Origin of the sequence: uncultured Azohydromonas sp. (assembly GCF_937926365.1) — a bacterium.
In the GTDB taxonomy this organism is placed as follows: Bacteria; Pseudomonadota; Gammaproteobacteria; order Burkholderiales; family Burkholderiaceae_C; genus Azohydromonas.
This window is the reverse complement of sequence record NZ_CALAOH010000180.1, coordinates 1-46315: the sequence shown is the minus strand read 5'-3', so window position 1 is coordinate 46315 and position 46315 is coordinate 1. Positions and strand designations below refer to the sequence as shown.

The 46315-nt window shown below is 67.8% G+C and carries 44 protein-coding genes and 3 tRNA genes; 23 read left to right on the top strand and 24 right to left on the bottom strand.

The genetic code is table 11. The annotated features are described in order from the left end of the window. Nucleotides 1-165 precede the first annotated feature (165 nt). Genes Q0741_RS19735 through Q0741_RS19705 form a run of 7 tightly spaced genes read left to right on the top strand, consistent with a single transcriptional unit; the run spans nt 166 to nt 4207 of the window. Nucleotides 166-1815: a replication endonuclease gene (locus tag Q0741_RS19735; RefSeq protein WP_298234899.1), complete on the top strand. Its 1650-nt coding sequence runs from the start codon at nt 166-168 to the stop codon at nt 1813-1815. After that, nucleotides 1809-2309, top strand: coding sequence for a hypothetical protein (locus Q0741_RS19730; RefSeq protein ID WP_298234898.1), 501 nt, complete (start codon nt 1809-1811; stop codon nt 2307-2309). The genes Q0741_RS19735 and Q0741_RS19730 overlap by 7 nt, the downstream gene beginning before the upstream one ends. Before the next feature lie 34 nt (nt 2310-2343). Then, a complete protein-coding gene (locus tag Q0741_RS19725; protein WP_298234897.1) occupies nt 2344-2544 on the top strand; it encodes a hypothetical protein in 201 nt (66 codons plus the stop codon). Then, nucleotides 2541-2690, top strand: coding sequence for a hypothetical protein (locus Q0741_RS19720; RefSeq protein ID WP_298234896.1), 150 nt, complete (start codon nt 2541-2543; stop codon nt 2688-2690). Before Q0741_RS19725 ends, Q0741_RS19720 begins: the two co-directional genes overlap by 4 nt. Next, entirely contained in the window at nt 2683-2973 is a 291-nt protein-coding gene (locus tag Q0741_RS19715; RefSeq protein WP_298234895.1) for a hypothetical protein, read from the top strand. Before Q0741_RS19720 ends, Q0741_RS19715 begins: the two co-directional genes overlap by 8 nt. Then, nucleotides 2970-3227 (top strand): DUF4224 domain-containing protein, encoded by a 258-nt coding sequence (locus Q0741_RS19710; protein WP_298234894.1) that lies wholly within the window; start codon nt 2970-2972, stop codon nt 3225-3227. The genes Q0741_RS19715 and Q0741_RS19710 overlap by 4 nt, the downstream gene beginning before the upstream one ends. Nucleotides 3228-3229: 2 nt before the next feature. After that, nucleotides 3230-4207: a tyrosine-type recombinase/integrase gene (locus Q0741_RS19705; RefSeq protein WP_298234893.1), complete on the top strand. Its 978-nt coding sequence runs from the start codon at nt 3230-3232 to the stop codon at nt 4205-4207. Nucleotides 4208-4457: 250 nt separating this feature from the next. Here the strand turns inward: Q0741_RS19705 and Q0741_RS19700 are convergent. The 7 genes from Q0741_RS19700 to Q0741_RS19670 form a co-directional block, all read right to left on the bottom strand. Next, nucleotides 4458-4531 (bottom strand) — tRNA-Cys (locus tag Q0741_RS19700). Nucleotides 4532-4570: 39 nt separating this feature from the next. After that, nucleotides 4571-4646: transfer RNA gene (locus Q0741_RS19695), tRNA-Gly, on the bottom strand. Between the two features lie 77 nt (nt 4647-4723). After that, nucleotides 4724-7153 carry an endopeptidase La gene (lon, locus tag Q0741_RS19690; protein WP_298234892.1) on the bottom strand — a complete coding sequence of 810 codons (2430 nt, stop codon included), beginning with the start codon at nt 7151-7153 and terminating at the stop codon, nt 4724-4726. 100 nt (nt 7154-7253) lie between these two features. Next, on the bottom strand, nt 7254-8516 hold the full coding sequence (gene clpX / locus Q0741_RS19685) for an ATP-dependent Clp protease ATP-binding subunit ClpX (protein WP_298234891.1): 1263 nt from the start codon (nt 8514-8516) through the stop codon (nt 7254-7256). 159 nt (nt 8517-8675) lie between these two features. Further along, nucleotides 8676-9284, bottom strand: coding sequence for an ATP-dependent Clp endopeptidase proteolytic subunit ClpP (gene clpP / locus Q0741_RS19680; RefSeq protein WP_298234890.1), 609 nt, complete (start codon nt 9282-9284; stop codon nt 8676-8678). 104 nt (nt 9285-9388) lie between these two features. After that, complete coding sequence (tig, locus tag Q0741_RS19675) at nt 9389-10696, bottom strand: trigger factor (RefSeq protein ID WP_298234889.1); 1308 nt, start codon at nt 10694-10696, stop codon at nt 9389-9391. Between the two features lie 26 nt (nt 10697-10722). After that, nucleotides 10723-10809 (bottom strand) — tRNA-Leu (locus tag Q0741_RS19670). A gap of 124 nt (nt 10810-10933) precedes the next feature. Between Q0741_RS19670 and hpnC the strand changes: the two genes are divergently transcribed. The 4 genes from hpnC to Q0741_RS19650 all read left to right on the top strand — a co-directional run bounded on the left by hpnC (nt 10934) and on the right by Q0741_RS19650 (nt 14853). Beyond that, nucleotides 10934-11785: a squalene synthase HpnC gene (hpnC, locus tag Q0741_RS19665; RefSeq protein ID WP_298234888.1), complete on the top strand. Its 852-nt coding sequence runs from the start codon at nt 10934-10936 to the stop codon at nt 11783-11785. After that, nucleotides 11782-12630 (top strand): presqualene diphosphate synthase HpnD, encoded by an 849-nt coding sequence (hpnD, locus tag Q0741_RS19660; protein ID WP_298234887.1) that lies wholly within the window; start codon nt 11782-11784, stop codon nt 12628-12630. The genes hpnC and hpnD overlap by 4 nt, the downstream gene beginning before the upstream one ends. After that, entirely contained in the window at nt 12630-13946 is a 1317-nt protein-coding gene (gene hpnE, locus Q0741_RS19655; protein WP_298234886.1) for a hydroxysqualene dehydroxylase HpnE, read from the top strand. Before hpnD ends, hpnE begins: the two co-directional genes overlap by 1 nt. Nucleotides 13947-14076: 130 nt before the next feature. After that, the gene (locus Q0741_RS19650) at nt 14077-14853 is read left to right on the top strand and encodes an IclR family transcriptional regulator (protein ID WP_298234902.1); all 777 of its coding nucleotides are present in this window, start codon (nt 14077-14079) and stop codon (nt 14851-14853) included. A 103-nt stretch (nt 14854-14956) separates the two neighbouring features. On the opposite strand, the gene pbpG is transcribed toward Q0741_RS19650, so the two are convergent. The 8 genes from pbpG to Q0741_RS19610 form a co-directional block, all read right to left on the bottom strand. After that, nucleotides 14957-15958: a D-alanyl-D-alanine endopeptidase gene (gene pbpG, locus Q0741_RS19645; RefSeq protein ID WP_298234885.1), complete on the bottom strand. Its 1002-nt coding sequence runs from the start codon at nt 15956-15958 to the stop codon at nt 14957-14959. 160 nt (nt 15959-16118) lie between these two features. After that, nucleotides 16119-17660: a 2-isopropylmalate synthase gene (locus Q0741_RS19640; RefSeq protein ID WP_298234884.1), complete on the bottom strand. Its 1542-nt coding sequence runs from the start codon at nt 17658-17660 to the stop codon at nt 16119-16121. A 13-nt stretch (nt 17661-17673) separates the two neighbouring features. Then, nucleotides 17674-19359 (bottom strand): 2-isopropylmalate synthase, encoded by a 1686-nt coding sequence (leuA, locus tag Q0741_RS19635; protein WP_298234901.1) that lies wholly within the window; start codon nt 19357-19359, stop codon nt 17674-17676. Nucleotides 19360-19626: 267 nt separating this feature from the next. Continuing rightward, on the bottom strand, nt 19627-20466 hold the full coding sequence (gene pssA, locus Q0741_RS19630; protein ID WP_298234883.1) for a CDP-diacylglycerol--serine O-phosphatidyltransferase: 840 nt from the start codon (nt 20464-20466) through the stop codon (nt 19627-19629). 451 nt (nt 20467-20917) lie between these two features. After that, entirely contained in the window at nt 20918-21454 is a 537-nt protein-coding gene (locus Q0741_RS19625; RefSeq protein WP_367184150.1) for a diacylglycerol kinase, read from the bottom strand. 227 nt (nt 21455-21681) lie between these two features. After that, on the bottom strand, nt 21682-22698 hold the full coding sequence (gene ilvC / locus Q0741_RS19620) for a ketol-acid reductoisomerase (protein ID WP_298234882.1): 1017 nt from the start codon (nt 22696-22698) through the stop codon (nt 21682-21684). 152 nt (nt 22699-22850) lie between these two features. After that, nucleotides 22851-23342: an acetolactate synthase small subunit gene (gene ilvN, locus Q0741_RS19615; RefSeq protein ID WP_298234881.1), complete on the bottom strand. Its 492-nt coding sequence runs from the start codon at nt 23340-23342 to the stop codon at nt 22851-22853. Nucleotides 23343-23513: 171 nt separating this feature from the next. Further along, a complete protein-coding gene (locus tag Q0741_RS19610; protein WP_298234880.1) occupies nt 23514-25286 on the bottom strand; it encodes an acetolactate synthase 3 catalytic subunit in 1773 nt (590 codons plus the stop codon). Between the two features lie 249 nt (nt 25287-25535). Between Q0741_RS19610 and Q0741_RS19605 the strand changes: the two genes are divergently transcribed. From Q0741_RS19605 to Q0741_RS19590, 4 genes are read left to right on the top strand one after another with little or no spacing between them, the layout of a single operon-like run. Beyond that, complete coding sequence (locus tag Q0741_RS19605; RefSeq protein WP_298234879.1) at nt 25536-26099, top strand: RNA polymerase sigma factor; 564 nt, start codon at nt 25536-25538, stop codon at nt 26097-26099. After that, nucleotides 26096-26560: a DUF3619 family protein gene (locus Q0741_RS19600; protein ID WP_298234878.1), complete on the top strand. Its 465-nt coding sequence runs from the start codon at nt 26096-26098 to the stop codon at nt 26558-26560. The genes Q0741_RS19605 and Q0741_RS19600 overlap by 4 nt, the downstream gene beginning before the upstream one ends. A gap of 10 nt (nt 26561-26570) precedes the next feature. Beyond that, a complete protein-coding gene (locus tag Q0741_RS19595; protein WP_298234877.1) occupies nt 26571-27341 on the top strand; it encodes a DUF3106 domain-containing protein in 771 nt (256 codons plus the stop codon). After that, nucleotides 27338-27859, top strand: coding sequence for an RDD family protein (locus tag Q0741_RS19590; RefSeq protein WP_298234876.1), 522 nt, complete (start codon nt 27338-27340; stop codon nt 27857-27859). The genes Q0741_RS19595 and Q0741_RS19590 overlap by 4 nt, the downstream gene beginning before the upstream one ends. Before the next feature lie 2 nt (nt 27860-27861). On the opposite strand, the gene Q0741_RS19585 is transcribed toward Q0741_RS19590, so the two are convergent. From Q0741_RS19585 to Q0741_RS19560, 6 genes are all read right to left on the bottom strand, one after another. Then, nucleotides 27862-28941: a molybdopterin biosynthesis protein MoeY gene (locus Q0741_RS19585; protein ID WP_298234875.1), complete on the bottom strand. Its 1080-nt coding sequence runs from the start codon at nt 28939-28941 to the stop codon at nt 27862-27864. Beyond that, nucleotides 28931-29815 (bottom strand): ThiF family adenylyltransferase, encoded by an 885-nt coding sequence (locus Q0741_RS19580; protein WP_298234874.1) that lies wholly within the window; start codon nt 29813-29815, stop codon nt 28931-28933. The genes Q0741_RS19585 and Q0741_RS19580 overlap by 11 nt, the downstream gene beginning before the upstream one ends. Before the next feature lie 170 nt (nt 29816-29985). Next, nucleotides 29986-32322, bottom strand: coding sequence for a DNA topoisomerase IV subunit A (gene parC / locus Q0741_RS19575; RefSeq protein WP_298234873.1), 2337 nt, complete (start codon nt 32320-32322; stop codon nt 29986-29988). Between the two features lie 71 nt (nt 32323-32393). Then, nucleotides 32394-32825, bottom strand: a complete 432-nt coding sequence (locus tag Q0741_RS19570; protein WP_298234872.1) for a PIN domain-containing protein — start codon at nt 32823-32825, stop codon at nt 32394-32396. Then, a complete protein-coding gene (locus Q0741_RS19565; RefSeq protein ID WP_298234871.1) occupies nt 32825-33061 on the bottom strand; it encodes an AbrB/MazE/SpoVT family DNA-binding domain-containing protein in 237 nt (78 codons plus the stop codon). Before Q0741_RS19565 ends, Q0741_RS19570 begins: the two co-directional genes overlap by 1 nt. A gap of 64 nt (nt 33062-33125) precedes the next feature. Further along, nucleotides 33126-35108 (bottom strand): DNA topoisomerase IV subunit B, encoded by a 1983-nt coding sequence (locus tag Q0741_RS19560; protein ID WP_298234870.1) that lies wholly within the window; start codon nt 35106-35108, stop codon nt 33126-33128. Between the two features lie 64 nt (nt 35109-35172). On the opposite strand from Q0741_RS19560, the gene Q0741_RS19555 reads away from it, so the two are divergent. From Q0741_RS19555 to Q0741_RS19530, 6 genes are all read left to right on the top strand, one after another. After that, the gene (locus Q0741_RS19555) at nt 35173-36405 is read left to right on the top strand and encodes an MFS transporter (RefSeq protein ID WP_298234869.1); all 1233 of its coding nucleotides are present in this window, start codon (nt 35173-35175) and stop codon (nt 36403-36405) included. Between the two features lie 15 nt (nt 36406-36420). Next, on the top strand, nt 36421-36558 hold the full coding sequence (locus Q0741_RS19550; RefSeq protein WP_298234868.1) for a hypothetical protein: 138 nt from the start codon (nt 36421-36423) through the stop codon (nt 36556-36558). A gap of 5 nt (nt 36559-36563) precedes the next feature. Next, nucleotides 36564-37142 (top strand): bifunctional 2-polyprenyl-6-hydroxyphenol methylase/3-demethylubiquinol 3-O-methyltransferase UbiG, encoded by a 579-nt coding sequence (locus Q0741_RS19545; protein WP_298234867.1) that lies wholly within the window; start codon nt 36564-36566, stop codon nt 37140-37142. Nucleotides 37143-37214: 72 nt separating this feature from the next. Further along, nucleotides 37215-38096, top strand: coding sequence for a 4-hydroxy-tetrahydrodipicolinate synthase (gene dapA / locus Q0741_RS19540; protein ID WP_298234866.1), 882 nt, complete (start codon nt 37215-37217; stop codon nt 38094-38096). 66 nt (nt 38097-38162) lie between these two features. Continuing rightward, nucleotides 38163-39287 (top strand): outer membrane protein assembly factor BamC, encoded by a 1125-nt coding sequence (gene bamC, locus Q0741_RS19535; protein ID WP_298234865.1) that lies wholly within the window; start codon nt 38163-38165, stop codon nt 39285-39287. Nucleotides 39288-39318: 31 nt separating this feature from the next. Continuing rightward, entirely contained in the window at nt 39319-40095 is a 777-nt protein-coding gene (locus Q0741_RS19530) for an MBL fold metallo-hydrolase (RefSeq protein ID WP_367184147.1), read from the top strand. 126 nt (nt 40096-40221) lie between these two features. On the opposite strand, the gene Q0741_RS19525 is transcribed toward Q0741_RS19530, so the two are convergent. Together Q0741_RS19525 and Q0741_RS19520 are read right to left on the bottom strand one after the other, a co-directional pair. Further along, a complete protein-coding gene (locus Q0741_RS19525) occupies nt 40222-40440 on the bottom strand; it encodes a hypothetical protein (RefSeq protein WP_298234863.1) in 219 nt (72 codons plus the stop codon). Between the two features lie 241 nt (nt 40441-40681). After that, complete coding sequence (locus Q0741_RS19520) at nt 40682-41809, bottom strand: cupin domain-containing protein (RefSeq protein WP_298234862.1); 1128 nt, start codon at nt 41807-41809, stop codon at nt 40682-40684. Between the two features lie 38 nt (nt 41810-41847). Here Q0741_RS19520 and Q0741_RS19515 point away from each other — a divergent pair, with 38 nt between their 5' ends. Together Q0741_RS19515 and Q0741_RS19510 are read left to right on the top strand one after the other, a co-directional pair. Continuing rightward, entirely contained in the window at nt 41848-42381 is a 534-nt protein-coding gene (locus tag Q0741_RS19515; RefSeq protein WP_298234861.1) for a peptidylprolyl isomerase, read from the top strand. 16 nt (nt 42382-42397) lie between these two features. Beyond that, nucleotides 42398-43024, top strand: coding sequence for a LysE family translocator (locus Q0741_RS19510; RefSeq protein WP_298234860.1), 627 nt, complete (start codon nt 42398-42400; stop codon nt 43022-43024). 75 nt (nt 43025-43099) lie between these two features. Here Q0741_RS19510 and Q0741_RS19505 read toward each other — a convergent pair whose 3' ends face one another. Next, the gene (locus Q0741_RS19505; RefSeq protein WP_298234859.1) at nt 43100-46201 is read right to left on the bottom strand and encodes an efflux RND transporter permease subunit; all 3102 of its coding nucleotides are present in this window, start codon (nt 46199-46201) and stop codon (nt 43100-43102) included. Nucleotides 46202-46315 lie beyond the last annotated feature (114 nt).

The following is a 46315-nucleotide window of genomic DNA, read 5'->3' as shown; positions in this document are numbered from 1 at the left end:
CGCGATCCTTAACTCTCGATGACCTCGCATCAACACGGGATCGCCGCGCGCTTACCCCATGACGGTGAACCGCTCATTGCACCCGTAGGCGGCCCTACGCCTACGCCTACGCCTACGCCTACGCCTAAGCAGGAGAGCACCGGGACACCCGCGGAAGCACCGCGCATGTTCCCCCGCCACCTGCCCCGAGTCGCGGCCCTCTTCGACATCCCGGACGACGAGCTGACCGAGCAGGCCAGCCGCGCCGCCAGCTCCGTGCAGCGCCTGGCGGACCTGTGGGCGCGCAACGGCACCGCGGATGCCGCCGTGCTGCGCTCGCTGCGCAGCATCGCCAAGCGCCACGCCGTGAAGATGCCCGACAAGGCCGGGCTGCAGCAGCGCGTGAACCGCATGGCGGATGCCGGCTGGTGGCGCCGCGCGCTGCGCAAGCGCTTCCAGGCCGTGGAGCTGCACCAGATCCAGGCCGGCGCCGTCCACCGCCAGGCCTCGCCCTACGTGTCGGCCAAGGCGCTGCGCCGGCACGAGCGCAACGCGGCCCGGCTGGAACAGCAGATGGCAGGGCTGGAGGCCGTCAACCAGGCCACCGGCGAAGCCATCCACATGCCGGAGCTGATCGATGCCAGCCTTTCCAACCCGGCCCACCGCCGCCGGGCGCTCATGGCCCGCATCAAGGGCATTGAGGCCAGCGCCAACGCCAAGGGGCACGCCGCCCTGTTCCTCACCCTCACCTGCCCGAGCTGCATGCACCCGCGCCACTTCAGCGGCGCGCGCAACGACCGGTACGACGGCACCCGGCCCAACCTGGCGCAGCGCTACCTCCGCTGGGTCTGGAGCAAGGCCATGCGCCGCGCCGAGCACCTGGGCCTGACGGCCTACGGCCTGCGCGTGGTGGAGCCCCATCACGATGCCTGCCCCCACTGGCACATGCTGGTCTTCACGCCGGCCGACCAGGCGGAAGCCTTCGCCAACAACCTGCGCGCCTACGCGCTGGCCGTGGCCCCGGACGAGCCCGGCGCGGCCGAACACCGCTTCACGGTGGAGCGCATCGACCCGGCCAAGGGCAGCGCCGTGGGCTACGTGGCGAAGTACGTCAGCAAGGCCATCGACGGCGAGGGCGTGGACGGCGACAGCGAGAGCACCGGCGACGGCCGCAGCACGGCGCGTCGGCAGATCGCCTGGGCGCGCACCTGGAGCATCCGGCAATTCCAGTTCTTCGGCGTGCCGCCCATCACGCCCACGCGCGAGCTGTACCGCGTGGCTGGCGAGACCCTGCCCGGCCACGCGCTGCGCGAGCTGCACAGCGCCTGCAAGGCCAACGACTACGCCGCCTGGCTGGCGACCGTGGAGGTGCACGGCCTGAGCTTTCGCGTGGACTACAGCGAGCAACCCAGCACCCGCTACCGCGACGAGACCACCAAGGCCATCCAGGGGCTGCGCATCCAGGGCGGCGACCTGGGCGGCGTGCTGCAGCTCACCACGCGCTGCGACACCTGGCGCATCCAGCCGCGCGCCAAGGCCGGCGCCGACAGCTCGCAATGCGAGGGCGCAAGCCCGGCGCCTGACGCCCCTTGGACTCGATTCAATAACTCCGCAAGCCTTGATTTCAAAGGACTTTTTCCGGACGCACTGCCGGCGGACGTGGAGGGCTTTGAGGGGGTGGTAGACGCGGGCGCGGTGTGCGGGAAGCGTCCCGCACCGGGCACCGCTACCCGGTGCAGGACAAGGCCAGGAAACAGCCAGGCGCGCAGCTTATCGGCCCCTGGCGCTGACGCAAGAAGCTCGAACGCAACCGCGCAAGGAGGCAGGCCATGCTGAATCGACTCCCGGAGATGATGCCGACCCTGACGGAGATGGTGGGCGACATCGGCAACCCGAAGCCGGCCGCGCTGGCGAAGGCGCTGGGCGTGAGCCCGCGGACCGTGCACCGCTGGCTGCAGGCGGAAGAGGCGGCCCCGCGCTGCGCCCTGCTGGCCATCTTCTGGCTCACCCGCTGGGGCATGTCCCTGGCCTATTGCGAGGCACACAACCTGGCGCAGATGCACGCCGGCATGGCGGCCTGCACCAAGCAGCAGCTCGAACAAGCCCGGGCAGCGCACGCAGCCATCGTCACCGAGCTGGAGGCCCGGTTGGAGCTGCTGGGCCGCATCGGCGACTTCGGCGCGGCCAACGATCCCGCGCCCCCGCCGCGCCGCGGCGTGCCCGCGCTGCCCGTGATCGCCGTCCCCGGCGAAGCGTCGCAACCGTCCAGCGCATCCAGTTCCACCAGCACGAACCATCGGAAAACCGCCCGGTTCAACCGGGCCAGCTGAGCGGTTCGCCTGAAGCTATCCCCGTAACGTAACGATGAAGAACAAGACCCCTCGCCTGGGCCGCTGGCGGACCGAAAGCGGCTTCCGGTACATCCCGGTTTTCACGGCGGAGCACAACGCGCAGCGCTTCGTGAAGCACGTGCAGCGCCTGGGCCGCAAGTTCCGGCGGCTGCCAAACCAAAGGCGCGTGGCGCTCAAGGCACGGCGCATCCATGGATGGAGGTCGTGGACGTGAGCGGCCTCTTCCTCACCACGGACGAGCTCAGCAAGCACGTCGAGCAGCTGCAGCGCGCAATGCGCCTGCGTCCCTGCGCCCTGCGCTTCGCCCTCAAGGTGCGGCGCCTCCACGGCCGTTCCGTGAAGGAGTGCGGCCATGGATGACAAGACCGTTTCTGTGCGCGTGGACCTGGCGCGCGGGGAGGCGTCCGAGCTGGAAGCGTTCATTGCAGGCGTACTGGAGCGCGTTCCGGCTGCGTCGCGGCTGCAATCCGGTCTGGTGCGCGTGCACCAGGCGCTGGCGCGCGAGCTGTGCGCCACAGGCGGCAACGCGCGTGAAGTGAAGCCGGCGCAGCGGCTGTGCCAGAGCTGCCCGGACCGCACGTGCGCCGGTCCCGACAACGCGCGTTTCGTCATGGTGACGAAAAAGGAAGGCGGTGCGGCATGAGCGGCCTCTTCCTCACCACGGACGAGCTCACCGAGCTGACCGGCTTCAAGCAGACCGCCGGACACGTCCGGTGGCTGGAGCGCAACCGCTGGCGCTTCGCCCTCACGCGCAGTCAACAGCCGCGCGTGGCGCGCGCCTACTTCCTCCACCGCATGGGCCTGCCGGCCAGCCACGGCGCCAGCGCCGGCACCAGTGCGGCCGAACAGGCGGCGGCGCAGGAGGAACCCGACTTCTCCGCGCTGGACCGCTTCTGACCATGGGCCGCACACGCACCACCAACAAGGGCTTGCCCCGCGGCCTGCAGCTCAAGGACGGCCGGTATTACCACGTCACCACGGTGGCGCCGCGGAAGTGGACGCCCCTGGGCCGCGACCGCGCTGCGGCGCTGCTGGCCTGGGCGCGCCTGGAGGGCACCGAGCCGGACCCCAGCGCGCGCACCTTCGAGGTGGTGGCCCTGCGCTACGCCCGGGAGGTGATCCCCACCAAGGCCCGCCGCACCCAGCAGGACAACGTGAAGGAGCTGGAGCGGCTGCGCGCCGTCTTCGGCCGCGTGCAGATCGACGCCATCAAGCCGCACCACGTGCGCGCCTACATGGACAAGCGCGGCGAGGCCGCCAAGGCCCGCGCCAACCGGGAGAAGGCCCTCTTGAGCCATGTCTTCAACAAGGCCCGGGAGTGGGGTTTCACCTCGGCGGCGAACCCCTGCCAGGGCGTGAAGGGCTTCAAGGAGGCCGGCCGGGACCGTTACGTCACGGATGACGAATTTCGGGCCGTGTGGGAGCACGCCCACCCCGCCGTGCAGGATGCGATGGACCTGGCCTTGCTGACCGGCCAGCGTCCGGCCGACGTGCTCAAGATCAGGCACGAGGACGTGCGCGACGGCGCCCTGTGGGTGGTGCAGAACAAGACCGGCGCGCGCCGCGCCATCGAGCTGAGCGGCGAGCTGGCCGCGCTGGTGGCGCGCATCGAGGCCCGGCCGCGGGCGCGCTCCGGCCCGTGGCTGATCAAGGACGAGGACGGCCAGCGCCTCAGCGCCACCACCTTGCGCTCACGTTTCGACAAGGCCCGGCGGCTGGCCGGCGTGTCCTTCCAGTTCCGAGATTTGCGCGCCAAGGCGGCGACCGATACCGGCGACCTGGCGCACTCCCAAAAACTGCTGGGCCATACCAAGCGGGATATGACCGAGCACTACGTGAAGCGCCGCATCGGTGAGAAAGTCAAACCCCTCCGGTAGCAGGGCGAAACTCCACGCACCAGGCGCCCCACCACGGGCGCCTTTCTTTTGGCACCCTCGGAAGGAATCACCCCGCCAGGCAGACCAAGCCGCGCCGGCCACCCTCCTGCCAAGCCATCGACGCCACGCACACCGGGCAGCAGCCCGGCAAGGCTGCCGAGTTTGTAGAGAAGCGCCGCGAAATGTAGAGCGGCAAAAAGAAAAGCGGCCCACTCGGGGCCGCTAAGTATTTGATTTCTTTAGAGTTCTTTGGAGGCGCGGGGCGGAGTCGAACCGCCCTGGACGGATTTGCAATCCGCTGCATAACCGCTTTGCTACCGCGCCGCTGCATGAAAAAGGGAAGCCGGGGCTTCCCTTTGGGATTGGAGCGGGAAACGAGGCTCGAACTCGCGACCTCAACCTTGGCAAGGTTGCGCTCTACCAACTGAGCTATTCCCGCGTGGTCTTCGCTTGGCATTGCTGCTCAGCGAAGACTCGCAGTATACACCGCTTTTTTTGACCTGCGCAAGCCTTTTTTCAATGCTTGATCGCGTCGCCGGTGGCCGCGGTTGCGGGTTCCGGCTTGGCGGCCGTCGCAGCCTCCTTAGCAGGCAGGTCTTCCTCGGGCAGCGCCTCGGGCACGGCCTCCAGCGCCACTTCCAGCACGCGGTCGATCCAGCGGACCGGGACGATCTCGAGCTGGTTCTTAACGTTCTCTGGGATGTCCTGCAGATCCTTGACGTTTTCCTCGGGGATCAGCACGGTCTTGATACCACCGCGGTGCGCGGCCAGCAGCTTCTCCTTGAGGCCGCCAATGGCCGTGACCTCGCCACGCAGCGTGATCTCGCCCGTCATCGCCACGTCCGCGCGCACCGGGATGCCGGTAAGCGAGGAGACAAAGGCGGTGGTCATGGCGATGCCCGCGCTCGGACCGTCCTTAGGCGTGGCGCCGTCAGGCACGTGGATATGGATGTCGCGCTTCTCGAACATCTCATCCTTGATGCCCAGGCGGCGGGCACGCGAGCGCACCACCGAGCGCGCGGCCTCGACCGACTCCTTCATCACGTCGCCGAGCTGGCCGGTGCGGATGATGTTGCCCTTGCCGGGCATCACCACCGCCTCGATAGTCAGCAGGTCGCCGCCCACCTCGGTCCAGGCCAAGCCGACCACCTGGCCGACCTGGTTCTTCTTCTCGGCACGGCCGAAGTCGTACTTGCGCACGCCTAGGAAGTCGTGGAGGTTTTCCTCCGTGACGACCACCTTGCCTTCGTAGGTCTTGAGCTGCAGGCCCTTGACCACCTTGCGGCAGATTTTGGAGATCTCGCGCTCCAGCGAGCGCACGCCGGCCTCGCGGGTGTAGTAACGGATGATCCCGCGCAGCGCGCTCTCCGTGACTTCCATCTCGTCATCGCGCACGCCGTTGTTCTTCTGCTGCTTGGGCAACAGGTAGCGCTGGGCGATGTTGAGCTTCTCATCCTCGGTGTAGCCGGACAGGCGGATCACCTCCATGCGGTCCAGCAGCGCCGGCGGGATGTTCATGGAGTTGGAGGTCGCCACAAACATCACGTCCGAGAGGTCGAAATCGACCTCGACGTAGTGGTCGCCGAAGGTGTGGTTTTGCTCAGGGTCGAGCACCTCCAGCAGCGCCGATGACGGATCGCCGCGGAAATCCATGCCCAGCTTGTCGATCTCGTCGAGCAGGAACAGCGGATTACGCGTGCCGACCTTGGTCAGGCTCTGCAGCACCTTGCCCGGCATGGAGCCGATGTAGGTACGGCGGTGGCCGCGGATCTCGGCCTCGTCACGCACGCCACCCAGGGCCATGCGCACGAACTTGCGACCCGTGGCGCGGGCCACGCTCTGGCCCAGCGAGGTTTTGCCCACGCCCGGGGGCCCGACCAGGCAGAGGATCGGAGCCTTGACCTTGTCCACGCGCTGCTGCACCGCGAGGTATTCGAGGATACGGTCCTTGACCTTCTCCAGGCCATAGTGGTCCTCGTTGAGCACTTCCTCGGCGTGGGCCAGGTTGTGCTTGATCTTGGTCTTCTTGGCCCAGGGCAGGTTGATCAGCGTGTCGATGTAGTTGCGCACCACGGTAGCCTCAGCCGACATGGGCGACATCAGCTTGAGCTTCTTGAGCTCACTGTCGGCCTTTTTGCGCGCCTCCTTGGGCATCTTGGCCGCGACGATCTTCTTCTCCAGCTCCTCGAGATCGGCACCTTCCTCGCCGTCGCCGAGCTCCTTCTGGATCGCCTTGACCTGCTCGTTCAGGTAGTACTCGCGCTGGCTCTTCTCCATCTGGCGCTTGACGCGGCCGCGGATGCGCTTTTCCACCTGCAGGATGTCAACCTCATGCTCCAGCAGCTCCAGCAGCTTCTCCAGCCGCTTGTCCACCTCGTGCAGGTCCAGCACGGACTGCTTGGCTTCGAGCTTGAGCGGCAGATGCGCGGCGATGGTGTCGGCTAGGCGGCCGGCGTCGTCGATGCCGGCGATGGAGGTGAGAATCTCCGGCGGGATCTTCTTGTTGAGCTTGACGTACTGATCAAATTGCTGCGTCACCGCGCGGCGCAGCGCCTCGACCTCGGGCTTGGCGTCGGCTTCAGGCGGGATCGGGCTGACCTCGGCCACGAAGTGCTCACCGTTCTCAGTGATCTTGGTAGTACGGGCGCGCTGCGTGCCTTCCACCAGCACCTTCACGGTGCCGTCGGGCAGCTTAAGCATCTGCAGGATGCTGGAGACGCAGCCGATCTCGAACATGTCGTCCGCCTTTGGCTCGTCCTTGCCGGCAGCTTTCTGCGCCACCAGCATGATCTGGCGCCCGGCCTCCATGGCCGCTTCCAGCGCCTTGATCGACTTGGGCCGCCCCACGAACAGCGGGATCACCATGTGGGGAAACACCACCACGTCGCGCAGCGGCAGCAGCGGCAGCGTGGTCGATTCGGCGGGCAATACAGGATGTCCTGACATGGGTTCCTCTCTTTCTCAGGCCCACTTGGGGCCCGAGCATTCATTTGCAAGCGGGAACGGCCGCCGCCGTGTCGGAGATCGGAAAGAAACGAGGGTTATCTCAGGCACTGGCCTTCTGCTCGCGGTAGACGAGCAGTGGCTTGGCTCCCTCTTCGATGTTGTGTTCATCCACCACGACCTTGGCCACGCCATCGAGGTTGGGCAGATCAAACATGGTGTCGATGAGGGCGTGTTCCATGATCGAGCGCAGACCGCGCGCGCCCGTCTTGCGCACCAGCGCCTTGCGCGCGATGGCCGACAGCGCCGAGGGGCGGAGTTCCAGCTCCACACCATCCATGCCGAAGAGCCGCTGGTATTGTTTGACCAACGCGTTCTTGGGTTCGGTGAGGATCTGCACCAGCGCGTCCTCGGTCAGCTCGCCCAGCGTGGCGACCACTGGCAAACGGCCCACCAGTTCCGGGATCAGGCCGAACTTGATGAGGTCTTCAGGTTCCGCCTCGCGGAACAGGTCCGACACGCGCTTCTCGCTCTTGCTATGGACTGTGGCGGCGAAACCGATACCCGATTTCTCGGTACGGTTCTGGATCACTTTCTCTAGCCCATCGAAGGCACCGCCGCAGATGAACAGGATGTTGGTCGTGTCGATCTGCAGGAAATCCTGATTCGGATGCTTGCGCCCGCCCTGCGGCGGCACGCTGGCCATGGTGCCCTCGACCAGCTTGAGCAGCGCCTGCTGCACGCCTTCGCCGGAGACGTCGCGCGTGATGCTGGGGTTGTCGGCCTTGCGGCTGATCTTGTCGATCTCGTCGATATAGACAATGCCGCGCTGCGCGCGCTCGACATCGTAATTGCAGTTCTGTAGCAGCTTCTGGATGATGTTCTCGACGTCCTCGCCCACGTAGCCGGCCTCGGTCAGCGTGGTGGCGTCGGCGATGACGAAGGGCACGTTGAGCAGTCGCGCCAGCGTCTGCGCCAGCAGCGTCTTGCCCGAGCCGGTGGGGCCGATGAGCAGGATGTTGCTCTTGCTGAGCTCCACCTCCTCCTTGCTCCCACCCATGTGCTTCAGGCGTTTGTAATGGTTGTAGACGGCCACGGCCAACGTGCGCTTGGCCACCTCCTGACCAATCACATATTGGTCCAGGCTAGCCTTGATCTCACCTGGGGTAGGCAGGTCAGACTTGGCGGACTTGGCGGCACCTTCAGGTGGCACCTCGTCACGGATGATGTCATTGCACAGCTCGATGCACTCGTCGCAGATGAACACCGAGGGGCCGGCAATGAGCTTCTTCACCTCGTGCTGGCTTTTGCCGCAGAACGAGCAATACAGCACCTTCTCGCTCGAAGCGCCTTTTTTGTCGGCCATGGAATTTAGGGTCGCAAGTGCGCGTTAAGGGGGTCGGGTCAATGATAGTGCAATGGGAAACGGGGCTCCCCGTGTCCGGAGAGCCCCGTCGCCCAAGGTGCCTAAGAAGCCACGCCAAGCGCCGTTTCCTCTGTGAAAACGGCACGCAGCAGGCTGCCGTCAGGGCCGGCGATCAATAACCTGATCAATCAGCCCGTAAGCCTTGGCTTCGGACGCGGACATGAAATAGTCGCGCTCGGTGTCGGCCTGGATCTTCTCCAGCGGCTGGCCGGTGCGCTCAGCCAGGATGCGGTTGAGCTGCTCGCGGGTCTTGAGAATCTCGCGGGCGTGGATCTCGATGTCCGTCGCTTGGCCCTGCGCCCCGCCCAGCGGCTGGTGGATCATGACCTTGGAATTGGGCAGCGAGAAACGCTTGCCCTGCGCGCCGGCTGCCAGCAGGAACGCACCCATGCTGGCCGCAATGCCCATGCACAGCGTAGAGACGTCGGGCTTGATGAACTGCATCGTGTCGTAGATCGACATGCCCGCACTCACGCTGCCGCCCGGGGAATTGATGTAAAGCGAGATGTCCTTGTCCGGGTTCTCGCTCTCCAAGAACAGCAGCTGCGCCACCACCAGGTTGGCCGTCTGGTCGTTGACCGGTCCCACCAGGAAGATCACCCGCTCGCGCAGCAGCCGGCTGTAGATGTCGTACGCGCGCTCGCCGCGGCCCGACTGTTCGATGACGATGGGCACCATGCCCAGATTGTTCGTATCCAGCGCACTCATGAGGATTGTCCTTACAGGGGAGGTTCCGCGACGATTATGTCGTGAAGAAAACAAGGGCGCCGGCCTTGCGGCACGGCGCCCTCCGGCCCTCTGGGAGCAAAGCCTTAGCCGGCCATCAGCTCCTCGAAGGGCAGCTGCTTCTCGCTGACCTTGGCTTGGCTCAGCACGAACTCGGTGACATTGTTCTCGATCACCACGGCCTCGACTTCAGCCATGCGCTGGCGGTCGCTGAGATACCAGCGCACCACCTCGGCCGGGTTCTCGTAGCTCTGAGCCATCTCCTCGATGTGCGCTTGCAGCTGCTCGGGCTTGGCCTGCAGGTTGTTGGCACGCACCAGCTCGGCCACCACCAAGCCCAGACGCACGCGCTTCTCGGCCTGCGGCTGGAAGATTTCGGCGGGGATCGGAGCCTTGTCAGCGTCCTTGATGCCACGCTGCTTGAGGTCGGCGCGGGCGTTCTGCGTCATGCGCGCGACTTCGTCTTCCACCAACGCCTTGGGCAGGTCCAGTTCGGCGGCCTTGACCAGTGCGTCCATCACGGCGGCCTTGTTCTTGGCCTGGACGCGGAACTTCACCTCGCGCTCCAGGTTTTTCTTCACGTCGGCGCGCAAGGCCTCCACCGTGCCTTCGCTGATGCCCAGCGACTTGGCGAATTCCTCGTTCACCTCGGGCAGGTGCTGCTGCTCGATCTTCTTCATCGTGACCAGGAAGTCGGCTTCCTTGCCCGCAACGTCCTTGCCGTGGTAGTCCTCGGGGAACTGCAGCGGAAAAGTCTTGCTCTCGCCAGTCTTCATGCCGCGCACGGCCTTGTCGAACTGCTCCAGCATCTGGCCTTCGCCGATGATGAACTGGAAGCCTTCAGCCTTGCCGCTAGCGAAAGGCTCGCCGTCAATCTTGCCTTCGAAGTCGATGGTGACACGGTCGCCTTCGGCAGCATCCTCCTCGGCGGCACGCTCGGAAAAACTGCGGCGCTGCTTGCGCAGGATATCGATGGTCTTGTCGATCGCTTCTTCGCTGACCTCGGTGGCCACGCGGTCGATCTCAGCGGCGGAGAGGTCGCCGATCTTCACGTCCGGATAGACCTCGAAGGTGGCGTCGAACGCCAGCTGGCCTTCACCGGCCTCTTCCTTCTGCGTGATCTTGGGCGCGCCGGCCACGCGCAGCTTGGCTTCGGTAGCAGCGTTGGCGAAGGCCTCGCCCACTTTGTCGTTCATGACCTCGTACTGCACCGAGAAGCCATAGCGCTGCGCCACCACGCTCATCGGCACCTTGCCCGGACGGAAGCCGTCAGCCTTGACAGTGCGCGAAAGCTTCTTCAAGCGCGACTGCACCTCATTGTTGATGGCGTCCGCGGGCAGCGTCAGCGTGATGCGGCGCTCCAGCTTGTCGAGGGTTTCCACTTGGACGGTCATGATGTCGTGCTCTTTCGTTGCTTGTGTGGTGCGCGGGGCCGGACTCGAACCGGCACGCCATCGCTGGCGTCAGGACCTAAACCTGGTGCGTCTACCAATTTCGCCACCCGCGCCGTTGTCCCAGCAGTGCCGCCCGAGCGAGGCCGGCATTGCGCAGTGATTCGGCAAACCGTGCATTTTAGCCTGCCGCCGCAGCGTCCCCGGAGACAGGGGATCTGCCATGGACAATCGCGCACCGTGAGCATCGACCACTACGAAAACTTTCCCGTCGCCTCCGCGCTGTGTCCGCCGGCTCTGCGCCCGGCCGTGGTCGCCATCTACCACTTCGCGCGCACCGCTGACGACATCGCCGACGAGGGCGACACGCCGCCCGTGCAGCGCTTGGCGGCACTGGGCGCCTACCGTGCAGAGCTGGAGCGCTGCGCCGCGGGACAGCCACCGCTGGACCAGCGCTGGCACCGTGTGTTCGAGCCGCTGGCCGTGCAGATGCGCCGCTTCGCACTACCGCCGCAACTGCTGGGCGATCTGCTCAGCGCCTTCGAGCAGGACACTGGCAACCCGCACTACCCCGACCGTGCCGCGCTGCTGGACTACTGCCGCCGCTCGGCCGACCCCATCGGGCGGCTGTTGCTGCACCTCTACGGCGTGCAGGAGCGCACCGCGCTGGCGCAGTCCGACGCCATCTGCAGCGCGCTGCAGCTCATCAACTTCTGGCAAGACTTCAGCGTGGACCTGCCACGCGGCCGCCACTACGTCCCGCTGGCTGACGCGGCGCGCCACGGCCTGACGCTGCAACAACTCGAAGTGCAGCAGGACAACGCCGCAACGCAGGCTCTGGTGCGTGAGCTTTGCGACTGGGCGCGCGCGCTGATGATTTCCGGTGCGCCGCTGGTGCACCGACTGCCCGGACGCGCAGGCTGGGAGCTACGCCTGGTGGTGCAGGGCGGACTGCGCATCCTTGAGAAAATCGAGCTGATGAACCACGCCACACTCGCCCGGCGTCCCAAGCTGGACGCCTCTGACGTGCCGCGCCTGCTGTGGCGTGCCCTGGGTATGCGCGCCGGCACCGTAGCCCGGAGCCCCGCATGACGCCGCAGCAATACGTGCAGGAGAAGGCGGCGGCCAGCGGCTCGTCCTTCTATTACGCCTTTCGCTTCCTGCCGCCGCCGCGGCGCGAAGCCATCACGGCTTTCTATGCCTTCTGCCGCGAGGTGGACGACGTGGTGGACGAGACCCATGACCCCGGCGTGGCCGCCACCAAGCTGGCCTGGTGGCGCCAGGAGGTGGCCTCCGCCTTCGCCGGCAAGCCCAGCCACCCGGTGATGCACGCGCTCATCCCGCACGTGGCGGACTACGGCATTGAGCCGCGCCAGCTCCACGCCGTGATCGAAGGCTGCGAGATGGATCTGCAGCAGACGCGCTACCTGGACTTCCCCGCGCTGCAACGCTACTGCCACCTGGTGGCAGGCATCGTGGGCGAGGTGGCCGCCGGCATCTTCGGCCGCACGCAGGAGAAGACGCTGCAATACGCGCACACGCTGGGCCAGGCGATGCAGCTCACCAACATCATCCGCGACGTGGGCGAGGATGCGAGGCGCGGACGCATCTACCTGCCGGTGAGCGAGTTGCAGCGCTTCGACGTCAAGGCCAGCGAGATCCTCAGGCGCGAGGCGCCCTGGGGCTACAGCGAGCGCTTCACGGCACTGATGCGCTTCCAGGCCGAGCGCGCGCACCGGCTCTATGACGAGGCGCTAGCGCTGCTGCCGGAGGAGGATCGGCGAGCCCAGCGGCCGGGGCTGATGATGGCGCAGATCTACCGCACGCTGCTGCGCGAGATCGAGGCTGCCGGCTTTCAGGTGCTGCACCAGCGCATCTCGCTCACGCCGCTACGCAAGGTCTGGATCGCCATGCGTACCAACTGGCAGGCACGCTGATGGCCGCGTCGGCGCTGCGGCCCGGCACGGCGGCGCGGGCGCTGGACGTGGGCGTCGTCGGCGGCGGCTGGGCCGGCTTGGCCGCGGCGGTGGAGGCGGTGGCGCGCGGCCATCGCGTCACACTGTTCGAAATGGCTCCGCACCTGGGCGGACGCGCACGCGCCCTGCCCGACGGCGTGCTCGACAACGGCCAGCACATCCTCATCGGCGCCTACCGCCAGACGCTGGCTCTGATGCGCCGTGTCGGCGTCGATCCGGAGCAGGTGCTGCAGCGCCTGCCGCTGGCGCTCGTCACGCCCGACGGTCAGGGACTGCGCCTGCCGCCGGGCCCCCCGTTGGCCACCTTCGGCTGGGCCGTGCTGCGCCGCGAGGGTTGGAGCCCGGGCGAACGACTGGGCCTGCTGGGCACCTCGCTGCGCTGGGCGGCGATGCGCTTCCGCTGTCCTTCCGACTGGAGCGTGGCCCGGTTGTGCCAGCCGCTGTCGCCACGCGTGCGTGCCGAGCTGATCGACCCGTTATGCGTGGCGGCGCTGAACACGCCGGCCGAGCACGCCAGTGCTTCGGTATTCCTGCGCGTGCTGAAGGACGCGCTCTTCGGCGGCGCCGGCGCGGCCGACCTGCTGCTGCCGCGCCGGCCGCTCTCGGCCCTGCTGCCGGAACCCGCCGGCAACTGGCTGTGCCGCCAGGGCGCCACGCTGCGCGTCGGCGCCCGCGTCCAGGCACTGTTGCGGGACGACAGCGGCGCCTGGCAAGTGCAGGGCCAGCGGTTCGATGCCGTAGTGCTGGCCGCCAGCGCCACCGAGGCCACGCGGCTGGTCCAACCTCTGGCGCCGGACTGGGCCGCGCAGGCTGCGGCCCTGCGGTACGAACCGATCGTGACCGTGTACCTGGAGAGTCCGGGCACCCGGCTGGCGCAGCCCATGCTGCAGTTGCATGAATCCGACACCGCCCCGGCGCAGTTCCTCTTCGACCACGGCGCGCTGAGCGGCATGCCAGGCTGCTTTGCCGCCGTCATCAGCGGCGCAGCCCCCTGGACAGCGCGCGGACTCTCAGCCACGGGCGAAGCCGTGCGGGAGCAACTGCTACGGGATTTCCCGGCCGGCACTTGGCGCCAGCCACCTTGCGTGAAACGCGTGGTCGCCGAACGACGCGCCACCTTCGCCTGCACGCCCGAGTTGCAGCGACCGCCCGCGCACATCGCACCGGGCCTGTGGGCCGCCGGCGATTACGTGCAGGGCCCCTACCCCGCCACACTGGAAGGCGCCGTGCTCGCCGGTGTCGGGGCCGCTCGGGCCCTGGACGCCCCCTTGCGCTGACCGCCTCCCCCTGCACGGCCAGCTTTGCTGTGGAGGGCTGCACACCCGGGAGAACCCGGAGACTTCATATCAACGGGCAAAGTGGATTTTCGCGATGCAAAATATTGCCAACCACAGCACAATCAGCGACATGCAGAAGAAGGAAGTTCAGACGCCCACGATCCAGGTCCTGGAGCGCAGCTTTGCCCTGCTGGACGTGTTGGCGGCTCATCGTGACCCGGTATCGCTCAAGGAGATCAGCGAGCGCACCGGACTGCATCCCTCCACGGCGCACCGCATTCTCAATGACTTGGCGGCGGGCCGTTTTGTGGACCGCCCCGAAGCCGGTAGCTATCGGCTGGGCATGCGGTTGCTGGAGCTGGGCAATCTCGTGAAAGCACGGCTGGACGTGCGCGACGCGGCGCTGGGGCCGATGCGTGAGCTCCACAGGCTCACGCACCAGACGGTCAACCTGTCGGTGCGCCAGGGCGACGAGATCGTCTACATCGAGCGCACTTACAGCGAGCGCTCCGGGATGCAGGTAGTGCGTGCGGTGGGCGGCCGTGCCCCGCTGCACTTGACTTCGGTTGGCAAGCTGTTCCTGGCCCATGACGAGCCACAGCGCGTGCGCGCTTACGCCACTCGCACCGGGCTGGCCGGACACACGCGCAACAGCATCACCGACCTGCCGCGGCTGGAGCGCGAGCTCACCAACGTGCGCCAGCAGGGGATTGCGCGCGACGACGAGGAATTGGAGCTGGGCGTGCGCTGCATGGCGGCGGGCATCTACGACGACCAGAACCAGCTCGTGGCCGGCCTGTCGCTCTCGGCACCGTCCGACCGGCTGGAAGAAGGCTGGATCGAGCGCATCAAGTCCACCGCGGCCGAAATCTCGCGCGCGCTGGGACAGCAGTCGCACCAGAGCTGAGGCGCCCCCAGGTCACCCAAAGAAAAAGGCCTGTCTGCTGGGACAGGCCTTTTGCCTTGCACCCGCCTGGCGCACCAGGCGCGGTGACGTAGCTTGAATCTGCTCAGTCGCCGTTGCTGGCCATGGCTTTAACGCCCGAAGCGGCGCCCTGAACGAGCCACTTGCGTAGCCGCTCGGCGTCACCGATGCGCGAGTATTTCCCGGCGGAATCCAGCAGCACCATGATCAACTTGCGGCCGGCCAGGTCCGCCTGCATCACCAGGCAGCGCCCGGCTTCGCTGATGTAGCCGGTCTTCTGCAGGCCGATGTCCCAGCTGCCGCCGCGCACCAGGCCGTTGGTGTTGTGGAAGGCCACCTGGCGGCTGCCCAGGGACACTACATGCTCGGGTGAAGTCGAGTACTCGCGCAGGAGCTGATTGCCATGCGCGTACTTGACTAGCGCCGCCAGGTCACGCGCACTGGACTGGTTGCGGCTGGACAGTCCGGTGGGCTCCGCGTAGTGCGTGTCGTTCATGCCCAACTCGCGCGCCTTGCGGTTCATGGCGGCGACGAAGGCCTCCAGTCCGCCCGGATAGTGGCGGCCAAGCGCGTTGGCGGCGCGGTTCTCGGAAGCCATCAACGCCAAGTGCAGCATCTCGTCTCGCGTCAGCCTGCTGCCAACGGCCAGCCGCGAACTGCTGTTCTTCTCGGTGTCGACGTCTTCCTCCGTGATGGTCAGCACTTCGTCCAGCGGCTGCTGCGCCTCGGTCACGACCAGCGCCGTCATCAGCTTGGTAATGGAGGCAATGGGCAGCACGGCCTGCGGGTTCTTGCTGAACAGGACCTCGTTGGTGTCCTGGTCCATCACCAAGGCGACGCTGGACTTCAGGTCCAGCGGATCGCTGGTGCCGTGCAGGCCGTAGATGTGGCCGAAGGACAGCCGGGCCGGCGCGGCCTCAACCTCCGGCGCGCTGCGGCGTGCCAACACTGTGCGCACCGCCTTGGTTTTCGCAACCTTCGCCTCGACACGCGCCGACGCCTTGCGCGCCGGTTTTCGGCCAGCCGCCTCGGCATCAAAGGGCTGCAACAAAGCCGTGCCGATCAGCACGGCTAGCGACCAGGTCATCAGGCGGAGATTGTTAAGGCGACGCACGGTCAAACTTCCGGACTGCGGAGGCTGCAGAGTTTAAAGGAGGGTAAAAACATATGCAATATCAAAAACTTAGAGCAACTTCCTCAAGTGAACTTGCACATGCTTCGGTCTCTGCAGGCCAGCTGCCTCCTTGCTAGCCCTGTGCCGCCACGCGCTCGGCTTGGCTGTGGAGCTTGTTCAGCGCCGACAGATAGGCCTTGGCCGAGGCGATAACGATGTCAGGGTCGGCCCCGACGCCGTTGACCACCCGGCCACCAAGCTGCAGCCGCACCGTCACCTCGCCCTGAGATTCTGTGCTGCCCGAGGTGATGGCATTGACTGAATACAGCAACAGTTCCGCACCACTTCTTACTTTCGATTCGATGGCTTTAAGGCTGGCATCCACCGGCCCGTTACCTTCGCTTTCTGCATGGTGCTCCTGCTCACCAGCGGCGAACACCACGCGGGCGAAGGGACGTTCACCGGTTTCGGAGCGCTGAGCCAGCGCCAGCAGACGGTAATGTTCGTGTTCGCTGGTAACGCTCTCATCCCCCAGCAGCGCAATGATGTCCTCGTCAAAGATCTCGCTCTTGCGGTCGGCCAGATCCTTGAAACGCGCGAAGGCGGCGTTGAGCTCGGCTTCGGACTCCAGTTCCACGCCCAGTTCCTGCAGCCGCTGGCGGAAAGCATTACGGCCCGAGAGCTTGCCCAGCACGATCTTGTTGGCGCTCCAGCCCACGTCCTCCGCACGCATGATTTCGTAGGTGTCGCGCGCCTTGAGCACGCCGTCCTGGTGGATGCCGCTGGCATGCGCGAAGGCATTGGCGCCCACCACCGCCTTGTTGGGCTGCACCACGAAGCCCGTGGTCTGCGCCACCAGGCGTGAGGCCGGCACGATCTGCGTGGTGTCGATACCTACCTCCAGCCCGAAGTGGTCGCGCCGCGTTTTCACGGCCATCACGACTTCCTCCAACGAGGTGTTCCCCGCGCGCTCCCCCAGGCCGTTGATGGTGCATTCCACCTGGCGTGCACCGCCGATCTTCACGCCAGCCAGCGAATTGGCCACTGCCATGCCCAGGTCGTTGTGGCAGTGCACCGACCACACCGCCTTGTCCGAGTTGGGCACGCGCTCGCGCAGCATGCGGATGAAGTTGCCGTAGAGCTCGGGGATGGCGTAGCCGACGGTGTCGGGCACGTTGATGGTGGTGGCGCCCTCCTCGATCACCGCCTCCAGCACGCGGCACAGGAAGTCCGGATCGGAGCGGTAGCCGTCCTCGGGCGAGAACTCGATGTCCGGGCACAGGTTGCGTGCGAAGCGCACCGCCAGCCGCCCCTGCTCCAGCACCTGCTCGCGCGTCATGCGCAGCTTCTTCTCCATGTGGAGCTCGCTGGTGGCGATGAAGGTGTGGATGCGCGAGCGCGGCGCGTCCTTGAGCGCCTCGGCCGCGCGCGAGATGTCGCGGTCGTTGGCGCGCGCCAGCGAGCACACGGTCGCCTCGCGGATGTGCGAGGCGATGGTGCGCACGGCCTCGAAGTCGCCGGGGCTGGCGGCGGCGAAGCCCGCCTCGATCACGTCCACGCGCAGCCGCTCCAGCTGGCGCGCGATGCGCAGCTTCTCGTCGCGGGTCATGGACGCGCCGGGCGACTGCTCGCCGTCACGCAAGGTGGTGTCGAAGATGATCAGCTTGTCGCTCATGGCCTTGTCTCCTTCAGGCAGCCTGTTCCTGCATCGCCGCAGGGCCCGCCACGACACCGGCGCGCGCCAGTCCCGACAGCAGCGCCTTGAGCGAGGCGTTGACGATGTTGGCGTCGATGCCGGCGCCAAAGAGCACCTGCGCACCCACGCGCAGCTCGATGTAGGCGGCCGCGCGTGCCTGCGCACCCGCGCCCAGCGCATGTTCGTGATAGTCCAGCACCTGTACCTCCGTGCCGACGTGTGCGCGCAAAGCAGCCACGAAGGCGTCCACCGGACCGTTGCCCTCGCCATGCAGCACCAGCGCCTGGCTTTCGATCGTGCCCTGCGCTTGCACGCGCATGCGGCCGCCGCCCGCCTCCTCCAGCCGTACCGCACCCAGCGCCACACGCTCCAGGCGGTACTCGCAATCGAACAGCGCCCACAGGTCAGCGGCGCTGAGCTCGCGGCCCTCGGTGTCCATCACCGCCTGCACGCGACGGCTGAACTCCATCTGCAGCCGCCGTGGCAGCACCAGGCCGTACTCCTTCTCCAGAAGGTACGAAATGCCCCCCTTGCCCGACTGGCTGTTGACGCGGATCACCGCCTCGTAGCTGCGGCCCAGATCCTGTGGGTCGATGGGCAGGTAGGGCATGTCCCACACGTCGCCGTCGCGGCGCGCGGCGAAGGCCTTCTTGATCGCGTCCTGGTGCGAGCCTGAGAAGGAGGTGTAGACCAGGTCGCCCACGTAGGGATGGCGCGCCGGCACCGGCAACTGGTTGCAGTGCTCGACGGTGCAGCGGATGTCATCAATGTCGGAGAAGTCCAGATTCGGCGAGACGCCCTGGGTGTAGAGGTTGAGCGCGACGTTGACGATGTCGAGGTTGCCGGTGCGCTCGCCGTTGCCGAAGAGGCAGCCCTCCAGCCGATCGGCACCGGCCATCAGCGCCAGCTCCGCCGCGGCGGTGCCGGTGCCGCGGTCGTTGTGCGGGTGCACTGACAGCACGATCGCGTCACGCCGCGCCAGGTGACGGTGCATCCACTCCACCATGTCGGCGAAGACGTTGGGCGTGGAGTGCTCGACGGTGGACGGCAGGTTGATGATGCACTTGCGCTCGGCCGTGGGCGCCCACTCGGCGGTGACGGCATCGACCACCCGTTTGCTGAACGGCAGCTCGGTGCCAGAGAACATTTCGGGCGAATACTGGAAAGTCCAGGCCGTTCCGGGCTGCTCCTGGGCCAGCTGCCGGATCAGCCGCGCGTGGCTCGCGGCCAGCTCGACGATGCCGTCCTCGTCCAGTCCCAGCACCACGCGGCGCATCAGCGGCGCGGTGGCGTTGTAGACGTGCACGATGGCGCGCGGCGCACCGGCCAGTGCCTCGAAGGTGCGGCGAATCAGCTCCTCGCGCGCCGGCGTGAGCACTTGGATCGTGACGTCCGCGGGAATCAGGTCCTGCTCGATGAGCTGGCGCACGAAGTCGAAGTCCACCTGCGACGCCGAGGGGAAGCCGACCTCGATCTCCTTGAAGCCGATGTCCACCAGCGCGCTGAACAGGCGCATCTTGCGCGCCGGGTCCATGGGTTCGATCAAGGCCTGGTTGCCATCGCGCAGGTCCACGCTGCACCACACCGGCGCGCGGGTCAGCACCGCGTCCGGCCAGGTGCGGTCGGCCAGCCGCACGGGCGCAAAGGCACGGTACTTCTTGGCGGGGTCAAGCAACATCGGCATGGGATCTCCTGGGAAGGGATGCCTCGCAGCCACGGAAAAAGCAAACGGCCCGCTGCGAGACGCTGGCGGGCCGTTGATCCGTAGGAAGGACGAAGTCGATCAGCGCGCCCGCAGCACTCCTAGCAGCAGTAGAGACAGGGCGGTGGCGCGGGACGACATCAACTCAATATAGCACGCCCCTTCGGGTCACCCCAAAGGGGGTTGCCTATCGCCGCCATAGCATGCAAGGCACCGCGCGCAGCCGTCCCGCCCAAGCGGCGCTCAACGGTGCAGGCCGGCCTCGTCGGGCTCGTCGGTGGAGGTGGCGATCACGCTCACCGGGCGGCCCTTGCTGCGCTTGTAGACGTACACCGCGTAGCCCGAGAAGCCGTACACCACGAAGAGCCCGAACAGCACCAGCGGCGGGTGCAGCGTGATCACGGCAATGCCCAGCGCGATGGCCACGATGACGATGAAGGGCACCGTGCGTTTGAAGTTCACGTCCTTGAAGCTGTAGAAGGGCACGTTGGTGACCATGGTCAGCCCCGCGTACAGCGTCAGCCCGAAGGCACTCCAGCACAGCCAGTTCACGCTCCACGCCTCGCGCCAGCCGGCGTTGTCCATCACCCAGATGAAGCCGATGATCAGCGCCGCCGCCGCCGGGCTGGGCAGGCCCTGGAAGAAGCGCTTGTCCACCACCGCGATGTTGGTGTTGAAGCGCGCCAACCGCAGCGCCGCGCCCGCGCAGTAGACGAAGGCGGCGATCCAGCCCGGCTTGCCCAGACCCTTGAGCGCCCACTCGTAGACGATGAGCGCCGGCGCCGCGCCGAAGCTCACCATGTCGGAGAGGCTGTCCATCTGCTCGCCGAAGGCGCTCTGCGTGTTGGTCATGCGCGCCACGCGGCCGTCCAGGCTGTCGAGCACCGCCGCGCAGAAGATGCCGATGGCTGCCTGCTCAAAGCGCCCGTTCATCGCCATCACCACAGCGTAGAAGCCGCCGAACAGCGCCGCCAGCGTGAACAGATTGGGCAGGATGTAGATGCCCTTGCGGCGCGGGCGCACGGGGTCCGTCGCCTCGTTCGCCTCAACGGCCTCGGCGTCGTCGCGGTTCAAGTCATTCATGCAGCGTGGGAGCAGCGAGATCTCGCAAGCCCCAGGGATTGATTTTGCAAACCCCAAAGGATAACCGAAGTCATCCACGCCCCAGCCGGCACGGCATGCCGACCAATAAACCACCACATCACTGTGGCCAGCTGATATTTTTATCACCGCGTGATTTTCTGTCGAATATCCAATTGAAACACACAGCACAGCTGCCCACACCCCAACCAGAAACGCAGACACGACAACAACCTGTGGTTCCCTATTGAGGCGAACCCAGCCAGCCCCCAGTTAAATCCAGCCCTCAATGCTGGCCATCCGATCCAGCCATCGCCAATTACCAGAAAGAAGCGAACACAAATCATTACCCGCCGACTTGGGCGAAATTATTCCCAAGCCAACAGCATTTCTTTTTTTGAATGAAGATCCCAAGCGCCAAACTTAGCGCGGCCCCTGCCCCCTCATGGCCGGCTCACTTGAGCAGGCCCAGCACCACACCCAACCGGGGAAGAACCAGGGCAATGAAAGCAAAGGCCAAGCAGCCCATGCTGATGAGCACTGCGGCACTGGCAATGTCCTTGGCGCGTCCGGACAAGGGGTGCCGCTCCAGCGACACGCGATCCACCACCGCTTCCAGGGCGGAATTGAGTAGCTCGGTGACCAGCACGAAGCCCATGCTCATCACCAGCATCACCCACTCGATGGCCGGCAGCCTCGCCACGAGGGCCAGCCCCACCACGACGGCGATCAGCAGCAGTTCCTGCCGGAAAGCACTTTCGAAACGGAAGGCAGCGGCCAACCCTGAAAGTGAATAACCCAAGGCTCTGAATATCCGGGCCACACCACCCCGGCTCTTGAATGCCGACATCGGAGAAGGACCGCCGTCCATGCACCACCCGTTTTCAAGCGACGGCACCCCGGTGCGCGTCAGAAACATCGACATATTGGCAGCACCCTGTGGCACCACCGAATAGCGTCGACACAACCATTGCCACGATCCCGCACGCATCGACCGACTCTTGCCACCGGGCCACGAGCATACATTTGCGGCGGGCTCCACAGGGCCGCTGAGCGGGCCTGAGGCTGCAAGCGCGGAATTTTCATACCCCAAGTACCAATTTTAGTCCCGGGCCACCCGGCCCAGCGGCTTGAGGGCATATCGCCCGCGGCCGCGCACTGCACGCCAAAGAAAAAGGCCGCACGCGGCGGCCTTTAACGACGGGGTTCAAGCCAGCATCAGTTGCGGCTCTTGTCCACCATCTTGTTGGCCTTGATCCAGGGCATCATGGCGCGCAGCTTCTCGCCCACTTGCTCGATCGGGTGCTCGGCGGTCAGGCGGCGGCGGGAGATCAGGGTCGGGGCGCCGGCCTTGTTCTCCAGGATGAAGCTCTTGGCGTATTCGCCGGTCTGGATGTCCTTCAGGCACTGGCGCATGGCGTTCTTGGTCTCCTCGGTCACCACGCGCGGGCCGGTGACGTACTCGCCGTACTCGGCGTTGTTGGAGATCGAGTAGTTCATGTTGCCGATGCCGCCTTCGTAGATCAGGTCCACGATCAGCTTGAGCTCGTGCAGGCACTCGAAGTAGGCCATCTCGGGCGCGTAGCCGGCTTCCACCAGCGTCTCGAAGCCGGCCTTGATCAGCTCCACGGTGCCGCCGCACAGCACGGCCTGCTCGCCGAACAGGTCCGTCTCGGTTTCTTCGCGGAAGTTGGTCTGGATGATGCCGGCCTTGCCGCCGCCGTTGGCCGCGGCGTAGGACAGGGCCAAGTCACGGGCGCGGCCGGTCTTGTCCTGGTACACGGCGATCAGGTGCGGCACGCCGCCACCTTGCGTGTAGGTGTAGCGCACGGTGTGGCCGGGAGCCTTGGGGGCGACCATCCACACGTCCACGTCCTCGCGCGGCACGACCTGGCCGTAGTGGACGTTGAAGCCGTGAGCGAAGGCCAGCGAGGCGCCGGGCTTCAGGTTCGGGGCCACTTCGGCGTTGTAGACGGCGGCGATCTGCTCGTCGGGCAGCAGGATCATGACCACGTCGGCTTCCTTGACCGCGTCGGCGATCTCGGCCACCTTCAGACCGGCCTTCTCGGCCTTGGTCCAGGACGCGCCGCCGCGGCGCAAGCCCACCGTGACGCGCACGCCGCTGTCGTTGAGGTTCTGCGCGTGGGCGTGGCCCTGCGAACCGTAGCCGATGATGGTGACGTTCTTGCCCTTGATCAGGCTCAGGTCCGCGTCCTTGTCGTAGTAGACGTTCATGTGGTGCTTCCTAGTGGGGTTCTCGAAGACGTGAAGGGTGAGACGTGAAGCGTGCGGACGCTGGAACAGCAAGGGACGGATGGCACGGCGGCCCCCGCTCACCCTTCACTCTTCACGCTTCACAGGGGAAAAGTCCGGTTGGGCGCGCGGACTCACACGCGCAGGATGCGCTCGCCGCGGCCGATGCCGCTGGCACCGGTGCGCACCGTCTCCAGGATGGCGCTGCGGTCCAGCGCCTGCAGGAAGGCGTCGAGCTTGCCGCCGTCGCCGGTGAGCTCCACGGTGTAGCTCTTGTCGGTGACGTCCACGATGTGGCCGCGGAAGATGTCGGCGGTGCGCTTGATCTCCTCGCGCTCCTTGCCCACGGCGCGCACCTTCACGAGCATGAGCTCGCGCTCGATGTAGCTGCCTTCCGTGAGGTCCACCACCTTCACGACCTCGATGAGGCGGTTCAGGTGCTTGGTGATCTGCTCGATGACCTCGTCGCTGCCGGTGGTGACGATGGTCATGCGCGAGAGCGAGGCGTCCTCGGTGGGCGCCACCGTCAGGCTCTCGATGTTGTAGCCGCGCGCGGAAAACAGCGCGACCACGCGCGAGAGGGCGCCGGGCTCGTTCTCCAGTAGCAGGGCAATGATGTGCTTCATGGCGTTTCGTCCTCCGGGGCTCCTGAGCGCCGGCAGCGGTAACTGCCGGGCCGTGGCCCCGCGTTCGAAGTCAGGGGGAATGTTCCAGTGCTGACCGGGGCCTCGCCGGCGCCGGGACAGGACGCGGTAACGCCCTGCCCCTGGCCGGCCGCAGCGCCGGTGCGGCTTGCCTTACAGGTCTTCGGAGCCCAGGAGCATCTCGCTGATGCCCTTGCCCGCCTTGACCATCGGCCAGACGTTCTCGGTCGGGTCGGTGCGGATGTCGAGGAACACCGTGCGGTCGGTGAGGCGGATGGCCTCGCGCAGCGCGGGCTCCACGTCCGCCGGGCGCTCGATCTTCAGACCCACGTGGCCGTAGGCCTCGGCGAGCTTGACGAAGTCGGGTAGCGCGTCCATGTAGCTGTGCGAGTAGCGGCCCTCGTAATCGAGCTCCTGCCACTGCCGCACCATGCCCAGGTAGCGGTTGTTGAGCGAGATGACCTTGACCGGCGTCTTGTACTGCTGGCAGGTCGAGAGCTCCTGGATGCACATCTGGATCGAGCCTTCGCCCGTGATGCAGAACACGTCGCTCTCGGGCTTGGCCAGCTTGATGCCCATGGCGTAGGGCAGGCCCACGCCCATGGTGCCCAGGCCGCCGGAGTTGATCCAGCGCCGCGGCTCCTCGAAGCCGTAGAACTGCGCCGCGAACATCTGGTGCTGGCCCACGTCGGAGGTGATGTAGGTGTCGCGCCCGCGGGTCAACTCGGCGAGCTTTTGCACCACGTACTGCGGCTTGATGACCTCGGTGCTGTTCTTGTAGGCCAGGCACTCTCGTTGGCGCCAGCCGTTGACTTGGCTCCACCAGTGCGCCAGCGCCTGCTGGTCGGGGCGCTGTTGGGCTTCGCGGATCTGGACGATGAGCTCCTGCAGCACTTCCCTGACGTCGCCAACGATGGGGATGTCCACCTTCACGCGCTTGGAGATCGACGACGGGTCGATGTCCACGTGGACGATCTTGCGCTCCACCGACGCGAAGTGCGCCGGGTTGCCGATCACGCGATCGTCGAAGCGCGCGCCCACGGCCAGCAGCACGTCGCAGTGCTGCATGGTCATGTTGGCCTCGTAGGTGCCGTGCATGCCCAGCATGCCCAGGAACTTCGGATCGCTCGCGGGAATGGCGCCCAGGCCCATGAGCGTGTTGGTGCAGGGATAGCCCAGCAGGTCGGCCAGCTCGCGCAGCTCGGCCGCCGCGTTGGCCAGCACCACGCCGCCGCCGCTGTAGATATATGGGCGCTTGGCCTGCAGCAGCAGCTGCACCGCCTTGCGGATCTGTCCGCCATGGCCCTTGCGCACCGGGTTGTAGGAGCGCATCTCGACCTTGTCCGGGTAGCTGAACGGCGCCGTCTTCAGCGACACGTCCTTCGGGATGTCCACGACCACCGGGCCCGGACGGCCGGTGCGTGCAATGTGGAACGCCTTCTTCAGCGTCACCGCCAGGTCGCGCACGTCCTTGACCAGGAAGTTGTGCTTGACGACGGGACGCGTGATGCCCACGGTGTCGCACTCCTGGAAGGCGTCCAGGCCGATCGCGGCCGTAGGCACCTGCCCGGTGATGATCACCATCGGGATCGAATCCATGTAGGCGGTGGCGATGCCGGTGACGGCATTGGTCACGCCCGGGCCCGAGGTCACCAGCGCGACGCCCACCTCGCCGGTGGCGCGCGCATAGCCGTCGGCCGCGTGAACGGCCGCCTGCTCGTGGCGCACCAGCACGTGCTGGATGCTGTCCTGCTTGTACAGCGCGTCGTAGATGTAGAGCACCGAGCCACCGGGGTAGCCCCAGAGGTACTTGACGCCCTCGGCCTGCAGGCTGCGGACGAGGATTTCGGAGCCGTTGAGCTCGGCGGAGGGGGATTGCGGCTGGGCCCGGAGGGCACCCTTGACTTCCGCGGCAGACATGTCCATGGAGAACCTTTGCGATTTTCTCTGACGAAAAACCATCGGTGTCCCTCCTCGCGCCCTTGTGGGGCGGATTCGGAACCTGCGCGGTCAAAAACGAGACACCCGGGATCGGGCGGCGGCTTGAGACCAAAGAGCGTTGTGCGAACCCGCAATTATGGCATCACCGCCGCGACAGGGTCTTGACGAATCGTTGGACCCTGTCACCGCGCAGGCATAATCGCGCGCGTTTTGCCGCCGCCGGCCCTTCCCCTCTTGGCCTCCGACAAAGAACTCTCCGACTTCCTAGCCAGCGTCGAAAAGCGTGCCTTCAAGCGCACCGCCTACAGCGTCCGTGACGAGGACGCGGCGCTCGACATCGTGCAGGACGCGATGATCCGGCTGGCGGATAAGTATGCGGACCGGCCCGCCGCGGAACTGCCGCTGCTGTTCCAGCGCATCCTCTCCAACGCCACCATGGACTGGTTTCGCCGCCGCAAGGTGCGCTCGGCGGTGGAAACTAATTTCTCGGGCTTCGACGGCGCCGGCGACGAGGACTTCGACCTGTTGGAACTGCTCGAAACGCAGGACGGCAGCCTGGGCGCCGAGGGTGCCGATGCCGAGGCCTCGCGGGCGCAGATGCTGCAAGTGATCGAACAAGAAGTTGCTTTGTTGCCGGCACGTCAACGAGAGGCCTTTCTGCTGCGTTACTGGGAAGAGCTCGATGTCGCCGAGACCGCGGCCGTCATGGGCTGCTCCGAGGGCAGTGTGAAGACACACTGTTCCAGGGCAGTGCATGCGCTGGCCAAGGCTCTGCGCGCCAAAGGTATTGCGCCATGAACCACTCCCGACCCCTAACGCCCCCGTTTGACGCGCAGGCGCTCGAAGCCCGTTTCGCGCTGCGTGTGACGGCGCGCCTGAGCGAGCAGGCGCAACGCCAGCCGCATGCCATCGAGGAGCGGTTGCGATTCGCGCGCCAGCAGGCGCTGGAGCGCGCGCGGGCGCGGCGCCGCACGGCGCCGGTGGCCGCGACTGCGCCGAGCGTGCACGCCGTGGGCTCGACGCTGGCCCTGGGCGACGGTGGCGAGCCGCGCGACGGTTGGTTCCAGCGCGCCGTGGCCGCGGCGCTGCCGCTGGTAGTGCTGTTGGGCGGGCTGGCGCTGATCCACTGGAACCATGCCCACGCCCAAATCGAGGCCGCGGCGCAGATCGATGCCGAGCTGCTGGTGGACGACCTGCCGCCCACGGCCTACAGCGACCCGGGCTTCTTCGAGTTCCTGCGCAAGCAGCAGAACCCGTGATCCCCGCGCGATGAGCCTGCGCCGCTGCCGCCTCGTCCTGCTGGCCTTGCCAGGGCTGGCCTGCGCCGCCACGGCCCTGGCCCAGAGCGCACCCGCGACGCCCCCCCAAGCGCCGCGCGCAGCCGCGCCCGAGGCGCCCAAGCCGGCAGCGCAACGCTCCTCCTGGGCGTCCCTGACCCCGGCGCAGCGCGCCACGCTGGCGCCGCTGCAGCGCGACTGGGACAGCATCGACCCCGACCGCCAGCGCAAGTGGGTGGAGATCGCCATGCGCTTCCCCCGCCTCTCCGCCGAGGAGCGCCAGCGTGTGCAGCAGCGCATGAACGAATGGGCGCGCATGACGCCCGAAGAGCGCAGCCGCGCGCGCGTGCAGTTCCAGGAAATGCGCCAGCTCAGCTCTCAGGACCGCCAAGCCAGTTGGGAGGCCTACCAGGCCTTGCCGGCCGATCAGAAACGCGAGCTGGCCAAGCGCGCCATGCCCGCTCCAGCGCGCGCCGCGCCGCCGAGCGCCGACGTGGCACCCAAATCCACCATCGTGCGCGTGCCCGGCACGCCGCCCGTGCTCAGGCCGGTGGGACCGACGCAGATGCAGGTCGCACCCGGCGCCACCACCACCAGCGTCACGCGTGCCCCGGCACCACCGCTGCACCAGCAACCCGGGCTGCCCAAGATGGCCGCCACGCCGAGTTTCGTGGACAAGAACACCCTGCTGCCCAGGCGCGGCGCGCAAGCCGCCGCCACCATCACCGAACCTGCTGCTTCCCGAGCGGCCAGGCGCCCGTGACCGCCCCCGCTCCCGACGCGCTGCAGACGCCCAGCCTGCCGCGCCGCCTGGCCTGCATGCTCTATGAGGGCGTGCTGCTGTTCGGCGTGCTGATGCTGGCCGGCCTGCTTTACTCAACGCTGACCCAGCAGCGCCACGCGCTGCAGGGCCAGCACGGGATGCAGGCCTTCCTGTTCGTGGTGCTGGGCCTGTACTTCATCGGCTTCTGGGTCTACGGCGGCCAGACCGTGGCCATGAAGGCCTGGCACATCCGGCTGGTCGATGCGCAGGGCCGCCCCGTGACGCCCAAGCGCGCGCTGTGCCGCTACCTGGCGAGCTGGCTGTGGTTCCTGCCAGCGCTCATCGCGGCCTGGCTGGCGCGGCTGCAATCCAGCGCCACGATCTTCGGGCTGCTGGTGGTGGGTGCCCTGGCCTACGCGCTGCTGGCGCTGCTGCAGCCTCGGCGCCAGTATTGGCACGACCACCTCTGCGGCACGCAGCTGGTGATCTCGCGCCCGCAGCCGCGCAAGAAGCGCTGAGATCAGCCGTCCACGCTTTCCAGCTGCTGCAGCGGCAGCCGCAGCGAGCGGCTGCGCGGCGCCGGCCCTTCGCCGATGCGGCCCATGAACACCGCCGCGCGCAGCGCTTGTGTGCCCAGCATCGCCTCCAGCCGCCGCACCGCCTGCGCGGCGGCGGCCTCCATGCCGAGCTCGGCCGAGAAGGGCCGCCCCTCGCGCAGGTAGCGCGCGAAGATCAGTGGCGCCATGGCCGGTTGCAGCGACAGTCCCAGCCGCGTGGCCGTGAGCCAGAAGCGCTGCATGGCGCGTCCGGCGGCGACGTGGTCGTCGATCGTGCGCGGCTCGCGTGCGGCCACCAGCGCGAAATGTGCCCCGCAGGCCAGCCCGGGAATCAGGTCCATTTGCAGCCGCGGCATCGCCGTGCCGGCCAGGTAGCGATTGAAGAAGCGCACGCGCTCCCAGCGCCCCAGCACGAAGCGCATGAGCCGGCGCGTGAGCGCATCCACGCCCAGCGACTGGTCTGGCATGCGGTCGGTGCTGTAGCGCGCGTTCCACTCGATGACCTCGCGGTGCACGCGCCAGCCTTCGGGCATGCTCAGCCGCACCCGCGCGATGGCGCTCAGCAGCCGTGCCATGTCTAGCCGTTCGGACATGCGCTCGCGCCACAGCAAGCGGTAGTGCGGCGCCACCGCGGCGTCAAGCGCCTGCTTCTCGGCCGTTGCCAGCCGCCGCGTGCGCATGGCGCGGCGCTGCACGCTGCGCGACGCGATGCAGCCGATCAGCTCATCCGGCCGGATGCCCTCGTCCGGCTCGAAGCGCACTTCGAAGACCATACGCCCGCTCGGCACTCCGGTGCGCCGCCGCGCCTGCATGGCCCAGCCCTGCCCCGTGGCGGCAATGGCCATGGTTTCCAGCAGCGCCCCCAGCGACATCTCGCTGGCATGGCCGTCAAGGTCGTAGACGCAGTGCGTGCGGGTGTCGAAACCGTGCACCACCACCTCGCGCTCGCCGCGCACTTCGAAGCGCCAGGGTTGGGTGTTGTCTCCGCTGGGCGCCCAGCGCGCAAGCTCCAGCACGGCGCGCAGCCCCACCTCAGCCGGCATGGCGCGCTCCGGAGACTGCGCTCAGGCGGCGGCGGCCGATCCAGGCCGCCAGACGCTGCAGCGGGTGGCGATGACCGCCCGGCCGCCAGGTGCGCACGAAGCGGTTGCGGTAGGCGTCGAAATGCAGCCCGTGCGGCGCGGCCCATACCCTGCCGCGCTTCAGGAGGATCTTCAGGCTCTCGGCCGCCGCCATCCCGGCGGCCAGCTGGCAGCCGATGATGGTCGAGGGCCCGCGCTGCTCGGCGAAATTGGCCGCCGACGGGTCCACCAGATAGGACCCGTGCAGCCCCGCGGGCGCCAGGCCGACCAGGAAGCGCAGCGCCTTCTCCGCGTCCGGCAAATCACCCCAGCCAAAATAATCCTCGAAGGACATGCCGCCCGGCATGAAATTCAATACCGCCGCACCCATCCCCAGCGGCGCCGCGGTGCAGGCCGGAATACCTTTCGCCCTGCAAGCCTCGAAAACCAGGCGGCGCGCCGAAAAGGCAAAGAAATCCAGCCCATCGACATACAAATCCACGCCCTCCAGAAAGGCGTCGACATTCCCGACATTCACGCCCTCATCGAAGACCTGGAGCGACAGTTCCGGATTGATGTCCACCGCCATCGTCTGCAACACCTGTGCCTTGGGCTGGCCCAGGCTGCTCATGGTGGCACCGACCTGGCGGTTGAAATTCACGAGGTCGAACGTATCGAAATCGGCAATATGGAAGGCGCCGACACCCAGGCGCGCCAGCGTCAGCAAATGCACCCCGCCCACGCCGCCCATCCCGGCAACGGCCACCTTTTTGCCGCGCAGCAGATTCTGCTCCGCCTGCGTGACCCAGCCGACGTTTCGGGAAAATGCATCCCGGTATTGAAACCGCACATTCATATTGCCGGCAGTATGTCCCCGCCCATTTGATGGACGGGGAATGTAGGCGAAGAGCCCAGCAGGCAGGCAGTGTCGGACGCCAACGAATTCACGCTCCCAACCACCACATGGCCGCGGCGTGGCAACGGGCGGTAACCGGCGCCCGCACAGGGCGAGCACCGGGCGGTGCCTCAACCGACCACGCGCAGCACCTTCACAAAGCCTTCGGCCTTGCGCCCGCGCTTGGCGCGCTTGGCCTGGTAGGACGCGACGCCGGACCAGCGCAGCGTCTCCTCCTTGGCCTTGCCGCCGCGGCCGCTGCCGATGACGGTGAGCGTGTCGCCGAAGGTGGCCGCCGACAGCAGCGGCTCCTTGGCATTGACCTCCATCAGGATCAGCCCGCGCCCGCCGCCGGGCTGCAGCTTCAGCTCCTCGCGCGCGAACACCAGCAGCCGCCCGTCCAGGCTCAGGCAGGCGACCTGCTTGTGCTCGGCCCGCACCACCGAGGGCGGCAACAGGTGCTCGCCATCCTCCAGCGTCAGGAAGGCCTTGCCCGCGCGGTTGCGGCCCTGCAAGTCGCTCACGCGCGCCATCAGGCCGAAGCCGCCGGTATGCGCCAGCAACAGCGTGGTGGCGGCATTGCCCGCGAAGTAGTGCGCCGGCTGCGTGCCGGCTTCCAGCTCGATCAGGCTGGTGATAGGCACGCCGTCGCCGCGCCCGCCCGGCAGCTGCGACACCGCCACCGAGTACACCCGCCCGCTGCCCTTGGCCGCGCTGCCGAACACCAGCAGCGTGTCCACGCTGCGGCAGGGGAAGACGCCGTAGAGCGAGTCGCCGGCCTTGAAGCCCAGCGTGGCGGCATCCACCTCGTGGCCCTTGAGCGCGCGCACCCAGCCCTTGAGGCTCACCACCACCGTCACCGGCTCGTCGGCCACCTTGAGCTCGACGCTGGCACGCTTGTCAGCCTGGATCAGCGTGCGGCGGTCGTCGCCGAAGGCCTTGGCGTCGGCCTCGATCTCCTTGATGACGGTGCGCCGCAGCGAGGCCGGCGAGGCCAGGATGTTCTCCAGCTTCTCCTGCTCGGCGCGCAGCTGTTTGAGCTCCTGCTCGATCTTGATCGCCTCCAGCCGTGCCAGTTGGCGCAGCCGGATTTCGAGGATGTCCTCCGCCTGCCGGTCGCTCAATTTGAAGCGCTCGATCAGCGCCGCCTTGGGCTCGTCCGAGTGGCGGATGATGCGGATGACCTCGTCGATGTTGAGCAGCACCAGCTGGCGGCCTTCCAGCACGTGGATGCGGTCCAGCACCTTGTCCAGGCGATGGCGGGTGCGCTTTTGCACCGTGTCCACGCGGAAGCCAATCCACTCCAGCAGCACCTGGCGCAGGCTCTTCTGCGTGGGCCGGCCATCGGCGCCGACCATGGTCAGGTTCATGGGCGCGCCACCTTCGAGGCTGGTGTGCGCCAGCAGCACGGTCATGAACTCCTGCTGCGACACGGTGCGGCTCTTGGGCTCGAACACCAAGCGCACCGGGGCATCCTTGCTGGACTCGTCGCGCACCGCGTCCAGCACGCCCAGCACGGTCTGCTTGAGCTGCAGCTGCTCGGCCGAAAGCGCCTTCTTGCCGGTCTTGACCTTGGGGTTGGTCAGCTCCTCGATCTCTTCGAGCACCTTCTGCGCGCTGGCGCCCGGGGGCAGTTCGGTAACGACGATCTGCCACTGGCCGCGCGCCAGATCCTCGACCTTCCAGCGCGCGCGCACCTTGAGGCTGCCGCGGCCCGAGAGGTAGGCGTCGCGGATCTCGGCCGGGCTGCTGATGATCTGGCCGCCGCCGGGAAAGTCGGGGCCCGGCAGCAGCGTGAAGAGCTCGTCGTCGGAGAGCTTCTCGTTCTTGATCAGCGCCACCGCCGCCGCCGCCACCTCGCGCAGGTTGTGGCTGGGCACCTCGGTGGCCAGGCCCACGGCAATGCCCGAGGCACCGTTGAGCAGCACGAAGGGCAGCCGCGCCGGGAGCTGCTTCGGCTCCGAGGTGGAGCCGTCGTAGTTGGGCACGAAGCTGACGGTGCCCTCGTCGATCTCGTCGAGCAGCAGCCGCGTGATCGGTGCCAGCCGAGCCTCGGTGTAGCGCATGGCGGCGGCGCCGTCGCCGTCGCGGCTGCCGAAGTTGCCCTGGCCGTCGATGAGCGGGTAGCGCTGGGAAAAGTCCTGTGCCATGCGCACCAGCGCGTCGTAGGCCGCGGTGTCGCCGTGCGGGTGGTAGCGGCCCAGCACGTCGCCCACCACGCGCGCGCTCTTGACGGGTTTAGGACCCGCGGCGGTGGTGAAGGACAGCCCCATGCGCTGCATCGCGTACAGGATGCGGCGCTGCACCGGCTTCTGGCCGTCGCACACGTCGGGCAGCGCGCGGCCCTTGACCACGCTGAGCGCGTACTCCAGGTAGGCCTGCTGCGCGTAGTGCGCCAGGGTGATGGCGTCGCCCGCGGCACTGTCGCCGCCGGCGCCGCTGTCGAAATCAAGCGTGCTTTGGTCCATCTTGGTCTTTTCTTCGGCCGGCGCAGAACCGGCCGCTTGCAATTGCGTTGTCCGAAGCGTCGAACCGGCGCTCAGGAACTGGCGCCAGGATCGTTTTTGAACGGGTTGCGGATGCGCAGGGTTCCTTCCACCAGCAGACCGTCGTGCAGGTCCTCGCTCAGAAGCTCAAGGCATCCAGCCTCCAGCGCCGCCGACACCACCAAGGCGTCGTACCAGGAGAAGCCGTGCCGGGGCGCCAGCCTCAGCGCCTGCTCGTGGACCTGCAACGTCAGCGGACGCACGCTGCAGCGCCGCCGGATCAAGGACAACACGTCCTCGATCTCGGACCACGCCATGCCCATCTTGCGGCGCGCAACGCTGGTGAACTCGTTGAGCACCTGCACCCCGACCACCCCGCCGCGCGCGAGCAAGGCTTCCGCCTTCTCGGCCTTGGTCACGTCAGCGGAAAAGGCGTAGAGCAGCACGTTGGTGTCAAAGAAGGACTGCGCCTTGAGCTGCCTCATCAGTCCTTGCGCTCATTGGCTTCCAGGCGGTCGAACTTGAAGTCCGCCGGCAGGCGCCCCCGGTATGCGCGCAGCCGCCGCAGCACCTCTTCAACATCCTCAGAGCGGCGCACCTCGAACTGGCGCGCACCGGCGACCTCGATCTCGATGTCGTCGCCTTCCTTCAGGCCCAGCGCCTCGACCACGGCCGCCGGCAGCCGTACCGCCAGACTGTTGCCCCATTTCGATACCTGCATCACGCCTCCCCGCAGCCGGATATACATTCATCAGTGTATATCCAGGCCGCATGACCGCGTCGTGTCAGACGTCCACCTCCACCGCGTCCCCATGCAGCTCCATGAGCTCGCGCCGCGCCGCAGCCTCGCCTTTGCCCATGAGCTTGGTGAGCCACTGGGTGGTGGCGGCGAAGTCGAGCTGGCCCAGCGCGGCGGGCAGCAGCCGGCGCGTGTCGGGGTTGAGCGTGGTTTCCCACAGCTGCTCGGCGCTCATCTCGCCCAGGCCCTTGAAGCGGCTGATGGCCCAAGAGCCCTCGCGCGCGCCTTCCTTGCGCAGCTTGTCCAGCATCGCCTCCAGCTCGCCCTCGTCCAGCGCGTAGAGCTTGGCCGCGGGCTTCTTGCCGCGCGCTGGCGCGTCGATGCGGAACAGCGGCGGCTTGGCCACGAACACGTGGCCCTTCTCGATCAGCTTGGGAAAGTGGCGGAAGAACAGGGTCAGCAGCAGCACCTGGATGTGCGAGCCGTCCACGTCCGCGTCGGAGAGGATGCACACCTTGCCGTAGCGCAGCCCGGAAAGGTCGGGGGCGTCGCCGGGGCCGTGCGGGTCCACGCCCACCGCCACCGCGATGTCGTGGATCTCGTTGTTCTTGAACAGCAGGTCGCGCTCGACCTCCCACGCGTTGAGCACCTTGCCGCGCAGCGGCAGGATTGCCTGCGTCTCCTTGTCGCGGCCCATCTTGGCGCTGCCGCCCGCACTGTCGCCCTCGACCAGGAACAGTTCATTGAGCGTCAGGTCACGGCTCTCGCAGTCGGTGAGCTTGCCGGGCAGCACGGCCACGCCGGAACCCTTCTTCTTCTCCACCTTCTGCGCCGCACGCTGGCGCGTCTGCGCCTGCTTGATCACCAGCTCCGCCAGCTTCTTGCCGTGCTCCACGTGCTGGTGCAACCACAGTTCCAGCGCCGGGCGCACGAAGGCCGACACCAGCCGCAGCGCGTCGCGCGAGTTCAGCCGTTCCTTGGTCTGGCCCTGGAACTGCGGGTCCAGCACCTTGGCCGAGAGCACGAAGCTCGCGCGCGAGAACACATCCTCGGGCATGAGCTTCACGCCCTTGGGCAGCAGTCCGTGCAGTTCCACGAAGCCCTTGACGGCGTTGAACAGGCCGTCCTTCAGGCCCGCCTCGTGCGTGCCGCCGGCCACGGTGGGAATGAGGTTGACGTAGCTCTCGCGAAGCGTGCCGCCCTCTTCCGTGAAGGCCACGCACCAGGCGGCGCCCTCGCCTTCGGCGAAGTTCTCGGTCTCGGCCGCGGTGGCGTAGCGCTCGCCCTCGAACAGCGGGATCAGCAGATCGGCCGGCAGGCTCTGCTGCAGGTAGTCGCGCAGGCCGCCCTTGTAGAGCCACTCCAGCGTCTCGCCGCTCTTCTCGATGTGCAGCGTCACGCTCACGCCGGGCATCAGCACGGCCTTGCTGCGCAGCAGGTGCACGAGCTCGTTGCGCGGCAGATCGGGGCTTTCGAAGTACTTCGCGTCGGGCCACACGCGCACGCGGGTGCCGCCTTTCTTCTCGGAGGCGCCCGCCTTGCGCACCACCAGCGGCTCGATCACGTCGCCGCCGCTGAAGGCCAGCGCCGCAGCCTTGCCCTCGCGCCAGACCTCCACCTGCAGCCGCGTCGCCAGCGCGTTGGTCACGCTCACGCCCACGCCGTGCAGGCCGCCGGAGAAGCTGTAGGCGCCGCCGGCGCCCTTGTCGAACTTGCCGCCGGCGTGCAGCCGCGTGAACACGATCTCCAGCACCGGCACCTTTTCCTCAGGGTGCAGGCCGAAGGGAATGCCGCGGCCGTCGTCCTCCACGGAGACGGAGGCGTCGGCATGCAGCGTCACGGCGATGCGCCTGCCGTGGCCGGCCAGCGCCTCGTCGGCGGCGTTGTCGATGACCTCCTGCACGATGTGCAGCGGGTTGTCGGTGCGGGTGTACATGCCCGGCCGTTGCTTGACCGGCTCCAGGCCCTTCAGGACACGGATGGAGCCTTCGCCGTAAGCGGCAGCGGGGGTGGTGCTCTTGGTCGCCATTGCACAATTCTAAGGACCCCCAATCGGGTCCTGTGTTTTTACACAGCCTTCTTTTTCCAATTCCATGAGCACAGCCCCCACGTCCCGCCTTTCCATGACCCAGGTGCTGCTGTGCGGCGCCGCCATCGTCACGCTGTCCATGGGCATCCGCCACGGCTTCGGGCTGTGGCTGCAGCCGGTGACGACCGAGCGCGGCTGGACGCGCGAGACCTTCGCCTTCGCGCTGGCGGTACAGAACCTTGCCTGGGGCCTGGCCGGGCCCTTCGCCGGCATGCTGGCCGACCGCTTCGGTGCCTTCCGCGTGCTCGTCGCCGGGGCGCTGCTGTACGCGCTGGGGCTGGTGCTGATGGCGCTGTCCACCAGCGGCCTGGCCTTCACCGGCAGCGCCGGGCTGCTCATCGGCATGGCGCAGTCGGGCACCACCTACGCCGTGATCTACGGCGTCATCGGTCGCCACGTCGCGCCGGAAAAGCGCAGCTGGGCCATGGGCGTGGCGGCCGCCGCGGGCTCCTTCGGCCAGTTCCTGATGGTGCCGGTGGAAAACGGCCTCATCGCCGGGCTGGGTTGGCAGAGCGCGCTCTTCGTGCTGGGCGCGGTGGCGCTGGCGATCGTGCCGCTGTCCTTCGGCCTGCGCGAGCCGCGCGCGCTGCCCGCGGGCAGCGGCATGCCGCAGCAGAGCGTGGGCGCGGCGCTGAAGGAGGCCTTCGGCTCGCGCAGCTTCCGGCTGCTGACCGCGGGCTACTTCGTGTGCGGCTTCCAGGTGGTGTTCATCGGCGTGCACCTGCCCAGCTACCTCAAGGACCACGGGCTGGCGCCCCAGGTGGCGACCACGGCGCTGGCGCTCATCGGACTGTTCAACGTCATCGGCACCTACGCCGCCGGCGTGCTGGGCCAGCGCCTGGCCAAGCGCCACATCCTCTCGGCCATCTACGCGCTGCGCGCGGTGGCCATCACGGCCTTCGTGACGCTGCCGCTGTCGCCGCTGAGCGTCTACGTCTTCTCCGCAGTGATGGGCGTGCTGTGGCTGTCCACGGTGCCGCCCACCAATGCCGTCATCGCCCAGATCTTCGGCGTGCGCTTCCTGTCGATGCTGGGCGGCTTCGTGTTTCTGAGCCACCAGCTGGGCTCATTCCTGGGCGTGTGGCTGGGCGGCAAGCTCTACGACGCCACCGGCAGCTACGACGTGGTGTGGTGGATCGCGGTGGCGCTGGGCATGTTCGCGGCCCTCGTGAACCAGCCGGTGCGCGAACACCCCATCGCGCGGCCCGCCGTGGCCTCGGCCTCCAGCGCGGCCTGACGGCGCGGCCCCGCCATGCCGCCGCGCATCGCACGCTTCAAGCGCCTGCTGGCCTGGGCCGCGGCAGTGTTGGCGCTGGTGCTGGTCTTCGCGGCCTACCTGCGGCCGGCAATGGTGTTCAGCGTCGCGAGCCAGCTCTGGAACTGCTTCTGAACTTCATGCCTGAAACCTCCTTCGCCATGCACCCTGGTTCTTCTCCCGCCGATGCCGCCTCGCCCTGGATCCGCCGCTTCACGCCGCTGCTGCGCCCGGGCTGCAGCGTGCTGGACGTGGCCTGCGGTGGCGGCCGCCACGTTCACTGGTTCCTTCAGCAGGGCTTCGAGGTGGTGGCGGTGGACCGCGACGCCGAGGCCGTGGCACCGCTGCGCGGCCTGGCGCGCGTGGTGGTGGCCGACATCGAGAACGGCCCCTGGCCGCTGCCCGGCGAGCGCTTTGGCGCCGTCGTGGTGACGAACTACCTGTGGCGCCCGCTGCTGCCGCGGCTGCTGGACAGCCTGGCCGACGGCGGCGTGCTGCTGTATGAAACCTTCGCCGTGGGCAACGAGACGGTGGGGCGTCCGCGCAACCCGAACTTCCTGCTGCGCCCAGGCGAGCTGCTGGAGGCCGCGCGAGGGCTGCGCGTGGTGGCCTATGAGGACGGCTTCCTGGACGGCCCGCCTCGCTTCGTGCAACGCATTGCCGCCATGCGCGACGCATCGCACTCTGCGGAGGCTGCGCCGGCACGCCATCCGCTGTAGTCCCCGGGCGGAAGGGGCATGAAACAGCGCGGATAGAATCCCGCGATTCCAGGAAGCCTCCCCCTTTTTCCCATGACACCGATTACCGGAAGCATCGTCGCACTGGTCACGCCCATGCACGAGGACGGCAGCGTGGACTACGCCGCGCTGCGCAGCCTCATCGACTGGCACATCGCCGAGGGCACCGACTGCATCGGCGTCGTGGGCACCACGGGCGAGTCGCCCACCGTGTCGGTGGAGGAGCACTGCGAGATCATTCGCGTGGCCGTCGAGCAGGTCGCGGGCCGCGTGCCCGTCATGGCCGGCGCCGGCGCCAACTCCACGCGCGAAGCCATCGAGCTGTCGGAGTTCGCCCGCAAGGTCGGCGCGGACTGCACGCTGCAGGTGGTGCCCTACTACAACAAGCCCACGCAGGAAGGCATCTACCGTCACTTCCGCGCCATCGCCGAGGCGGTGGACATCCCCGTGGTGCTCTACAACGTGCCCGGCCGCACCGTGGCCGATATGGCGCACGACACCGTGCTGCGCCTGGCACAGGTGCCCGGCGTCATTGGCATCAAGGAAGCCACCGGTAACCTCGACCGCGCCGCCTGGCTGATCAAGCAGGCGCCCAAGGGCTTCAGCATCTACTCCGGCGACGACCCGACCGCCTTTGCGCTGATGCTCGCCGGCGGCCACGGCAACGTCAGCGTCACGGCCAACGTCGCGCCGCGCGCCATGGCCGAGCTGTGCAAGGCCGCCATGGCCGGCGACGCCCGGCGCGCGGTGGAGCTGCACATGCAGCTGCTGCCGCTGCACAAGCAGCTCTTCGTCGAGCCCAACCCGATTCCCGTGAAGTGGGCGCTGGCGCGCCTGGGCCGCTGCGGCGGCGCGCTGCGGCTGCCTCTCACCGGCCTGTCCGAGGCGGCGCAGCCGCTGGTGGAGCAGGCGCTGCGTGACAGCGGCCTGCTCTGAGTCTCGGCCCGCCTCTTGTCCGTACTTACCGTCCGCCGCGCGGCGGCAGCGTTTTCGATGCCTGAAATGAACCGTTTCGTCGTCCCGTCCGCGCTGGTGCTGGCCCTTGGACTTGCCGGCTGCTCCTCCGTGGAGGGCGTGCTCTCCGGCGACAAGCTGGACTACCGCAGCCAGGCCGCCAAGACCGCGCCGCTGGAAGTTCCGCCCGATCTGACCCAGCTCTCCCGCGAGCAACAGCGCTACCAGCCGCAGAACGGTCCGGTCAGCGCCGCCACTTACCAGCAGGCCGTTCCGGCAGCCACCGCCACGGCGCCGGCCGCGGGCACGGCCAACACGGTAGCGCCGCAGGCGCTGGGCGACATGCGCATCGAGCGCGCCGGCAACGAGCGCTGGCTGGTGACTTCGGCCACGCCCGAGCAGCTGTGGCCGCAGCTCGTGGCCTTCTGGCAGGAGCGTGGCTTCGCGCTGGCCAAGGAGGACGCGCAGGCCGGCGTGATCGAGACCGAGTGGGCTGAGAACCGCGCCAAGATCCCGCAGGACTTCCTGCGCCGCACCATCGGCAAGGTGTTCGAGGGCGCCTGGTCCACCAGCGAACGCGACATGTTCCGCACCCGTGTGGAGCGCACCGCACGCGGCACCGAGATCACCATCACGCACCGCGGCATGGAGGAGGTCTTCACCTCCCAGCGCGAGGACCAGACCCGGTGGACCTCTCGCCCCAGCGATCCCGCGCTGGAGGCCGAGTTCCTCAGCCGCCTGATGGTCAAGCTCGGTGCCAAGGAAGAGGTTGCCCGCACCACCGTGGCCCAGGCGCCCATCCAGGCGCCGCGCGCCCGTGTGGTGGCCGGCCAGGGCGCCACGCTGCAGCTGGACGACGGCTTCGAGCGCGCTTGGCGCCGCGTGGGCGTGGCGCTGGACCGCAGCGGCTTCACGGTCGAGGACCGCGACCGCACCAGCGGCCTGTACTACGTGCGCTACGTCGATCCCAAGGAAGCCGCGCGCGAGGAACCCGGCTTCTTCGGCCGCCTCTTCGGCCGCGACGAGAAGCGCGCCACCACCGACCGCTACCGCGTGGCCGTCAAGTCCGAGGGCAACGCCAGCACGGTGTCGGTGCAGAACGCGCAGGGCGCGCCCGATACCGGCGAGGTCGCGCAGCGCATCGTGAAGTCGCTGCTCGACGACCTGAAGTAAGCCGCACGCCCGTGCGGCCAGATCGCGCGTGATGCGCTTCAGCAACCTGGGCAGCGGCAGCTCGGGCAACGCCACGCTGGTGGAAGCCGGTGATCCCGCGCGGCCCACGCGGCTGCTGGTGGACTGCGGCTTCTCGCTGCGCGAGCTCAGCCGGCGCTTGGCCGTGCGCGGCGTGGAGCCGAGCCAGATCGACGCCGTCTTCGTCACCCATGAGCATGGCGACCACGTCGGTTGCGCGCTGACGCTGGCGCGCCGCCACGGCGTGCGGCTGTGCATGAGCGCGGGCACCTGGTCCGCGCTGCGGCAGGACAGCGCCCCGGCGTCACTGCACCTGCTGGCCTGTGGCGACATGCTGGACGTCGGTGCGTTGCAGCTCCAACCCTTCGCGGTACCGCATGACGCGCGGGAGCCGCTGCAGCTGCGGGTGCACGACGGCCAGCACCACTTGGGGCTGCTGACCGACCTGGGTGAGGTGACCGAATCGGTCGCGCAGGCGCTGGCCGGCTGCGACGCATTGCTGCTCGAAGCCAACCACGACCGCGAGATGCTGCTCGCAGGCCCCTACCCCTGGGTGCTCAAGCGCCGCATCAGCGGCCGCTTCGGCCACTTGGAGAACGGCCTGGCCGGGGCGCTGCTACAGCGGCTGCACCACGGCGGCCTGCGACACGTGGTCGCGGCGCACCTGAGCCGTCAGAACAACCGCCCGGAACTGGCCGCGCAGGCGCTGGCCGCGGCGCTGGGCACCAGCGCCCGGGACATCATCGTGGCCGACCCCGCGCTGGGCTGCGACTGGCTGGACCTGCACTGAGCTCCAGCCCGGCCTTCGGCCGCCCGTAAGCACGTCGCTCTCTCTGCCAAGGCCAAGGCCGCGACGGCTGCAGCAGACACAAAAAAGCCGCCCGAAGGCGGCTTTTGGCGTTCCAGCTGGCTCGAATTACTGCGAGGCGGCAGAAGCAGCGGCTTCGGCGGCTTCCGAGGCAGCGGAAGCAGCGGCTTCGGCGGCACCGGCCACGGCGGAAGCGGCGTCGGAAGCGGCCTCGGTCACGGCCGGGGCGGGCGCCGGGGCGGGAGCGGGCGCCGGCTCTTCCTTCTTGCCGCAAGCGGTCAGGGCAGCGGCAGCAATCACAGCGGCCAGCAGGAGCGACTTGTTCATTTGTATGTCCTCGAATTCGAAAAGTGGTCGAACAATTACCAATCGGCTGGGGTGTTCGAAGCCCCGACTCACGTAGACGCGGATCGTTACTGGAGAACCTTGTCCAACCCCAAATTATACCGTCGCACTAGGGAAGGCCCTTACTGACGGCAAGCCGCTCCGCCCTGAGGCGGTGCGAGCGTTGCGGCGACGCATCACTTTTGTGCCTGCGGCTGGTCGAGGTTTTCCACCGCCCGCAAGCTCAGGCTTTCAGGGGTTGCACCCAGCCCGCGGCGGCCCACTCCTCTAGCAATTGGCGTGCGTCGTCGCTGAGCGACACAACCTCGCGCGCGCTGAGCGCACCGGCGTCGGCCAGGCGGCGCATCAGGCGCGCATCGCGCCCTCCGGCGTGGAAGGACTCGCCGTTGATGAAGACAAACTTCTCGTCATACATCATGCGGCTGCGCCGGTGCAGCGCGACGCCACCCGCCACGTCCGCCTCGCCGTCCTGCTCGAACCAGACGTTGGGCTTCGGTTCGCTCAGGATCTCCCCCAGCGCCGCCTGCAGCCGCGCGGGATCGCGCAGGGCGCGCTCCAGTGCTTGGTGCGCGAAGTCCGACAGCGCCGGCGGAATCTGCCCCGGCGTGGCCGTGGCCGGCTGCTTCGGATCGCGGTAGAGGCGGCCCTTCTCCTCCTCGTCCATCAGCTCGGGCAGCCGCTGCAGCAGCTCGCGCGCGAGCTCGTGCTCGCAGGGCACGCGAAAGCCCACCGAGCAGGTCATGCACTCGCCGTCCACGGCGATGCCGTCGTGGCCCCAGCGCGGCGGCAGGTACAGCATGTCGCCGGGCTCCAGCACGACGTCCTCCGTCGGCTCGAAATTCGCCAGCAGCTTCAGCGGCATGCCCGGCACCAGCGACTCGTCGGCCACCGGGCCAATGCGCCAGCGCCGCTTGCCGTGCACCTGAATCAGGAACACGTCGTAGTTGTCCATGTGCGCGCCGACGCCGCCGCCCTCGCTGGCCCAGGAGATCATCAGATCGTCCAACCGCGCCTGCGGCACGAAGCGAAAGCGCGACAGCATCTCGTGCGCCTCGGCCACGTGCAGGTCCAGGCCCTGCACCAGTAGCGTCCAGCGCGGCTGCTTCACCGCCGGCAGCGCCTGGCGCGGCAGCGGGCCGTGCCGCAGCTTCCAGGTGTCGCCCTTGGCGACGATGAGGCGCGATTCCACGTCCTCCTGCTGCGCCAGCGCGAACATTTGCGCTCGCGTCACCGGCGGCTGCACGCCGGGCAGCGCCTGGCGCACCAGCAGCGGCTTCTTCTGCCAGTGGCGGCGCATGAAGGTCTCGGGCGAAAGTCCGCCCAGCAAAGTCATTGGTTGGTCAATCTGCATCCCCGGGATTGTCAGGGCCCTTGTGGCATCCTCTGTCGATGAACATCAACGCACCCTGCGTGGTCAGCCTCACCTGGACGCTGGCCGACGGACAAGGCCAGACCATCGACGAGCTGGCAGACCCGGTCGAATTCTTTTATGGCGGCGAGGATTTGCTCCCCAAGGTCGAGGAGGCCCTGGCCGGCCACGAGGCCGGCCACGAAGCCTGGTTGCACCTGGAGCCCGAGCATGCCTTCGGCGACTACAAGCCCGAGCTGGTGTGCTTCGAGGCGCGCAACCTCTTTCCCGAGCAGGTCGAGCCCGGCATGGCCTTCGAAGGACTGCCCGAAGGCAGCGTCACCACCGACATGCCGCCCGACACCATCTACATGGTCACCGAGGTCTACCCGGAGCACGTGGTGCTCGACGGCAACCACCCGCTGGCCGGCATCGCATTGCAGCTGCACATCAAGGTGCGCGACGTGCGCGAGGCCACTGAGGAGGAGATCGAGGCCGGTAGCGTCGGCGACAGCGTGCTGGCGCTGATGACGCCGCCCCCGGGCGGCGCGCCGCGCGACGAGACGCTGCACTGAGCCGGGACGGTCGGCCATGAGCTCCGGCATCCAGTGGGACCTCTTCCTCGCCGCCGCCACGGCGCTGGCCCTCACGCCGGGGCCGGACATGATCTACGTCGTCTCGCGCGCGCTGGCACAGGGCCGCAAGGCCGCGCTGATCTCGGCCGCCGGGCTGTCGCTGGGCGTGCTGGCGCACACCTTCTTCGCCGCCTTCGGCGTGACGGTGCTGCTGCAGACCTCCGAACTCGCCTTCACGGCACTCAAGATCCTGGGTGCGTGCTACCTGCTGTGGATGGGCGTGCAGCTGTGGCGCAGCGCGCCGCGCATCGACATCCATGCCGCCGACGACCGGCTGGGCACGAAGGCGCTGTTCCTGCAGGGCGCGCTCTCGGCGCTGCTCAACCCCAAGCTGGCGCTGTTCTTCCTGGCCTTCCTGCCGCAGTTCGTACCGGCCGACAGCGCTTCGCCGGCACTGGACACGGTGATGCTGGGCTTGGCCTTCGGCGCCATCGGCGTGCCGGTGCAGGCCGTGGCGGGCTGGGTAGCGGGCAGCCTGAGCCAGGCGCTGCGTCGCAACCAGCGCGCGGTGTGCAGCATGTTCCGCTTCAGCGGCGCGCTGATGCTGATCCTGGGCTTGCGGCTGCTGGTGACGCAGCGCTGATCGCGCCTCTCCCGCAAAACAAAACGCCGGCCATCGAGCCGGCGTTTTTCATGGTGGCCCGGGCAACCGTCGCGTTCAGGCGGCGTGGGCCTCCTGCGACGCATCTCCTTCCGCCGCCGTGATCGGCCCCTTGCCGCTGAAGCGGTCCAGCGCCAGGTAGATCACCGGCGTGATGTAGAGCGTCACCGCCTGCGAGAACACCAGCCCGCCCACCACCGCCAGGCCCAGCGGCTGGCGCAGCTCGGCGCCGGCGCCGATGCCCATGGCGATCGGCAGCGCGCCCATCAGCGCCGCCAGCGTGGTCATCATGATCGGGCGGAAGCGCAGGATGCAGGCCTCGCGGATCGCCTCCACCGGCTTCATGCCGCGCTCGCGCTGCGCCTCCAGCGCGAAGTCGATCATCATGATCGCGTTCTTCTTGACGATGCCGATCAGCAGCAGGATGCCGATGGTGGCGATCAGCGTCAGGTCCATACCGAAGAACTTGAGCATCAGCAGCGCGCCCACCGCCGCCGAGGGCAGCCCGGCCAGGATCGTCAGCGGGTGGATGTAGCTCTCGTAGAGCACGCCCAGCAGCACGTAGATCACCAGCAGCGCCGCCACGATCAATATCGCCTGGCTGCCCTGCGAGCTCTTGAACACCGCCGCGTCGCCGCCGTAGCGCGTGATGATCGACTCGGGCATGCCCAGCTCGGTGCGGTAGCGCTCCAGGTTGGCCGTGGCGTCGCCCAGCGCCGCGCCCGGCGCGAGGTTGAAGGACACCGTCACCGCCTGCAGCTGCCCCACGTGGTTGATCGAGATCGGCCCCACCGTGCGCGACACCGTCGCAAAGGCCGACAGCGGCACCAGCGTGCCGGCGGAGGAGCGCACGTAGATGCGCGAGAGGTCGGCCTCGTCCCGCTTGGCCTCGGGCGCCGCTTCCATGATCACCTGGTAGCTGTCGGCGCTGGTGTAGATGGTGGAGACCTGCCGCTCGCCGAAGGCGCTGAACAGCGCGGTGCGCACCGCGTCGATGGACACGCCCAGCGTGTTGGCGCGGTCGCGGTCGATGGACAGGGACGCCTGCAGCCCGCGCAGCTGCGCGTCGCTGGTGACGTCGCGGAACAGCGGGTCCACGCGCAGCTTCTCCTGCAGCTTCACGGCCCAGTCGTTGAGCTCGCCGGCCTGCACGCTCTGCAGGATGTACTGGTACTGCGCCTTGCTGGAGCGGCCGCCGAGCTGCAGGTTCTGCACCGGGCGCATGAAGACGTTGAGGCCCGCCACCGCGCGCAGCTCGCGCCGCAGCCCGTCCACCACCTCCTTCATCGGCTTGCGCTCGCCGCGCGGCTTGAGGTTGATGAACATGCGCCCGTTGTTGCTCGCGTTGCTGCCGCCCAGGAAGGAGTTGACGCTCAGCACGTTGGGGTCGCGCCGGATGATCTCGGCCGCGCGGTCCTGCAGCTGCACCATGGCCGGGAAGGAGATGTCCTCCGAGGCCTCGGTGGTGATGCTGATCTGCCCGATGTCCTCCTCGGGGAAGAAGCCCTTGGGGATGGTGACGAACAGCCAGGCCGTGGCGGCGAAGGTGCCCGCGGCCACCAGCATCACCACGCCGCGGTGCCGCAGCGCCAGGTCCAGCGTGCGGGTGTAGAGGCGCAGCACCGCGTCGAAGGCGTGCTCGAAGCCGCGCACCAGCAGCCCCGGCGGCTTCTTGTGCGCCTCGTCGCTCAGGAAGCGGCTGGCCAGCATCGGCACCAGCGTCAGCGACACGAAGGCCGACACCACGATCGCCAGCGACACCACCACGGCGAACTCGTGGAACAGCAGCCCGATGACGCCGGGCATGAAGAAGATCGGGATGAACACCGCGATCAGCGAGGTGGAGATCGAGATGATGGTGAAGCCCACCTCGCGCGAGCCGCGCAGCGCGGCCTGGAACGGCGGCACGCCCTCCTCCACGTGGCGGATGATGTTCTCCAGCATCACGATGGCGTCGTCCACCACCAGGCCCACCGCCAGCGTCAGGCCCAGCAGCGAGATGTTGTCCAGCGAGTAGCCCAGGCCCCACAGCAGCGACAGCGCGCCCACCAGCGACACCGGCAACGACAGCGACGGGATGACGGTGGCCACGAAGCGGCGCAGGAACAGGAAGATCACCAGCACCACCAGCGCCACGGTGCCCAGCAGCGTGAGGTTCACGTCGTGCAGCGCCTCGCGGATCGACACCGAGCGGTCGTTGACCAGGTTCACCTTTACCGACTGCGGCAGCTGCTCCTGGAAGGACGGCAGCGCCGCGCGCACCGAGTCCACCACGCGCACGGTGTTGGCGTCGGGCTGGCGCTGGATGGCCAGGGTGATGGAGCGCTCGCCGTTGAAGCTGGCGTAGGTCTTGAGCGTCTCGAAGCTGTCCTCGACCTGCGCCACGTCGCGCAGCCGCACGGCGTTGCCGTTGCGCGTGGCAACGATCACTTCCGCGAACTCCGCGGCGTTGCGCAGCTGGCGGTTGGCCTGCAGCGTCAGCGTCTGGCTCGGCCCCTCCAGCGTGCCCACGGGCGTGTTGGCGTTGGCCGCGCGCAGCGCGCTGGCCACCTCGTCCAGCCCGATGTTGCGCGACGCGAGCTGCTCGGGCAGCACGCGCACCCGCACCGCGAAGCGCTTCTGGCCGTAGATGTTGACCTGCGCCACGCCCGGCAGCGTGGACAGCGTGGGCGCGATCAGGTGCTCGGCGTAGTCGTTGAGCTCGGACAGGCTCATGGCCGGCGTGGTCAGCGACAGCAGCAGCACCGGCGCGTCGGCCGGGTTGACCTTGCGGTACGAGGGCGGCTGCGTCATGTCCTGCGGCAGCTGGCGCTGCGCACGCAGCAGCGCGGCCTGCACGTCCACCGCCGCGGCGTCGATGTCGCGGCCCTCATCGAACTCCAGCGTCACCGAGGTGCTGCCGAGCTGGCTGGCGGAGCTGATGACGGCCAACCCGGGAATGGTCTGGAACTGTTTTTCCAGCGGCAGCGCCACCGAGGTGGCCATGGTCTCGGGGCTGGCTCCGGGCAGCGAGGCCGAGACGTTGATGACCGGCGTGTTGTAGCTGGGCAGCGCCGCCACCGGGATGCGGCCGAAGGCCAGCACGCCGGCCACGACGATGGCCAGGTTCAGCAGCACCGTCATCACCGGACGGCGGATGAACAGTTCCGAGAGGTTCATCGCAGTGCTTCCGCGTTCGAGGCCGCCGCGGCGACCCGCAGCCCGCGGCCAGGCTCCTGGCTGCCCGCGGCCGCTGCGCCGGGACCGCTGCCCGCGCCACTGCCACCGGCCGCG

Coding starts and splice junctions, on each gene's coding strand:
- Q0741_RS19735 (WP_298234899.1), top strand. CDS start 166: ATGTTCCCCCGCCACCTGCCCCGAGTCGCGGCCCTCTTCGACATCCCG.
- Q0741_RS19730 (WP_298234898.1), top strand. CDS start 1,809: ATGCTGAATCGACTCCCGGAGATGATGCCGACCCTGACGGAGATGGTG.
- Q0741_RS19725 (WP_298234897.1), top strand. CDS start 2,344: ATGAAGAACAAGACCCCTCGCCTGGGCCGCTGGCGGACCGAAAGCGGC.
- Q0741_RS19715 (WP_298234895.1), top strand. CDS start 2,683: ATGGATGACAAGACCGTTTCTGTGCGCGTGGACCTGGCGCGCGGGGAG.
- Q0741_RS19710 (WP_298234894.1), top strand. CDS start 2,970: ATGAGCGGCCTCTTCCTCACCACGGACGAGCTCACCGAGCTGACCGGC.
- Q0741_RS19705 (WP_298234893.1), top strand. CDS start 3,230: ATGGGCCGCACACGCACCACCAACAAGGGCTTGCCCCGCGGCCTGCAG.
- lon (WP_298234892.1), bottom strand. CDS start 7,153: ATGTCAGGACATCCTGTATTGCCCGCCGAATCGACCACGCTGCCGCTG.
- clpX (WP_298234891.1), bottom strand. CDS start 8,516: ATGGCCGACAAAAAAGGCGCTTCGAGCGAGAAGGTGCTGTATTGCTCG.
- clpP (WP_298234890.1), bottom strand. CDS start 9,284: ATGAGTGCGCTGGATACGAACAATCTGGGCATGGTGCCCATCGTCATC.
- tig (WP_298234889.1), bottom strand. CDS start 10,696: ATGACCGTCCAAGTGGAAACCCTCGACAAGCTGGAGCGCCGCATCACG.
- hpnD (WP_298234887.1), top strand. CDS start 11,782: ATGACGCCGCAGCAATACGTGCAGGAGAAGGCGGCGGCCAGCGGCTCG.
- hpnE (WP_298234886.1), top strand. CDS start 12,630: ATGGCCGCGTCGGCGCTGCGGCCCGGCACGGCGGCGCGGGCGCTGGAC.
- Q0741_RS19650 (WP_298234902.1), top strand. CDS start 14,077: ATGCAGAAGAAGGAAGTTCAGACGCCCACGATCCAGGTCCTGGAGCGC.
- pbpG (WP_298234885.1), bottom strand. CDS start 15,958: ATGACCTGGTCGCTAGCCGTGCTGATCGGCACGGCTTTGTTGCAGCCC.
- Q0741_RS19640 (WP_298234884.1), bottom strand. CDS start 17,660: ATGAGCGACAAGCTGATCATCTTCGACACCACCTTGCGTGACGGCGAG.
- leuA (WP_298234901.1), bottom strand. CDS start 19,359: ATGTTGCTTGACCCCGCCAAGAAGTACCGTGCCTTTGCGCCCGTGCGG.
- pssA (WP_298234883.1), bottom strand. CDS start 20,466: ATGAATGACTTGAACCGCGACGACGCCGAGGCCGTTGAGGCGAACGAG.
- Q0741_RS19625 (WP_367184150.1), bottom strand. CDS start 21,454: ATGCGTGCGGGATCGTGGCAATGGTTGTGTCGACGCTATTCGGTGGTG.
- ilvC (WP_298234882.1), bottom strand. CDS start 22,698: ATGAACGTCTACTACGACAAGGACGCGGACCTGAGCCTGATCAAGGGC.
- ilvN (WP_298234881.1), bottom strand. CDS start 23,342: ATGAAGCACATCATTGCCCTGCTACTGGAGAACGAGCCCGGCGCCCTC.
- Q0741_RS19610 (WP_298234880.1), bottom strand. CDS start 25,286: ATGGACATGTCTGCCGCGGAAGTCAAGGGTGCCCTCCGGGCCCAGCCG.
- Q0741_RS19600 (WP_298234878.1), top strand. CDS start 26,096: ATGAACCACTCCCGACCCCTAACGCCCCCGTTTGACGCGCAGGCGCTC.
- Q0741_RS19595 (WP_298234877.1), top strand. CDS start 26,571: ATGAGCCTGCGCCGCTGCCGCCTCGTCCTGCTGGCCTTGCCAGGGCTG.
- Q0741_RS19585 (WP_298234875.1), bottom strand. CDS start 28,941: ATGCCGGCTGAGGTGGGGCTGCGCGCCGTGCTGGAGCTTGCGCGCTGG.
- Q0741_RS19580 (WP_298234874.1), bottom strand. CDS start 29,815: ATGAATGTGCGGTTTCAATACCGGGATGCATTTTCCCGAAACGTCGGC.
- parC (WP_298234873.1), bottom strand. CDS start 32,322: ATGGACCAAAGCACGCTTGATTTCGACAGCGGCGCCGGCGGCGACAGT.
- Q0741_RS19570 (WP_298234872.1), bottom strand. CDS start 32,825: ATGAGGCAGCTCAAGGCGCAGTCCTTCTTTGACACCAACGTGCTGCTC.
- Q0741_RS19565 (WP_298234871.1), bottom strand. CDS start 33,061: ATGCAGGTATCGAAATGGGGCAACAGTCTGGCGGTACGGCTGCCGGCG.
- Q0741_RS19560 (WP_298234870.1), bottom strand. CDS start 35,108: ATGGCGACCAAGAGCACCACCCCCGCTGCCGCTTACGGCGAAGGCTCC.
- Q0741_RS19555 (WP_298234869.1), top strand. CDS start 35,173: ATGAGCACAGCCCCCACGTCCCGCCTTTCCATGACCCAGGTGCTGCTG.
- Q0741_RS19550 (WP_298234868.1), top strand. CDS start 36,421: ATGCCGCCGCGCATCGCACGCTTCAAGCGCCTGCTGGCCTGGGCCGCG.
- Q0741_RS19545 (WP_298234867.1), top strand. CDS start 36,564: ATGCCTGAAACCTCCTTCGCCATGCACCCTGGTTCTTCTCCCGCCGAT.
- dapA (WP_298234866.1), top strand. CDS start 37,215: ATGACACCGATTACCGGAAGCATCGTCGCACTGGTCACGCCCATGCAC.
- bamC (WP_298234865.1), top strand. CDS start 38,163: ATGAACCGTTTCGTCGTCCCGTCCGCGCTGGTGCTGGCCCTTGGACTT.
- Q0741_RS19530 (WP_367184147.1), top strand. CDS start 39,319: ATGCGCTTCAGCAACCTGGGCAGCGGCAGCTCGGGCAACGCCACGCTG.
- Q0741_RS19525 (WP_298234863.1), bottom strand. CDS start 40,440: ATGAACAAGTCGCTCCTGCTGGCCGCTGTGATTGCTGCCGCTGCCCTG.
- Q0741_RS19520 (WP_298234862.1), bottom strand. CDS start 41,809: ATGCAGATTGACCAACCAATGACTTTGCTGGGCGGACTTTCGCCCGAG.
- Q0741_RS19515 (WP_298234861.1), top strand. CDS start 41,848: ATGAACATCAACGCACCCTGCGTGGTCAGCCTCACCTGGACGCTGGCC.
- Q0741_RS19510 (WP_298234860.1), top strand. CDS start 42,398: ATGAGCTCCGGCATCCAGTGGGACCTCTTCCTCGCCGCCGCCACGGCG.
- Q0741_RS19505 (WP_298234859.1), bottom strand. CDS start 46,201: ATGAACCTCTCGGAACTGTTCATCCGCCGTCCGGTGATGACGGTGCTG.